Genomic DNA, 54,041 nt, shown 5'->3' with positions numbered 1-54,041 from the left:
CCACCATGCCGCCATCGGCAAGGCCCATGGTCTTGGGTACCTCACCGAAGGCCGTTGCGAGGTTTTCCAGAAGCTCGGCGCGGGGGGCACAGGGTTTGCCCGATCCGGCCGCCAGGGCGGTCGGTGCTACGATCAGCAAAGCGGCTATGGCCGGGCGAGCGATGCGGAGGAGGCGGATCATGACGGATCTCCGTGGGATATGTCGATATTGCCCCACCCTTGTTGAGAAAAGGTTAAGCGCGATTAATGATGCGCGCGGAAGCAGAAAGGTCCGCCGCATCCCCGAGAAAAGGGCTTGCGGATTTGTTCGGGCCTGTGCCACTTCGCGACAGAAAATTACGTAAAGGATTGCCGCATGAGACCTTGGCGCTCGGTTCTCTATATACCCGGCTCGAACGAGCGTGCGCTGGAGAAGGCGCGCGGTCTGCCCGTCGACGCGATCATCTTCGACCTCGAGGATGCGGTGGCGGTCGACCAGAAAGCCGCAGCCCGAGAGGCGTTGGGCAAGGCCCTGCGCGCCGGTGGCTATGGCGACCGGGCGCTGATGGTCCGGATCAACGCGCTGGATACCCCGTGGGGTCTGGAGGATCTGGATGCGGTCGGCGATGCCGGTCCGGCCGCAATCTTGTTGCCCAAGGTGGATTCGGCGGCCGATATCCGCAAGCTGGCCGAACGTCTGGCCCTGCATAGCGGCACGGCCAACACGCGCATCTGGGCGATGATGGAGACCACGCGCGGCATCTTCAACGCGGCCGAGATCGCGTTGGCGCCGCGGATGCAGGGGTTCGTTTTGGGCACCAACGATCTGGCGGCCGAGATCGGGTGCCGCATGGGGGCGGACCGGATGCCCCTGATGATGGCTTTGCAATCGTGTATCGCCGCTGCGCGCATGGGCGGGATCGCCTGCGTCGACGGGGTCTACAATGCTTTCAAGGACGAGGCCGGCCTGCGCGCGGAGTGCGAGCAGGGACGTGATCTGGGGATGGACGGCAAGAGCCTGATCCACCCCGCGCAGGTCGCCATCTGCAACGAGGTGTTCTCGCCGTCGGAGGCAGAGGTTGATCTGGCCCGCCGCCAGATCGCCGCGTGGGAGGAGGTGACGACCAAAGGGCAGGGCGTCGCGGTCGTCGACGGACAGATCGTCGAGAACCTGCATGTCGCAACGGCGCGGGCGACGCTGGCCAAGCATGACGCGGCGAAGGTGACGGGCTGATGGCAATCCTGGTTCTGGGTCTTGCGCTTTGGGTCGGAGCACATCTTTTCAAGCGGATCGCGCCGGGGATGCGGGCGCGCATGACCGAGCGGATGGGCAACGGCTCGAAAGGTATCTTCGCAATCGCGCTGGCGCTGTCTGTCGTCCTGATGGTGATCAGTTACCAGCGGGCGGCGTTCGTCAATGTCTATGTCCCGCCATCTTGGACAGTGCATCTGGTGGATCTGTTCATGATCCTCGCCATCGCTCTGTTCGGTCTGGGGTCGTCGAAGTCGAACCTGCGCGGCAAGCTGCGCCACCCGCAACTGTCGGGCTTCGCGTTATGGGCGGGTTTGCACCTGACGGTGAACGGGGATCTTGCTTCGGTCGTCCTGTTCGGCACGCTGTTCGTATGGGCCTTCGTCGAAATGGCGGTAATCAACGCATCCGAACCGCGGCCGACGCCGTACACGGGCGGGTCGACGGTCGGAACGATCCGGCTTCTGGTCATTTCGCTCGTCCTCTACGCGATCATTACCGCCGTTCACGCCTGGCTGGGCGTGTGGCCCTTCCCGGGATAAATCCATGATCTACAGGTTGCTGACCGCCGACGACACGTCGGCCTTCTGTCAGAAGGTGTCCGAGGCGCTGGCGAAAGGGTGGGAGCTCTATGGCGACCCGGCCTATGCGTATGACGCGCAGAACAATGTGATGCGCTGCGCACAGGCGGTGGTGAAGGAAGACCATGCGCCCTACAGCCCCGAGATGAAACTGGGCCAGCAATGAGCAAGACGAACGCCGGCTTCTTCTTCGAGGATTACCGGATCGGCCAGATGATCCGCCATGCCGTCCCGCGCACAGTAGGGCAGGGGGAACAGGCATTGTACCACGCCCTCTACCCCGCGCGGCACGCGCTCTATTCGTCGGACGAGTTCGCCCGGTCCTGCGGGCTGCGGTCGGCGCCGTTGGACGATCTGATCGCGTTCCACACGGTGTTCGGCAAGACGGTGCCCGACATCTCGCTGAACGCGCGGGCCAATCTGGGCTATGCCGAGGGTCGGTGGCTTTCACCGGTCTGGCCGGGTGATACGTTGCGGGCCGAGTCCGAGGTAATCGGTCTGAAACAGAACTCCAACGGGAAGACCGGCGTCGTCTGGGTTCGCACGACGGGGCGCAACCAGCATGGTGAGGCCGTTCTGTCCTATGTTCGATGGGTCATGGTCCGCAAACGCGATCCGCAGGCGGATGCGCCCCAGGCTGTGGTGCCCGATCTGGTCGACGCGGTCGCGCCGGGCGATCTGACCGTCCCGCGCGGCCTGACCTTCGCGAATTACGATTTCGCAGCGGCCGGAGAGCCTCACCGCTTAGGCGATTACTCGGTGGGTGAGATCATTGATCACATCGATGCCGTCACCGTCGAAGAGGCCGAGCACATGATGGCCACGCGCCTTTGGCAGAACACCGCGAAGGTGCATTTCGACGTCACCCAGCGCGAAGATGGCAAGAGGCTGATATATGGCGGCCACGTCATTTCGATGGCGCGGGCGCTTTCGTTCAACGGGCTAGCGAATGCCCAGATGATCGTTGGGCTGAACGGTGGCGCGCATGCGAACCCATGCTTCGCAGGCGACACCGTTCGCGCCTGGTCCGAGGTGCTGGACACGGCCGAGACCGATGCGCCGGGGGTGGGGGCGATCCGACTGCGGCTCGTGGCCGCTACAAGCGATGCGCCGGGTTTGAAGGACAAGGATGGCAGGTATTTGCCGCATGTCCTGCTGGATCTGGATTACTGGGCGCTTCTTCCGGCATGATGTGATCACAGGTTCCGCGCTTGTGATCGCATTACCCGATGTTAGCGCCGCATGCGTCGACCTGCCCGGGTGGACCCCCGTGACACCGCCCTTAGATTTGATAACAGGGTCGCAAGGTTTCGTAGGTATGACCTGCGGACACGCGCAAGAGAGGACCGACATGGCCGATGTGAACCGGGGCAACCGCCCGCTCAGCCCACATTTGCAGGTTTACCGCCCGCAGCTGAATTCGATCACTTCGATCTTCACACGGATCACCGGCAACGCACTGGTCGTCGGCGGACTTCTGGTGACATGGTGGCTTTTGTCTGCGGCCAGCGGACCCGAGGCTTTCGAGACGGCGAACGGAATCCTGACGTCGTGGTTCGGAGATCTGGTCATGTTCATGTCGCTCTGGGCGCTTTGGTATCACACGCTGGCGGGGCTGCGGCATCTGTATTGGGATACCGGGCGCGGCTTTTCGCTGGATCAGGTCGCGCTTCTGGGATGGGGGATCATCGGCGGCTCTCTCGTTCTGACCATCCTGACCGCGCTGATCGTCTGAGGAGACTGCCATGCCCGATATGTCTAGCTCTACCTACCTGTCGAACCGCAAGCGCGCCGAGGGACTGGGCGCCGCGAAGTCCGGGACCGAACATTACTGGGGCATGATCCAGTCTTCGGTCGCGCTGTTGATCCTTGTCCCGTTGTTCGTTTTCACCTTCGGCCCGATCCTCGGCGCCAGTTTCGAAGAGGTTCAGGCCTACTATTCCCGGCCGTTCCCCGCGATCGTCGCCGCGCTGACGCTGACCGTCAGTTGGCTCCACTTCAAGAACGGCGCCCAGACCGCGATCGAAGACTATACCCGCGGCATGACGCGCAAACTTTCGATCATCGCGGTCACCTGTATCGCCTATGCCGCCATCGCCGCAGGGTTGTTCGCCCTGGTTGCGCTGGCGCTGTAACAAGGAGCTTTCCATGGCTGCCTACGATTATATTACGCATGATTACGACGCCATCGTCATCGGTGCCGGCGGATCTGGCCTTCGCGCCACACTCGGTCTGGCCGAGCAGGGTCTGCGCACCGCTTGCGTGACCAAGGTTTTCCCCACCCGGTCGCATACCGTGGCAGCCCAGGGCGGGATTGCCGCGTCGCTGGGAAACATGGGACCCGATCACTGGCAATGGCACATGTACGACACCGTGAAGGGGTCGGACTGGCTGGGCGACGTGGACGCGATGGAATATCTTGCCCGTGAGGCGCCCAAGGCGGTTTACGAGCTTGAGCACTACGGCGTGCCGTTCAGCCGGACGGAGGCAGGCAAGATCTATCAGCGTCCCTTCGGCGGGCATACGACCGAGTTCGGTGAAGGTCCCCCCGTACAGCGCACCTGTGCCGCCGCGGACCGGACGGGGCATGCGATCCTTCACACGCTTTATGGCCAGTCGCTGAAGGAAAAGGCCGAGTTCTTCATCGAATTCTTCGCCATCGACCTTCTTATGGGCGAGGATGGCCAGTGCCAGGGCGTTCTGGCATGGTGCCTTGAAGATGGCTCGATGCACGTGTTCAACGCCAAGATGACGGTCTTAGCGACCGGCGGGTACGGCCGGGCTTATTTCTCGGCGACGTCGGCCCACACCTGCACCGGCGACGGCGGCGGGATGGTGGCGCGCGCTGGTCTGCCGCTTCAGGACATGGAGTTCGTGCAGTTCCACCCCACCGGCATCTACGGGGCCGGATGCCTGATAACCGAAGGCGCGCGGGGCGAGGGCGGATATCTCACGAATTCCGAAGGCGAGCGTTTCATGGAACGCTATGCCCCGACCTACAAGGATCTGGCGTCGCGCGACGTCGTCTCGCGTTGCATGACCATGGAGATCCGTGAAGGCCGCGGCGTCGGCAAGGACAAGGATCACATCCACCTTCACCTGAACCATCTGCCGGCCGAAGCCTTGGCCGAGCGTCTTCCAGGCATCTCGGAATCGGCCAAGATCTTTTCCGGTGTTGACGTCACGAAAGAGCCGATCCCGGTGCTGCCGACCGTTCATTACAACATGGGCGGCATACCGACGAATTACTGGGGTGAAGTGCTGAGCCCGACCGCAGACGATCCCGACCGCATCGTTCCGGGCCTGATGGCCGTGGGCGAAGCGGGCTGCGCCAGTGTGCATGGCGCGAACCGGCTTGGGTCGAACTCCCTGATCGACCTCGTGGTGTTTGGTCGGGCCGCGGCGATCAAGGCGGGGGAAGTCGTCGACCGCAAGGCGGCGCCGGGCAAGGTCAATGTCAGCCAAGTCGAGAAAGCGCTGGATCGCTTCGACACTTTGCGCCACGCCAAGGGTGATACGCCGACCGCGGAACTGCGAGCTGAAATGCAAAAAACCATGCAGGACGACGCTGCAGTGTTCCGAACCGACGAGACTCTCGCGCAGGGAGTCGAGAAGATGTACCGCGTGGCAGGCAAGATGGACGGCATCCAAGTGTCCGATCGCTCGATGATCTGGAACACCGACCTGATGGAGACGCTCGAGCTGACGAACCTGATGCCGAACGCATTGGCCACCATCGTCTCGGCCGAGGCCCGCAAGGAAAGCCGTGGGGCCCATGCGCATGAGGATTACCCCGATCGCAACGATGAAACGTGGCGAAAGCACACGCTGGCCCGGGTCAACGGCAAGGTCGAGCTGGACTACCGACCTGTCCACGTGAATCCGCTGATCGGTCACAACGAGGGCGGTATCGACCTCGACAAGATCAAGCCGAAAGCGCGGGTGTACTGATGGAACGCGTCGCCGCCTGCATACTTGCGCTGGGTCTTCCCTGGGCCGCGTTTGCGGGGGGCTATATTGGCCCAAGCGTTTATGACGATGCGCAGCCGTGTGGTTCGGCGACCGTCGTTGGAGTGCCGTGCGCCTCGGACGGCCAAGTCATCGTCGCCGCGCCGGATCCCTCCGGCGCGGGTGTCGTCTATCGATCTGTGCCGGGCGGCGCACTTGTGGAATATGTGAACGGTCGGGTCTGCCCCTATCCGGTACGCCCGTCAGATAGCGTCTTCCTGAACGGTGCAGGCTACATCACCAAACACCAGGCGAGGGTCGCGATCGGATGCGCCTACCGATGACCGTTGCGATGACCCTTCTTCTGTCCTGCGGACCCACTTCGCCCGAGGCCGTGATGCGCGCCTGCGCAGAGCGGGCCCGTGCTGCGGCGGCCCCGACCGGTGCAGTTGCGGTGGGGATCGGCAGCGGCGGCATCTCGAGCAGCCTGTCATTGTCGGTCAGCGGGGATTACCTGCGCCGTCGCGATCCGCACGATGTCTATGAAGCCTGCGTGCGGGACAGAACCGGAGCGGGGCCGACCCGCCCCCTCGTCCTCTGATGCGGTGGGGTATGATGGCTCTGGCGCTTCTGACGACCGGCGGGTGCGTTGCCTCGACGGGCGAGGATCTGACCCGCGCGGCGGCGCGATCTGTCATCTCCCGAACTCTCGTGTCGAACTATCCGGGCCTTCCGGTCGAGCCGACGCTGAGTTGCATTATAGATAACGCCACGACCCCGGAACTGGTCTCATTGGCGTCCGACAGTGTGACGGGTCCGACTGCCGCCACCGTTCAAACCGTTTCGACCGTCGCAACCCGGGCCGGCACCTTGCAATGCCTTTCCCGGGGCGGCGTTTCTTTCCCGACCTGATCGCCTGTGGAGGACTGACATGGTTCAGCTGACGCTTCCCAAGAACTCAAAGATTCGTACCGGCAAGACGTGGCCCAAGCCCGAGGGGGCCTCGAATCTCAAGCAGTTCGACATCTATCGCTGGAACCCCGACGACGGGGAAAACCCGCGCGTCGACACCTATTTCATCGACCTCGACGCGTGCGGGCCGATGATGTTGGACGCCCTCATCAAGATCAAGAACGAGATCGACCCGACCCTGTCATTCCGTCGGTCCTGCCGCGAAGGGATTTGCGGATCGTGCGCGATGAATGTGGACGGGGTGAACGTTCTCGCGTGCATCTACGGCATCGACGAGGTTTCCGGCGTGGTCAAGGTCTATCCCCTGCCGCATATGCCGGTGGTGAAGGATCTGATCCCCGATCTTACCCATTTCTACGCACAGCATGAAAGTGTGATGCCGTGGCTCGAAACCAAATCGAGCATGCCTCAGACAGAGTGGCGGCAATCCATCGAAGATCGTAAGAAGCTCGACGGATTGTATGAATGCGTGATGTGTGCCTGCTGCTCCACGTCTTGCCCGTCCTACTGGTGGAATGGCGATAAATATCTGGGCCCGGCTGCGTTGTTGCACGCCTATCGCTGGATCGTGGATAGCCGCGATGAGGCCACAGGCGAGCGCTTGGACGACCTGGAAGACCCGTTCAAGCTGTATCGCTGCCACACGATCATGAACTGCGCCAGGACCTGCCCTAAAGGGTTGAATCCCGCTAAAGCGATCATGGAAATTAAAAAATTGATGATCGAACGGGCCGTTTGATCAATAAGGGCCGCCCCGTGGGGCGGCCCATTTTTCAGATCGCGAAATCGTCCAGTGATCGTCCGCTGGCGAGCGCATCCTTGATCCAACCGGGTTTGCGACCGCGGCCGGACCACGTCTGACGCGCATCTTCCGGATTGCGATACTTCGGCGGATTCTTTTTGCCGCTGGGGGCCTTTTTGGCCGAGCCCACGACATCCTCGAGCGAATAGCCATGATCGCGGGCGGCCTTTTCAGCAGCAGCGCGCGCCTCGGCGCGGCGACGATCGTCCACCGTCTCGATTGCCCGCTCGACATCCTTGCGCAGAGCAAGGAGATCTTCGCGGGACATACTTTCCAGATCCAGGTTCATAGTATCTCCAATCTGCTTTCCATGAAACGGCATAAGCAGAAAACGACGGGCCAATCAATGCCCAATAAATTGTGGTCCGGTGTTTAAGGTGGAACTTCTTGTAATAGATCGTCACTCAGCCGCGACTTTTTCGGGATCTGCGAGCTCTACTATATCCTTCATTATTACATTCATCTGAAAATCTTTGGGTGTATAAACCCGCGCGACGCCTTTCCTGCGCAAGGTGTCGGCATCCTTTTCGGGAATGATGCCCCCGACGATCACGGGGATATCCAATCCCGCTCGCTGCATCATATCCATGAGATCAGACACGAGGGAGACATGGCTACCCGAAAGAATCGAGAGGCCGAGAACATGCGGTTGCTCTTTTTCGGCACGTTCGACGATTTCCGAGGGGGTCAATCTGATCCCCTCATAGTGGATTGCCATCCCGCAATCGCGCGCGCGAGCCGTAATCTGTTCAGCGCCGTTGGAGTGTCCGTCGAGGCCCGGCTTCCCGATCATCAGGGATAGCCTGCGTCCCAGACGTTCCGAAACCGCATTTACCTGATCCCGGATATCATCCAGATCGGCAACCCGGTTTGATGCGGCGGCAGAAACGCCCGTGGGGCCGCGATACTGCCCGAAACTGTCGCGAACCATATCTCCCCACTCGCCAGTCGTGGCTCCAGCCTTTGCCGCGTCGATCGACGCGGGCATGATGTTTCGGCCTTCGCGCGCGGCTTTGCCCAATTCCTGCAAAGCTTTTTTCAGCTTTTCGGAATCCCGATGGGCCCGCCAATCTTCCAGGCGATCGATCTGATCGGCTTCGGCGTCGGGGTCGGCCACCATGACGGCATCTAGCCCCGAAGTCAGCGGCGATGGCTCGCCCGCCATGAACTGATTGACGCCAATCACTGTGGTCGTGCCCCCTTCGATGGCTGCAATCCTGTCGGAATTCGCGTCCACGAGGCGTGATTTCATGTATTCGATTGCATTCACCGCGCCGCCCATCGCGTCGATCTGTTGCAGTTCCGCGCGCGCGAGATCTTTCAACTCTTCGACCTTTCGGTCGATTGCTGGGTTGCCATCGAAAAGATCGTCGTATTCCAGCAAGTCGGTTTCATAGGCGAGGATCTGTTGCATCCGGAGAGACCATTGCTGGTCCCACGGTCGGGGAAGGCCCAGAGCCTCGTTCCATGCGGGAAGTTGGACGGCCCTGGCGCGCGCGTTCTTGGACAGGGTCACCGCCAGCATCTCGATCAGGATGCGGTACACGTTGTTTTCGGGCTGCTGCTCGGTCAATCCTAGGGAGTTGACCTGAACGCCATACCGAAAGCGGCGGTATTTCGCGTCTTCAACACCGTATCTGTCGCGGCAAATCTCCTCCCACAGGTCCACGAAGGCTCGCATCTTACACATCTCGGTAATGAAGCGGATGCCGGCATTCACGAAAAACGAGATGCGCCCGACCATTTCCGGGAAATCTTGCGGATCCACCTTGGTCTTCAGATCGTCCAGAACCGCGGTCGCCGTTGCAAGCGCGAAGGCGAGTTCCTGTTCGGGCGTGGCACCTGCCTCTTGCAAATGATAGGAACATACGTTCATCGGATTCCATTTCGGCAGGTTTTCCCGCGTGAATGCTGCGACGTCGGTAATCATGCGCATCGACGGTTTCGGCGGACAGATATACGTGCCCCGGGACAGATATTCCTTGATGATGTCGTTCTGCACCGTGCCCTGGAGTTTGCGGATATCCGCCCCCTGTTCCTCGGCAACCGCGATGTAGAGTGCCAGCAACCAAGGGGCCGTGGCGTTGATCGTCATCGAAGTATTCATCGCTTCGAGCGGAATGCCGTCGAATAGCATCCGCATGTCACCCAGATGGGAAATCGGTACGCCGACCTTTCCTACTTCGCCCTTCGCTAGCGTGTGATCGCTGTCGTACCCGGTCTGCGTCGGCAGATCGAAAGCCACGGATAAACCGGTCTGACCGTTCGCCAGATTGCCGCGGTAAAGCGCGTTCGAGGCTTTTGCCGTGGAATGACCGGCATAGGTCCGGAAAAGCCAAGGGCGGTCGCGGGTGACGGTATTGGACATGCAAAGCCTTTTGGTGAAGGTTTCTTCAGGGGGTATCTAGGCGCAACATTCTTGCGTGTCCAGATGCTGCGCACGCGAAGGGTCAGGTCGAGAGCACGACAGCGCTTTCCCTGACGATGCAGATGGGGCAACCCTGTCACGATGTTCGAGACGATCACTCTTCCAGTCTGGCTCTTCGCCCTTATCCTTCTGTTCGCCGTGGTGACGGCCCTCAGCCACGTGTTCATTCCGCCCGTCCGCTGGTTCTTGCGTCGGCGGCTGGAGCGGGCTGTCGCGCGCCTGAACGAACGGTTGGAGCGGCCGATCCAACCGTTCAAGCTTCTCCGGCGCCAAGACATGATTTTGCGCCTGTCGTACGATCCCGAGGTTCTGGCGGCGTCGCAGGCATATGCGGAAGAGCAGGGGATCCGAGAGGACGTGGCCCATTCGCTTGCGCGCCGCTATGCCCGTGAAATCGTACCTTCCTTCAGCGCCTTCGCCTATTTCGGGTTCGCGATCTGGGCGGCCCGATGGCTGTCGACGCGGCTGTTCGATGTTCATGTCGTCCGTGTCGACGATGTCGGACTGTCCGGCGTTCCGAAAGACGCAACGGTGGTCTTCGTGATGAACCATCGGTCCAACATGGACTACGTGTTGGTGACGTATCTTGCAGCCGAGCGATCTGCGTTGGCTTACGCGGTTGGGGAATGGGCACGTATCTGGCCTGTGTCGCGCCTGTTTCGTGCCATGGGGGCCTACTTCATCCGGCGCCGGTCACGCAACACGCTCTACCGGCGTGTTCTGGCGCGCTATGTCCAGATGGCGGTCGCCGGGGGCGTGACGCAGGCGATCTTTCCCGAGGGTGGGCTGAGCCTCGATGGGCGGGTCGGCCAGATGAAGCTGGGGCTTCTCAGCTATATTTGCGAAGGCTACGATCCCAAGGTGAGAGAGATCGTCTTCGTTCCGGTTTCGCTGAATTATGATCGGGTGATAGAGGACAATATCCTGATCAGGGCGGGGCAATCCGGCAAACGTCGGTTCCGTGGGTCGTTCCTGACGGGAACGGCTTTCGCGATCCGGTGGGTCTATCGGCGGATCTTCGGGCGAATCAGAAAATTCGGTGTGGCCGCCGTGGCCTTCGGGAAACCGCTTCCCCTGCGGGACTTCGGTTCGACACCCGATGTGAAACGTCTTGCGGCCGAGCTTCGGGCGCGGATAACCGAAGGCGTTCCGGTTACCCCGGGCCCTCTGGTCGCGAAGGTCCTGCTGGGTGGTGCGCGGACGCGGGGGGACGTGATCGAGGCAGTTCGCAATGATCTTGCGGCGCTGGATGCACATGATGCCATCGTCTGCTGGCCGAAAGACGGGGATGCAGCAGTTGACCGGATACTGCGTCTTTTTACGTTGCGTCACATCGTGTCCTTGAACGGCGACGTAATCACGTTGCGCCCCCGCGCGAAGACCGTCTTACCGTTCTATGCAGCGTCCGTTCCCGAGCTTTCCGAAAGGGACAGCACCATCCAGCGGCGGGAATTGAGCGAGACATAAAGTTTCGCAACCGGCCCTTCTTTGTATTGCATTATTTCCCTCTCCTTAATAGGTCGGTGTGACGAACCGCGCCGCGCTGCGGCAAGAGAGGAGGGCGAATATGCCGATAGACGCCGATACGATGACCGCCACGGACGCCAAAGATCTTTACGAGGTGGGCGATATTCCCCCGCTTGGCCACGTGCCCGCCAAGATGCACGCATGGGCCATCCGCCGCGAGCGCCATGGTGAGCCGGAAGAGGCCTTCCAGTTGGAGGTCGTCGATACGCCGCACCCCGACAGCCATGAAGTTCTGGTCCTCGTGATGGCCGCTGGCGTCAATTACAACGGGGTTTGGGCGGGCCTAGGCATTCCGATCAGTCCGTTCGACGTTCACAAGGCCCCGTTCCACATCGCCGGCTCGGACGCGAGCGGGATCGTCTGGGCCGTTGGCGACAAGGTCTCTCGCTGGAAGGTCGGGGACGAAGTCGTCATTCACTGTAATCAGGACGACGGCGAGGACGAGGAATGCAACGGCGGCGACCCGATGTTTTCGCCCAGCCAGCGGATCTGGGGCTATGAGACGCCGGACGGTTCCTTCGCGCAGTTCACATGCGTGCAAGCGCAGCAATTGATGCCGCGCCCGAAGCACCTGACTTGGGAGGAATCGGCTTGCTACACGCTGACACTGGCGACGGCGTACCGCATGCTGTTCGGCCACCATCCGCACGAACTGAAGCCCGGGCAGAATGTGTTGGTCTGGGGGGCGTCCGGGGGGCTGGGTTCCTATGCGATCCAGTTGATCAACACTGCGGGCGCCAACGCGATCGGCGTCATTTCGGACGAAGACAAGCGCGAGTTCGTCATGGGATTGGGCGCCAAAGGGGTCCTGAATCGAAGGGATTTCGACTGCTGGGGTCAGATGCCCACGGTCAACACGCCGGAATACAAGGACTGGTTCACCGAGGTTCGGAAGTTCGGAAAGGCGATCTGGGACGTCACAGGCAAGGGTGTGAATGTCGACATGGTGTTCGAACATCCGGGAGAGGCAACGTTCCCGGTATCGACCTTCGTGTGCAAGAAGGGCGGCATGGTGGTGATCTGCGCGGGCACCACGGGATACAATCTGACAATGGACGCCCGCTACGTTTGGATGCACCAGAAGCGGATCCAGGGTTCGCATTTCGCCCATCTCAAGCAAGCGGCAGCCGCCAATAAGCTGATGGTGGAACGCAGGCTCGACCCTTGCATGTCCGAAGTCTTCTCGTGGAAGGAGATACCGGCGGCGCATACGAAGATGCGGAAGAACCAGCATAAACCGGGGAACATGGCGTGCCTTGTCAGTTCACCCAAGACCGGCCTGCGGACCGTCGAGGACGCAGTAGCCGCCTGGAAGAACTGACCGAACCAGCGCCTGGACCGAAGTGCGACCGGGGCGGCCGATAGGCCGGTCCGGTCTTTTTTTTGCGCTCTGACGGGCCGCGGTGCGAACCCTAGGCTGGCAGGGGTCGGTCCCTCCCCAAAATTGGCGAGGCGCATGCGGCGCCCAATTCCCTAAAGTGGAGAAGGAAAGATCGCCGTTAATTCTCTGTTAACTTTTCTCCCAATAGGTGTGCCATGAAAAACGACTGGATGATCCACGTGCTGAAGGACCTTCGGACGTTTGCTGAAATGAATGGGCTGGATGATCTGGCCGGGAAGCTGGTCGAAACGCTTGAAGTGGCGTTGCCTGCCGTTGCCGGCCTCGAGGCATCCGATGAGGCGAGATTGACGAGTTATGCAGGAACGTCGGGAAACCTTGGTCGAGCTTCTAGAGGGGATCACTGACCGGCAAGGACTCAATCGGGTCATCCAGGCACTGGGTTCGGTCTTTGAAATCCCACACACGATGTATCATGTCATCGGACGGTCCGGCGGACAGATCGGCTTGGGAACCTATTCGGAAGATTGGCAGAAGAACTACGTCACCCTGAACTACGCGCGGATCGATCCTGTGGTGCGAAGCTGTCTGCACGCGCGGGATCCGATCCATTGGAACCAGCTGGACTGGTCGTCGCCGGGCGCAGGACGGTTCATGTCGAATGCCATCGACGCCGGTGTCGGAAGTCAGGGAATAACCATGCCGATGCGGGGCTCGGACGGGCAATTCTCGCTGTTTACTCTTAGCAGTGGCGAGACGGCCGGAGAATGGAAAAGGCATAGCTCTGATCTGTTGTCCGACATGCTGTTCACGGCTCATCTGGTCAACGAAAAGGGCCTTCAGATCGTGGATGGGGAAATGGCCGCTTCGGCGTCGAACCTTTCGCCCAGGGAAAACGACGTCCTCGTGCTGCTCGCCACAGGATTCACCAGGGCGCAGGCGGCTGACTACCTCGGAATTTCCGAACACACCATTCGCGTGTATCTTGAAACCGCGCGCCGCAAGCTCGGTGCCGCGAATACGCTTCACACGGTCGCACGCGCCCAGACCTTGGGGCTTTTGGCTCTGTAAGTCTTAACAGGGCCTTTACGGCCCGTCCGCTGGCTTTCCAAGCAGGTAATACGACCGCGGCTTTTCTGTCTCCCATACACAAGGGAGACACCCATGATCCGCATCTTCGAAGGCCGCGCCATCCACCAAGCCCCCAACCTGCGCGATTCCATGTTCCGTGACCGCTCGGCCCAGTTCATCGATCGCCACGGTTGGGAGATCACACGCGACGAGACGGGCCGCGAGATCGACCAGTACGACCCACTTGATCCGATCTACGTCATCGCCTGTGACGGTGATCGCCATCTGGGTTCTCTGCGCCTGCTACCGACGACAGGCCGCACGATGATTGCCGAGCATTTTGCCCATCTTGCCCCCGATGGGTTCGCCCGCCGTGGTCTGATGGAATGCACCCGCTTTTGCATCGCGCCGGGCGCCCCGTCCAATGTCTCGACCGACCTGTTCCGCGAGACCTTCCGACTGGGCCTTGCGCGGGGCTGGGACGGCGCGCTGGGGATTTTCGACGCGCGCATGATGCGGGTCTACAAGCGGATCGGGATTGCGCCGAAGCTGATCTCTCGCGATGGCGAGGATCGGCATGCGATCTGCCTGGGGGAATGGACGTTCAGCCGACAGGGTCTGGATCGGCTTTCCCCGCGCAATACGCTGCCCCTGGCGGCTTGAGCCGCCTCGACGCGGGGCGGGGGGCGGTCTAGAAGGCTGCATGCCGAACGACGCCCTTCCGATCCTGTCCGCCGACCAGTCCACCGCCGAAGCCAAGGTCCATGACCTGCTGCGGGCGGCCGGCGTCGATCTGGAAGAAGAACGCCTGACCCCACTGGCCGAGGGGAAATCCTCGATCATGGCGATCACCGGCAAGGCCGGGTCGGGCAAGACGATGCTGCTGTCGATGCTCTACCAGGCACTGAAAGCCTCGGGCGTCGACGTTATCTCCGGCGATTACGAGGCGCGACGCAAGAAGGAACGGCGAACGCTGGCCATTCTCGCGCCGACGAACAAGGCGGCGAGCGTCCTGCGTACCCGTGGCGTTCCGGCGACGACGATCCACCGGATCCTCTATACGCCCGTCTACGACCCCGAATACGAACGCATCGCAGAATGGCTGGCCGGGCAGGCCGAACGCCCCGAGGTCGAAATCGAGGGCCTGACCGAACAGGCGTTGGACCGCGCCTTCGCGTTCTATCAACAGATGAACTCGATTCCCGGAGCGCTTGCCGCCGCAGGTTTGCGCGGATCGGATTTCATCACCGGATGGAAACGGCGCGAAGAGCCGCTGGATATCGGCATGGTCGACGAATCGTCGATGCTCGACAAACGCCAGTTCGAGGATCTGCAGGAGATCTTCCCGACCTTGATCCTGTTCGGGGACCCCGCGCAGTTGGCCCCGGTTCAGCAATCGGGCGAAATGGTGTTCGACACACTGCCCGAGGGCCGTGTCACACACCTCAATCGGATTCACAGGCAAGAAGCGGACAACCCGATCCTGGATCTGGCCCATGCACTGGCCGATCCCGAACTGACCTTCGAAGACTTCGAACGCCGCATCGAAGACGCGGCGGCCCGGGACGACCGTGTGGTCATGGCCGGTCGGGTGGAGGCGGCGAAGATGGCCCGCTCCCCCGTTCTCGTCTGGCGGAACGCAACACGGATCCGCCTGATCCACGCGTTCCGCGCCGCGTATGACGCTCCCGCCGACGCACTTCTGCCGGGCGAGCCATTGATATGCGACGGCATCGAACTGCCCCTGAAACACCGCAAGAAGCGCATCGACCTGGAGGCACGCGGCCTGATCAAGGGGGCGCAGGTCATCTATCTGGGCGAGGGCAAGAAGCCCGGTTTCAGCCGCATCCACGTGGTCGGCGCCCCGGACCCGCGGGTCAATGTCGCCTCGATCGTCAAGATCGAGATGCCCGACGAGGAAGAGCCGTTCATTCCCTTCGCCGCCCGGATGGGGGCAACGTTCCTGCACGGGGCCGCCTGTACCATCCACAAGGCGCAGGGGTCGCAATGGCCCGAGGTGCAAGTCTTCGCCCCTGACCTCTGGGCCGCAGCCCGGGTGGGACGTGTCGAGGCCGGGCAACCCTTATGGAAGCGGCTGGCCTATGTCGCGATCACTCGGGCAGAGGAACGGCTGTTCTGGGTTATGCGCAATCGTCTAGCCCGGCCGTCCGAACCCCTTGGCACGGAAGATCTCGTCGCACCGGCCGCGCCGCTGTCGCTGGAAGCCGACGATCAGCTTTGAATGTACCGGAACAGGGCCGACGCACCCCAGCCGGCCGCAATCGCAATGGCAAGCGAGAGAAGACTGTAGGCCAGCGCCTGTTCATGGGCGAGGGTGTAAAGGAACCTTTCCAGCCCGACTTTCTCGACATAGATCGTCTCGGACGCTTGGGCGATCACAGCCCCCTCGCGCGTGAGGAAGATGCGCGAAGTGTATACCCCCTCGACCAGATTGGCGGGCAGAACGACCGACGTGTCGAACAACGTATCCTGGCGGATCGTCACGGCGCCGACATTCGTCTGATAGAGGGTATTCGCTTCGCGGATACGGATAAGAGCCTCGGTGAAGGCTGGTGAATCCTCGATCTCGGCCGGGGCGCCGACCGATCGGATGGCCTCTCTGACGGTGATCTCGTGGCGCAGGTCGGACGTATAGCCCAGCACCGTTTCCAATGCCGCGGTGGTGTTGACAGCATAGAAGCTGGGCGCGGCGTCAACCTCCACCGAGTCGGTGTTGATCCAGATCGGTCCGACCCGTTCCTTGCGGCGTACGGTCAGGGGGCGCTTCGGTCCCTCGACGGTGACGATGACCCCGATATCCTCGTCGGTAACGGGCGTGTCTCGCTTCACCGCACCGAAGATCAAGATCTCCGACCCGTCGAAATTCGCCGAGATCGAGATGCGGTTCTGGCTGAGGCCGGCCACGATCTCTTGTCCGGCGGCGGGCGCGGCGAGGAATGCGATCAGGAAGCACAGGATACGGATCATGCACCTGACCCCGCCACGGAATAAAGCTCTGCCGGTTGTAGAAGAAGGTCCAGCGCAAGCTTGCCGCAAACCGCAAGCACCAGGACCGCCAGCAGCACGCGCAGCTGTTCTGCCTTGAGGTAGGCCCCCAGTTTCGCCCCGAACTGCGCGCCGACGACCCCGCCCAGAAGCAACAGTACGGCCAAAAGCATATCGACGGTGTAGTTCGTCGTCGCGTGCAGGATGGTGGTGAACGCGGTGGTAAAGATGATCTGGAACAGCGAGGTTCCGATGACGACCTTGGTCGGCATGCCCAGAAGGTAGATCATCGCCGGCACCATGATGAAGCCGCCGCCCACACCCATGATCGCGGACAGGATACCGACAGCGGCCCCAACGAGGATCGGCGGAATGACCGATATATAAAGGCCCGAGGTCCGGAATTTCATCTTGATCGGAAGCGCGTGGACCCAATTGTGCTTCTTGCGCTTTGGCACTTTCCCCGATCGAGAGGATCGCATGGCCCGCAAACTCTCGACGAACATCAGAAGGCCGATGATGCCTAGGAACACTACGTAGCAGAGGCTGACCAGCAGATCGACCTGGCCGAGATTACGCAGAAGGGTAAAAATCCAGACCCCGACTGCAGACCCCAGAAGACCGCCGATGAGAAGGACAAATCCCATTCGGAAATCCACCGTCCTGCGCCGGATATGGGCCAGCACGGCCGAGAACGACGAAGCGACGATCTGGTTGGCCGAAGTCGAAACGGCGACGGCTGGCGGAATGCCGACGAAGAAGAGCAGGGGCGTGATCAAGAATCCGCCGCCCACGCCAAACATCCCCGACAGGATGCCCACAAGCCCGCCGAGGCCGAGAATGAGGAAGGCGTTTACCGAAACCTCGGCGATCGGCAGATAGATCTGCACTTGCGCACCCCGCGTGAAACTGACCGAGTTCTTCCACTATCATCACGCGGAAGCCAGAGATCAAATGCGGGGCAGTGCCCCGCGCAGAACCGTCTCGAGCTTTGCCGCCCCGAGGGGGGCCATCTCCTTGGTATGTTCGTGGCCGATCTTTTCGTCCGACATCCCGGCCGCCATGTTCGTAATTGCCGAGATCGCCGCGACTTTCAGTCCAAGGAACCGGGCCAGGATGACTTCGGGCACGGTCGACATGCCTACGGCATCGGCGCCCAGCATGCGGATTGCACGGATTTCGGCGGGGGTCTCGAACGAGGGCCCCGAATACCAAGCATAGACCCCTTCGAACATGTCGGTTCCGCTTTCGACGGCCGACACCCGCAGCGCCTCGCGCAGCTTCGTGTCATAGGCATCCGTCATCGGGACGAAGCGTCGATCCGTGGATTCTCCGATCAGGGGGTTCAGGCCCGAGAAGTTGATGTGATCGTTCAGCAGCATGATCGAGCCGGTGGGCATCTCGGGGTCGAGCGATCCAGCCGCGTTGGTCAGTACAAGCGTCTTGGCCCCCAGAAGCGCCAGCACTTCCAGCGGGAAGCGCATGGCTTGCGGGTCGCCTTTTTCGTAATAATGCGCGCGCCCGCCCAGAACGGCGACGCGACGACCTTCGAACTGGCCGATCACCAGCTGCGGGACGTGGCCGGACACGCCCGCATGAGGAAAGCCCGGAAGCTGGTCGTAGGGGATCGCCACACCGTCGACCGCTTGCGCCAGATGCCCCAGCCCGGACCCGAGGATCATCCCGATCTCGACAGGGGCGTCCCCGGCCCGATCATGGATGAACCGAACAAGATCGGCGGCGGCGCGGTCGGACATCTCAGCGTTCCTTCACGTAGGGTTGGCCCCCGGCGCGGGGCGGGATTGCCCGACCGACGAACCCGGCCAGGATCACGACGGTCAGGATATAGGGCAGGGCAAGGACGAAGGCGTTCGGGATCTCGATGATGCCGAGGTCCAGGGTCGAATACCGGTTCGATACCGCCTGCAGGAAACCGAACAGAAGGCAGGCGAACAATGCATACCACGGCCGCCACTTTGCAAAAATCAGCGCGGCGAGCGCGATGAAGCCACGGCCGGCGGTCATGTCCTTCGTGAACCCGGCAGCAAGACCCGTGGCCAGATAGGCTCCCGCCAGACCGGTCAGCAGCCCGCAGATCAGAACCGCAGCATAGCGCAAGCGAACCACCGATACACCTGCGGTGTCCACGGCGCCGGGGTTCTCACCCACCGCGCGAAGGCGCAGGCCGAAGCGGGTGCGGAACAGCACGTACCATGTCGCGGGCACCGCCAGGAAACCCACATAGACCAGGATCGTATGCCCCGACAGAGCATCGGCATACAGCGGCCCCAGAAACGGTACCCCCGACAGGGCATCCGCGAAGGGCAAGTCGATTGTGCCAAACCGCGCGTCGCCCGTCAGCGCAGGCGTCCGCGACCCCTGCTGGAACCAGTCCTGCGCGATCAGCACCGTCATCCCGGCGGCCAGGAAATTGATCGCCACGCCAGAGATCAACTGATCGCCCCGGAACGTGATCGAAGCCAGCCCGTGGATCAGCGAGAATACGACCGCCGCAGCGATCCCGGCCAGAAGCCCGATCCACACGGACCCGGTGATAGCCGCCACCGCCGCCGAGAAGAAGGCGGCGACCAGCATCTTTCCTTCCAGCCCGATATCGACCACGCCCGAGCGTTCGCTGAACAGCCCGGCAAGACACGCCAGCAGAAGCGGCGTCGCCAGTCGGATCGTCGAGTCGAGGATCTGGATGATATCGAGAAAGCTCATGTGATACCCCTGTGACGTGCTCCGGTCAGGACGACAACCGACAGGACGCAGAAAACGCATCCCAGAACGCTTTGGATGACCCGCCGCCGATCGCGATAGGCCGCGGCGATGCGCGGGCTGGAAAACGCCAATGCATAGCCCGTATGGCCCAGGGCCGAGATCGCCAGGCTGCCCGCGACCAGAACGGCCACCAGGGTCCATCCGGTCTCGGGGCCGATGGCGGCGACGGCCACGGCCAGCCAGAACACCGCCGCCTTCGGGTTCGTGGCCGCGATCAAGGTGCCGCGCAGGATCAGCGAAGGGCCGGTTCCGCCAATGGTCGGCAGGCTCAAGTCCCGCCCGGTGATGGCCGAGCGAAACGAGACGAGGGCGAGGAAGGCAAGAAAGACGGCCGCCCCGATCCGAAGCCATTCGACGGCCAGCCCATCCATGGGAAGCAGGGGCCCAAGCAGCGTCACGCTCACTCCCGCCCACAACCCCGTGCCAAGCGCGACGCCCAGGCCAAGTAGAACTCCAGGGCCACGACCCCGACCCAGGGCGGTGCCCATGACGGCCAGCATCGTCGGCCCCGGCGAGGCATAGCCAGCCGCCAATGCGCCGAAAATCAGGAACAGGGCCGGCAGGTGCGGAATGACGTCCTGCATCACTCGGCCGGGACGCCGGGCTTGGGCTTGCGGCTGAACCGCAGGAAGCTTTTCTCCAGCGGTCCGCGCACCATGCCGTCCAGTGCGCCGGTGAACAGGATGACCAGTGCCTGAATGACCACGACCATCTCGCGCGGGACGCTGGTTTCGAACTCAAGCTCGGCGCCGCCTTGGTAAAGCGCACCGAACAGGATGGCCGCGATCAGCACGCCCACGGGGTGCGACCGGCCCATCAGCGCAACCGCGATGCCCACGAACCCCGCGCCCAGCACATTGTCCTGGATCAGACGCTCCTGCTCGCCCATGACCGCGTTCACGGCCATCAGGCCCGCAAGCCCGCCCGAGATCAGCATGGCCAGCATCGTGATCTTCACCGGGGAAATCCCGGCATAGCGTGCAGCAGGTTCGGAATGGCCGAAAGCCCGGATCTCGTAGCCCAGCCGGGTGCGCCACATCAGAAGCCAGACGCCGAAACAGGCCAGAAGGCCGACAAGGAAACTGACGTTCAGGGGCGTGCGGCTGAAGGGGATGCCAATCACGGCCAGCACCTCCTGCGCCGAGGGCAGGCGAGCGCCTTCGGGGAAACGCACCGTCTCGGGCGCCATGCCGGGCGCCTTGAGCGCGCCGATCAGCAGATAGACCAGCAGCGCCGAGGCGATGAAGTTGAACATGATCGTCGTGATGACGATATGGCTGCCACGTTTGGCCTGTAGATAGGCCGGGATCGCAGCCCAGGCCGCCCCGAAGAGGGCACCGCCGACCACCGCCGCGGGCAGGGCCAGCGTCCAGTGCGGCCACGGCACCGACAGGCAGACGAGGGCGACGCCAAGGCTGCCCAGCTGCGCCTGCCCCTCGCCGCCGATGTTGAACAGCTTGGCATGGAAGGCTACGGCGACGGCCAGACCGGTAAAAACGAAATTCGTGGCGTAATACAGGGTGTAGCCCCAGCCATAGGTCGATCCCACGGCGCCGTTGACCATGATCACCAGCGCCTCGAACGGGTCCTGGCCGATGAAGGTGACGACGATCCCCGAGACGATCAGCGCAAGCGCCAGATTGATCGCGGGGATCAAGGCCACGTCGGCCCATTTGGGCAGCTTGTCCATCAGCCCGCCTTTCCGCTTGAATGCGCCAGATTGGCCTCGACCTCTTCGACCGTGTGGTCGTGCTCGGTATCTGTGATCCCCGCCATCAAAAGACCGAGCTCACGCTCGGACGTCTCGGATGGCAGGCGTTCGCCCATGATCCTTCCGTCGAACATGACCGCGATGCGGTCGGACAGTGACATGATCTCGTCCAGTTCGACCGAAACCAGAAGGATCGCCTTGCCCTGGTCACGCAGGGCCACGATCTGTTCGTGGATGAACTCGATGGCTCCGATATCGACGCCGCGGGTGGGCTGGCCGACCAGAAGCAGGTCGGGCTCGCGCTCCAGCTCTCGGGCAATGACGATCTTCTGCTGGTTCCCGCCCGAGAAGTTCTTGGCCTTCTGCCAGCAATCCGTGGGACGCACGTCGAATTTCTCGATCTTCGCTCGGGCATCTTCACGCAGCGCATCGTTGTTCATCAGAAGGCCACGGTTGTAGCGCGCATCGTCATGATAGCCGAAGCCGACGTTTTCCCATGCGTGGAAATCCATGATCAGTCCCTCGCGCTGGCGATCTTCGGGGACGTGGCCGATGCCGCGTTTGCGCCGGGTGCGGGCGTCGGACTTGGCGCCGGTCAGGTCCAGCGGCTCGCCATTCACGAACACCTTGCCCTTGCCTTCGCGCATCCCGCCCAGAACCTCCAAAAGCTCGGACTGGCCGTTTCCTGCAACCCCCGCGACGCCGAGGATTTCGCCGCGCTTGACGGTGAGGGATACGCCGCGCAGCCGTTCCACGCCGGATCCGTCCCGCACCTTCAGATCGTGCACGTCCAAAACCGTCTCACCGGGCTTCGCGGCGTCCTTGTCCACGCGCAGAAGCACCTTGCGCCCGACCATCAGCTCGGCCAGCTCTTCGGGGCTCGTCTCGGCGGTCTTCACGGTCGCCGTCATTTCGCCACGGCGCATCACAGACACGGTTTCGGTCACCTCCATGATCTCGCGCAGCTTGTGGGTGATCAGGATGACCGTCTTGCCCTCGCGCTTCAGGCCTTCGAGGATGCGGAACAGGTGGTCGGCCTCGGACGGGGTCAGAACGCCCGTCGGCTCGTCCAGGATCAGGATGTCGGCGCGGCGGTACAGCGCCTTCAGGATCTCGACACGCTGCTGCATGCCGACGCCCAGATCCTCGATCTTGGCGTCCGGGTCGACGTGCAACTCGTATTCCTCTGAAAGCTGCTTCAGCAGCGCCCGCGCGCGCCCCAGCGACGTCCGCAGAAGCGCACCTTCCTCGGCGCCCAGCACGATGTTTTCCAGGACGGTAAAGTTCTGCACCAGCTTGAAATGCTGGAACACCATGCCGATACCGGAGCGGATCGCGGCCTGGCTGTCGGGGATCTCGATCTTTTCGCCGCGGACGAAGATCTCGCCCCGGTCGGCCTTGTAGAAGCCGTAGAGGATCGACATCAGCGTCGACTTGCCCGCTCCGTTCTCGCCGATGATGCCGTGGATCGTTCCGGGCATCACGCGCAGCGCGATGTCCTTGTTCGCCTGAACCGGGCCGAACGATTTCGAGATGCCCTTAAGCTCGATGGCCGGTGCCGTCATGTCGTTCCCCCGGATATGGATCGGGCCCCGCGACACGATGCAGGGCCCGCAGTATGCTGCCTGTTCAGAGGGACAGGGCGGGGCAGCTGTCGTCGGCGGTGTAGTCGTGCACCTCGATCTCGCCGGATATGATGCCGGCCTTCGCCTCTTCGACGGCTGCTTCCATTTCGTCGGTAACGAGGCTCTCGTTGTACTCGTCCATGGCGTAGCCGACGCCCTGATCCTCAAGACCCTTGACCTCGACGCCGCTTTCGAAGGTGCCTTCGTCGGCCGCGGTGAACGCGTCGTAGACGGCATTGTCGACGCGCTTGACCATTGAGGTCAGCATCGTGTCGGGATGCATGTAGTTCTGGTTCGAGTCGACGCCGATGGCCATGATGTCTTCGTCAGCGGCGGCCTGAAGCACGCCCACACCGGTGCCGCCCGCGGCCGCGAAGACCACGTCCGATCCCTGGCCGATCTGGCTGCGCGTCAGCTCGCCACCCTTGACCGGGTCGTTCCATGCGGCCGGCGTTGTGCCGGTCATGTTGGCGATGACTTCGATATCCTCGTCCACCGCCTTGGCGCCCTGGGCATAGCCGCAGGCGAACTTGCGGATCAGGGGCACGTCCATGCCGCCCACGAAGCTGACGGTGCCAGTCTCGGACGCCATCGCGGCCATCATGCCCACGAGGTAAGATCCCTGATGCTCGGAGAAGACAATGGACTGGACGTTGGGCTGGTCGACGACTGCATCGACGATCACGAAATTGGTGTCGGGATAGTCGGGGGCGACCTGCTCCAGAGTCGAGGCGTTGGCGAAGCCCAGAACGACAACGGGGTTCGCGCCACGCTCGGCCATGCGGCGCATGGTCTGCTCGCGCTGCGCTTCCGAGGCAAGCTCGGTCTCCATGTAGTCGCCGCCGGTCTCCTCGACCCAGCGCTGCGCGCCGGTATAGGCGCTTTCATTGAAGGATTTGTCGAACTTGCCGCCGAGATCGATGATCAGGCCGGGCTCGGCCAGCGCGGCGCCGGCCGAAAGAGCGGTCGCGGCGGCTGCGGTAAGAAACTTGGTCATGAGGCTCATGGGTATCTCCCTGACGATGGGTGCGCGCGTTGGCGCGGGGGCGTGCTTCGCCCTTTCTTCGATGTCCCGATAAGGCAGAACGGGGCGGGGAAGATCAAGGGACTCCCCGGGCAAAACCGCCGCCGTTTCCATCAACCGCCCGCGATACGGGCGTATGACGAGGCGTCAAAGCTGCAAAACCATCACGATCGCGTCTATCGGTGGCGAAGCTTCCGTATAGTAACCTCGTCGGTGGCCGGACTCGCGATACCCTTCGGACGTGTAGAGGGCACGGGCGGCGGCATTGCTGGCGGCCACTTCCAGGTGGCATACATCGGCACCCGCGGACTTTGCCTTGCCGTGGAAGTTGCGCAGAAGCGCACGTGCAAAGCCACGCCGGCGGTGATCGGGATGGACAGCGATGGTCAGAAGTTCGGCTTCGTCCAGGACGTGCCGGCCAAGCGCGAACCCCTCGGGCCGCACGCTTTCGATCGATCCGGGCATCAGACGCAGGGAACCGATTTCGGACTCACTCCAGGGGCGCGGCAGCGACATCGCGGCGGCGTGGATCGCGGCCAGTTCCGCGTCGGTCATCGCACCGGCGGGACCGGTTTGGCCGGCGCCGCGTCGGGCGGGCGAATATAGAGCGGGGCAGGGCGATCAATCGTATCGCGCGCCGACAGCCGCAGCATCGCCAGGCGGGCGATCGTGGCAGCGGCATTCGGCCAGTCGACGGTCTGGGTCGGGGTTTCGCCCTCGATCATCCGTGGCGGGCCGTCGGACCTATCGCCGTCGAAATCCTGCTGAAAAATCGCGCCACGTGGACCGCCAAGGGTGATCGTCGCAGCCCCGGGATGCGACGCCCGCGCAATCTCGAACGTCGTTATCCCGATGGCCGGCGCACCGAGGCCCAGGGCCAGCCCACGGGCCGCCGCGACCGACACCCGGATGCCCGTAAAGTTGCCCGGGCCGACCCCGACGCCAAAGGCATCGATATCGCGCCACGCGCACCCTGCCTTCGCCATGACTTCCGCCAGCATCGGCATCAACCGCTCGGCCTGGCCGCGTGGCATCTCCTCGAACGCGGAGGCCAGAACCCTGTCTCCCGACAGCAAAGCGGCCGCGCAATGCGCGGCCGATGTGTCGAATGCCAGGACAAGCGGGTCAGGCAACCGGGCGCACCTCGATCACCTCGGGGATGTAATGGCGCAGCAGGTTCTCGATCCCCATCTTCAGCGTCAAGGTCGAGGATGGGCAGCCCGCACATGCGCCCTGCATGTGCAGATAGACCACCCCACGCTCGAACCCGTGGAACGTGATGTCGCCACCGTCTTGCGCCACGGCCGGTCGCACGCGGGTGTCCAGAAGCTCCTTGATCTGGCCGACGATCTCGCCATCCGGGCCGGTGTGTTCGGCATGTCCGCTGGCGGGCTGCGCCTCGCCTGCCATGACGGGCTGGCCGGACTGGAAATGCTCCATGATGGCGCCCAGGACGGCGGGTTTCACGTGGTCCCACTCGGCCGCTTCTGCCTTTGTCACGGTCACGAAGTCGTTCCCGAAGAACACGCCCGTCGTTCCGTCGATCCCGAAGATGCGCATGGCCAGCGGGGACGCATCGGCAACCTCGCGGGTGGGAAAGTCGGCCGTTCCCGTCTCGAGCACGGTCTGGCCCGGCAGGAACTTCAAAGTGGCCGGGTTCGGGGTGGATTCGGTCTGGATGAACATGGGGAAATCTCCTGCGGGGACACGCCCGATATGCGGATGCAGGCCGGGTTAGTCAAGGTTTGGAACGGTTCTAAACTATGCCCAGATACCCGGCCGCGATCAATCCCCCCATCAGGATTGGCTGGTGCAGAAGGTAGATCACAAGGCTGTGGCGGCCCATGCGCGCAAGCGCGTCCGTCGCAATGGCACCGCGCGGCACCGGCACGACACGCGACAGCGCGATCCCCGCCAGCATGGCCGCGAACCAGGGAAACACCGGTTCGTAGTCGAAGGACGGAATCGGCGTCGGATCGAGACCCAGCGGATAGAGCAGAGGGGCCGAGAACGCCTCGGACTGGTAAACCTGCGGCAGGGCGAAGACGACGACGGCCGTGATCAGAAGCACCCACATCGGGGCCCGCAGGAACAGCAGCGCAAGGACGGAAAACACCGCGATGGCGTGCAGGATGCCGAACGTCACGGGGTAGGGCATTGCAGCCCAGGTGCCGATCGTGACAGCCGCGGCGGCAGCGACGATCAGGCCCAACCGTCTCATAAACGCGGGCCAATTCACGCCATCCCGGGTCGAAAGCGCAAGCGAAAGACCTGAAAGGGCGATGAAAGAGGCGGCGATGGCGATGGCAAACCCGCGCCATAGGGATCCCTGAGCGACATTCCAGGACACGTGCCCGAACATCGAAAGGTCGAAGCTGAAATGATAGACGATCATCGCCACAAGGGCGATGCCCCGCGCCCGGTCGATCCACGCGACCCGTTGCGGGGGGGCGGCCGCGACGGGGGCTGCGGTCACGTGATCGCCTCGAGCTCGTCCTTGCTCAGCGCACCCGGAACGATGGTCAGCGGCACCGGAAGGCCGCCCGCGCCGCGCGACAGCTGGGTGACCAGCGGCCCGGGCCCGCCATCCTCGTTGGCCCCCAACACCAGTACGCCGATGTCGCGATCTTCGCGGATCTGGGCAATGATCTGGTTCACGGCCTCGCCTTCGCGAATGACAAGCTCAGGGTGGACAGACTGGCGATCGCGCATCCATTTGGCGAAGACCTCGAAATGTGCCTCGATCCGTTCGCGGGCTTCCTCGCGCATCAGGTCGCCGACGCCCAGCCAATGCTGGAACTCTTCGGGCGGGATGATGGACAGGATGGTCACGCCACCGCCGGTCTTTGCCGCGCGCATCGCGGCATAACGCATGGCGTTCAAGCACTCGCGGCTGTCGTCCAGAATGACCAGGAACTTACGCATCTCGGCCCTTTCACGAAAAGCCTTCGGATCATGCAGAACCGGCAGGGCCCTGTCCACCGGCGCCGAGCGCCCAGTCCCAGTAAAGGGCGCGGGCGCGTTTGGCGATGGGGCCCGGGGCGTAGGTCACGTCGTCGAAGGCGGTGACGGGGGTGATCTTGGACATGTTGCCGGTCAGGAAGACCTCGTCGGCGGATCGCACGTCGTCGAAGGACAGAACAGTTTCGCGAACCTCGACGCCGTCGCGGCGGAGCAGATCGATGTGGCGGGCGCGGGTGATGCCGGCCAGGAAGGTACCGTTCGGGATTGGGGTCAGGACGACATTGTCCTTTGCGATGAACACGTTGGCCGTCGCACTTTCAGCGACGTTGCCCAGTTGGTCGGCCACCAGCGCGTTGCCGAAACCCTTGGCCTGCGCCTCTCGGATCATGCGGGCGTTGTTGGGGTAGAGGCAGCCCGCCTTGGCGTTCACCACGGCCGTTTCCAGCGTCGGGCGGCGGAATCGGGTGGTCGTCAAGGTGGTCGTCGCATCTTCGGGGGCCAGCGGAATCGCCTCGAGGCAGATCGCGAACGCGGTCTCTCCACCCGGCGCGATGGCCCCTATGCCGGCATCGATTCCCCAATACATGGGGCGAATATACAAAGCGGAATCAGCGGGATAGAGGTTCAGTCCCTCCCAGATCAGGTCGTACATCTGCTGGGCGGGCATGGTCGGCGTCAGCATCAAGGCCTCGGCCGAGCGGTTCACGCGTTCGCAATGGGCCATGAGGTCGGGCGCCACGCCATGGGCATAGCGCGCCCCGTCGAAGACCGACGACCCCAACCAGGCCCCATGGTCCGCGGCGCGGATGATGGGGGGGTCGCCCGCGTGCCACGTGCCATCGAACCAGGTGCGGATGTCGGTGCCTACGGCCATGGGATCCCCCGAAATTGCGTCGGGCAGACGTAGCGCAAACGCCGGGCTTTCGTCCAGCATCTGCCGGGCCTGCGTCGGACACATGTCGCCCTTTCGCCGGACATCCGTCGGACTTCTGTCCCGACGGGGTCAGGCGCGGACCAGATCCTCGAGGTCAAGGCGCCGTGTGACCATCGACAGGCCGCCTTCGGCGTCTCGCGGCCATTCGGCCTGAGGGCGGTCGCGATAGAGCTCGACCCCGTTTCCGTCCGGGTCGTCGAGGTAAAGCGCCTCGGACACTCCATGATCCGACGCACCGCTCAGTGGCCAGTCAGCGGCCCGAAGGCGGCGCAGCGCGTCGCCCAGATCGGTGCGGGTGGGATAAAGGATCGCGACGTGGAACAGACCGGTGTGCCCCGGCGGCGGCGGCGTTGCGCCCGCGCTCTCCCAAGTGTTGAGGCCGATGTGATGGTGATAGCCCCCGGCCGAGAGGAAGACGGCACCGCTGCCATAGCGCTGCGTTTCCTCGAACCCGAGGATGTCGCGATAGAAGGCGAGGCTGCGATCCAGATCGGCGACCTTCAGATGCACGTGACCGATGCGGGTTTGCGGGGCTAGGGACATGATCGAGGCTCCGTGTTTCACGCAGTTGATATACGATGCCGGACGCGGGGTGAGGCGTCCCTTTCGGTGCACAGCTCCGGTGCGGAACGGGAACGTCCGGTCCAAGTATCGCGACCCACGCTCTTGTGCGGATATGGATTCTGGCCGTCCTGGGCCAGATTGGACTTGGTCTGGGTGCGTCCTCTGCCGCGTTCACCGGTTCGTCTGCATCCATCGTTCCGCGAACGCGACCAATCTTGCGGCATCGACGATTCGGACCTCTCCGCCTCCGAGTGCGACCGGGCGGGCGTCGAGATCATCTTCGAAGGCCGCGCCGATCGAGGGAAAGTCGGAGTTATTGAACAAGGGCGTGGTGTAGGTGACGTCCTGCCGGCCTGACCGCGTTCGAACCCAGCTACGCTCAGTCAACACAGGGGCGCCCAGCGTGGCGAAACGTGTCTCGGCGAGGTGGAGCGCGGTGCATTTGTCGTAACCCACGCCGATCAGGACAACCTTGGCTTTGGCCCGGATCGCGGCCCCGAGCGGACTTCGCTCGCCATGCACGTCATTCAGATCATGCTCGGCCGTCAGATCTGCTGCTCGTGCGCCCACGGCCGCCCATGACCGGGCGGGATGCAGGCTTCTGGATGCGCCCGGCCAAGTCCGGATCTGTTCCGCAACTGCCCCCATGCCGACGCTGGGTGTAACTGCAGGGTCGAAGCCCGGCCATTCCTGCCGAAGCAGAGGCCAGGTTTGCTTTGGCAAACCATGCACACCGCGTTCGGGGTCGAGATTGAGCCACGTCTGGGCGGGTGCCATGAGCGTACCGGCATCGCCAACAACCTTGAGCAGCGCACGCACGACGCATTCCGCGCCGCCGATCACGTAGCCCAACCGCGACAGTGAGGCGTGAACGAGAGCGACATCCCCCACCCCGAGGCCGGCGCTGACACAGGCGGCTTCGATGTCGGATTGTCGGATCAGCGGCAGAGGACGTCGCGCCAAGGTGGGCACCATTCGCAGGGATTGCACACCTGAATGGCTTTCGACCAAGGGCGGCGCAAGCTCCGCTTTGGCCAGGGCGCATGACCGGGATCGCGACGCGAACTTCCGGCCGGGCCTTACTTGCCGCGAACGATCATCACCGATGCGTTGGAGTTGCGCGCCACCGCGCCACCGTTCGACGACCAGAAATGGTCGAAGAAGGTCGGATCGTGAGAGGCCATGACGACAAGGTCGGCCTGCACGGTGTCGATCACCTCGACAAGCGCGTTGTCAAGATCGGCAGTCTTGTCGTGCAGCACCATTGCATGGGCCGAGGTCGAGATGCCGTGCGTTTGCGCCTGCGCGTCGGCGAAGGCCTGAAGCTTCTTCTCAAATTCCTTGGGAGACTTCGCCACCGAGGTTGGCTGGGCATTCGTGGCCGAGACGTAGACGACGGGAATGTCGTGCAGGCGTGCCAAATCGGCCGTCGCTTCTAGCGCGCGCGTCAGCGCACCGGTGTCGGACAGATCCACGGGGGCCATAATTCGCGTGAACATTCGCAATTCTCCTTTACCGGGTCTTTACGAGATATGGGGGATGTTCACGGCCGCGTGAAGGGGTGGGCCGGGTTTTCGCCTAGAAAACCCAAGTCCGGGATCAGCCGACGAGGCCGACGATGCGGTAGGTTTCGGCCAAGATCGGGGCGGCGATCTCGCGCGCGCGGGCCGCACCGTCGCGCAGGATTGCGTCGATCTGGGCGGGGTCCTCCATCAGGCGCTTCATCTCGGACGAGATGGGGGCGAGCTTGTCCACGGCGAGATCGGCCAGCGCCGGTTTGAACTGGCCGAAGCCCGCCCCGCCATGCTGGGACATCACCTGCTGGACGGTCTGTTCGGACAGGGCGGCGTAGATGTTGACCAGATTGCGCGCCTCGGGGCGGTCCTTCAGGCCCTCGTAAGTCTCGGGCAGCGGCTCAGGGTCCGTGCGGGCCTTGCGGATCTTCTTCGAGATCGTGTCCGCGTCGTCGGTCATGTTGATCCGGCTGGCATCCGAGGGGTCGGATTTCGACATCTTCTTCGACCCGTCGCGCAAGCTCATGACGCGGGTGGCGGCGCCTTCGATCACCGGCTCGATCAGGGGGAAGAACTCGGTTTCGTAGTCGTGGTTGAATTTGGCGGCGATGTCGCGCGTCAGTTCCACGTGCTGCTTCTGATCCTCGCCCACGGGGACATGGGTGGCGTGATAGATCATCATGTCGGCCGCCATCAGCGCCGGGTAGGCAAACAGGCCCAGCGACGCGGCTTCGGCGTTCTTGCCGGCCTTGTCCTTCCACTGGGTCATCCGGCCCATCCAGCCCATCCGCGCCACCGTGTTGAAGATCCACGCAAGCTGCGCGTGCTCGGGCACCTGGGACTGATTGAACAGGATCGATTTCGCCGGATCGAGGCCCGAGGCGATGTAGCCCGCGGCCAGTTCGCGCGTGTTGCGGGTCAGCTGGGCGGGGTCCTGCCAGACCGTGATCGCATGCAGATCGACGATGCAATACAGCGTCTGGTGGCTGCCGGCGTCCTGGGTTTCGACGAACCGCTTGATCGCGCCAAGGTAGTTGCCCAGCGTCAGACCACCCGACGGCTGGATGCCGGACAGGACGCGGGGGGTGAAGCTGGGCTCGGCCATGTGGGATTTTCCCGCTTTATCGAAGGATCGGCCTCGCTTACCGAGGGGGGCGATAGCCGTCAAGGAAGCGAGCCCCATGAGTTTGAACGACCACAACGCCAGCCCCTTCAATGCGCTGCCCCCCGTGGTGGTGGCGCTGGCCCTGGCGATCTTCGGGATCGAGATGCTGTTCCAGGCGGGACGCATCGGCGTGATCGGCGGGGCCGAGGGTGTCGGGATGCGGCTGGAGGCGCTGAACGGGTTCGCCTTCTCGCCGCAGTTGTGGGACCGCATGGTCGAGACCGGGCAGTTCCCGCCGCGCCAGATGCTGCGGTTCGTCAGCTATTCCTTCGTGCATCTGGGGTTCACCCACATGCTGTTCGTCATCGTGTTCCTGCTGGCGCTGGGCAAGATGGTGGCCGAGACCTTCGCGCCCTGGGCCATGGCGGTGCTGTGGGTCGTGTCGTCGATCGTGGGGGCGCTGGTCTATGCGGCCGTGCCAGGGGCCGATATCGCGCTCGTAGGCGGATACCCGGCGGTCTACGGTCTGATCGGGGCCTACACGTTCCTGATGTGGACGGGCTTGGGCGCGCTGGGCGAGCAGCGGATCCGCGCCTTCACGCTGATCGCGTTCCTGCTGGGGATCCAGTTGGCCTTCGGCCTGCTGTTCGGCGGCGGGATCGACTGGGTCGCCGACCTTGCCGGGTTCGTCGCGGGGTTCCTTTTGTCCTTCGTCGTCTCGCCCGGGGGCTGGGCGCGGGTGGTTCAGAAGCTGCGTCAGCGCTGACGGCGGACGGCGCCCCGGATCTCGCGGAAAGCGACCGCGCCGATCAGATGTGCGGTCGCGAAGAAGGTGACGATCCCCGCGCCCACGAGGATCGCCAGCGCCGCAAATTGCCACGGCCCCGCGAAGAGGGGGGCGAGCAGGATGTTTGCCACGTAAAGGACGACGCCCATCACTAGCGAGGCCACCACGATGCGCGGCAGGCGGGCGCGGAAGCGGGCGTCGGGCGACGCCGTCTCTCCCATCGATCTGGCGCCCCGGATCAACAGAACCGCCATGGCCCATCCCGCAAGCGTGGTGCCCAGCGCTGCGGCCGCGTAGCCGATCAGTGGGGCGAGGCCCACGGCGACGACGGCGTTGACCACGAGTGCCACCAGCGCGAAACGGAAGGGCGAGCGCGTGTCTTCGCGCGCGAAATAGAGCGGCTGCCAGACCTTTTGCAAAACGAACGCGGGAAGACCCAGCCCATAGATGGCGAGAATCAGTGCGGTGGCGGCGGTGTCGTCCGCATCAAAGGCGCCGCGCTGGAACAGGGTTGCGACAAGGGGCAGGGGCACGACGAGGAAGGCGATGGTGCATGGCACGGTCAGCAGCAGAGCGAACTCGGCCGCGCGGGACAGCGCGTCGCGCCCGCCCGCATCGTCGCTGGCGCGCAGGCGGCGTGACAGGTCGGGCAGCAGGACCACGCCGATGGCAATGCCAACGACGCCGAGCGGAAGCTGATAGAGACGGTCGGCATAAGACAGCCACGCGATGGCCCCGTCGAAGAAGCTGGCGACCTGCCGGCCCACCAGCAGGTTTACCTGCACGACTCCGCCCGACAGCATGGCGGGGGCGGCGATATAGGCCAGGCGCTTCATCTCGGGCGTCAGACGCGGGCGACGGGGGATCAGCGTATAACCGGCGCGGTGTGCGGCCATCCACACGATGAACAGTTGCAGGATACCGGCGATGGGCACCGACCATGACAGCGTCAGGCCCGGCGCCCAGCCGAGCCGGTCCCCGAGGATCAGCGCGCCGACCAGAACGATGTTGAGAAAGACCGGCGCGGCGGCCGCGGCGGCAAAGCGCCCGGTGGCATTGAGCACGCCCGACAGCAGCGCGGCGAGAGAGATCAGCAGGATATAGGGAAAGCAGATCTGCCCGAAGACGACGGCGAGGTCGAAGCGGTTGTCCTCGACGAAGCCGGACGCCATGGCGAAGACCAGCGCGGGCATGGCGAGCTGGGCCAGAAGCGTGAACACGATCAGCACTGTGGCAAGGCCCGCGAAAGCGTCGCGGGCGAACTCTTCTGCACCCTCGCCGGACTCGACCCGTTTCGAGAACATCGGGACGAAGGCCATGTTGAACGCGCCTTCGGCGAAGAAGCGACGGAACATGTTGGGCAGGGCGAAGGCCACGAGGAACGCCTCGGCCACCGGACCCGCGCCGAGGAAGGCGGCGATCATGATATCGCGCGCGAAGCCCAGGACCCGAGAGGCGAGAGTCCAGATTCCGACGGTCAGGAATCCTTTGATGAGGCGTGGCGCTTGCATGAACGGGCTCCGGTCTGGGCGGGCCAGCTATGCGTCCGGGCCGCGGGGGAGGCAAGCGTGGTCGTGGGTATTTGTACAAGGATGAAGAGGGTGGGTGGACCTGGGGGATGAGCGGGCCATGTGCGGCGGCAAGGGGCGTGATGATGCGCCCGTGTCTGATGCGTGAAGGATTTACCATGCGATACAAAACACTTGGCCGATCGGGCCTTTTCGTGTCGGAGCTCTGCCTCGGGACCATGACCTTCGGCGGCGAGGAAGGGCAGATGTGGGGCGAGATCGGCCGTCTGCAGCAGGACGAGGCCGACGGGATCGTGCAGGCCGCGCTGAACGGGGGGATCAACTTTTTCGACACCGCCAATGTCTATGGGCAGGGCAATTCCGAGCGGATCCTGGGCCAGGCGCTGAAGAACTTGGACGTGGCGCGCGAGGATGTGGTCGTCGCCACGAAAGCGATGGGGTCGATGGGCGAGGGGCCAAACGCGCGCGGCACGTCGCGACGGCACCTGATGGACCAGATCCGCGCGAGCCTGGATCGGTTGCAGCTGGATCACATCGATCTGTACCAGATCCACGGCTTCGATCCGGCCACCCCCATCGAAGAGACCCTGAAGGCGCTGAACACGATCGTCGAGCATGGGCATGTCCGCTATGTCGGGCTGTCGAACTGGGCGGCGTGGCAGGTGATGAAGGGGCTGGGAATCGCCCGGGCGCGCGATTTGCACGCGCCGATCTCGCTTCAGGCGTTCTATACGCTGGTCAATCGCGAGCTGGAGCGCGAGCTGGTGCCGATGATGCAATCCGAAGGCATGGGCCTGATGGTCTGGAGTCCGCTGGCGGGGGGCATGCTGACCGGCAAGTACGACACCGAGGGCGACGGGGGCGGGCGGCGCGACAGTTTCGATTTCCCGCCCGTGGATCGCGACCGGCTGTCGGCGGCGTTGAAGGTGATGCGCCCCATGGCCGAGGAGAAGGGCGTGAGCCCCGCGCAGATCGCCATCGCGTGGCTGTTGCACCAGGACGTGGTGACCAGCGTGATCGTCGGCGCCAAGAAGCTGGAGCAGTTGCAGGACAACATGGCCGCGACCGAGGTCAGCCTGAGCGACGACGACATCGCGCGGCTGAACGAGGCGACCGAGCTGCCGGTGGAATACCCGGGCTTCATGCTGGAGATGCAGGCGCGCCCCTCGGAGTGAGGGACGCGCGACCTACGACCGGGCGCGCTTTGCGCCCGCGTCGATGGCCTCGCGCAGCTTGCGTTCCAGCGCCTTTTGCTTGGACTCGGTGTAGATCTTCAGGCCGAACATGTCCTTGACGTAGAACGTGTCGACCACCTGCGCGCCATAGGTGGCGATCACGGCACTTGCGATTGAGATGTTCGAGCCCGCAAGCACGCGGGTCAGGTCGTGCAGCAGGCCGGGGCGGTCGCGGGTGTCGACCTCGATGATCGTGTAGATCTCGGATCCTTCGTTGTCGAAGGCGATGGCGGTGGGCACGCGGAAGTCGCGCTCGCGCTTCTTGATCTTGTCACGGCTGGCCATCTCGTCGCGAGCAATCAGCTCGCCCTTGAGCGTGCGGTCGATGGTCGTCTTGAGGCGGTCGTGGCGGTACGGGTCGTACGGGTGGCCATCGGCATCCTGCACCCAGAAGACGGCCGTCGCGTAGCCGTCTTTCGACGTGTAGGTGCGCGCGTCCACCACGTTCGCCCCCACCAGCGCCAGCGCCCCGGCGAGGCGCGAGAAAATGCCGGGGTGATCGACCATCGCGAAGCAGACGCGCGTGGCGTCGCGGTCCGTATCGTCGGTGATGTCGATGCGGATCTGGTTGTCCTCGATATCCCGGAGGAGGTGGGCGAAGGCGGTGTGGCTGGCGATGCCGAGGCCCTGCCAGTAGGGCGGGTAGTGGCGCGCCGTCTCGGTCCGAAGGTCTTTGGCGGGCCAGTCCTTCAGCGCCTCGCGCAGGGCGCGCTTGGCCTCGTTCCCGCGATTCTCGCGGTTCAGCGCCTCAAGCCCGTTTTCCAGCGCGAACGCCGTCTCGTTGTAGAGGGTGCGCAGAAGCTGGGCCTTCCAGCCGTTCCAGGTGCCGGGGCCGACGCCGCGGATGTCGCAGACGGTCAGCACGGTCAGCAGGTCCAGCCGCTTCTTCGTGCGCACCGCCTTGGCGAAATCGCGGATGGTGCGCGGATCGGCCAGATCGCGCTTCTGGGCCATGTCCGACATCAGAAGGTGATAGCGGACCAGCCATTCCACGGTCTCGGTATCGGTGCGGTTCATGCCGAGGCGGGGGCAGACCTTGCGGGCGATGCGCGCGCCAAGGATCGCGTGATCCTCGTCCCGGCCCTTGCCGATGTCGTGCAACAGCAGCGCGACATAGAGGACCTTGCGCGCAACCGGCTTGGCCAGGATGTCGGTGGCGACCGGCAGCTCGTCGCGTAGGTCGCCGGCCTCGATCTCGGCCAGTTGGCGGATGCACTGGATGGTGTGCTCGTCCACCGTGTAGTGATGATACATGTTGAACTGCATCATCGCGACGATGGGCTCGAACTCGGGCAGGAAGGCCGACAGGACCCCCAGTTCGTTCATCCTGCGTAGGGCGCGGTCGGGATTGGCGTGTTTCAGCAGCAGGTCGAAGAATATCTGACGCGCCTCGGGGTCATTGCGGACCCCGTCGTCGATCAGCCGCAAATTATGCGAGATCAGGCGCATCGCGTCGGGATGCAGCAGGTAGCCGGTCCTGAGCGCCTCTTCGAAGATGCGCAGGATGTTCAGCTTGTCGGCGAGGAATGCGTCCTCGTCCTCGTAGGTCAGGCGGTTCTGCCGGACCTTGAGGCCGGGGCGAACCCGACGACGGCGGCGGAAGAATCCGACGAGCGAGGGCGCCTCCTTCTTGTGATCGGCTTCCAGCGAGGTCAGCAGGATGCGCGTCAGCTCACCCACGCGGGTGGCATGGCGGAAATAGTCCTGCATGAAGTGTTCCACGCCGCGCCGGCCCTTGCCGTCGGCATAGCCCATGCGCCTGGCGACCTCGACTTGCATGTCAAAGGTCAACTGGTCCATCGCGCGGCCCGCGATCAGGTGCAGATGACAGCGCACGGCCAGCAGGAAACTTTCGGCACGCACGAAGCTGTCGAACTCGGCCGCCGTATAGGTTCCCTTGTCGACGAGATCGGCGACATCGGCCACGTGGTTCACGTATTTCGCGATCCAGAACAGGGTCTGCAGGTCGCGCAGGCCGCCCTTGCCCTCTTTCACGTTCGGTTCGACCACGTAGCGCTGGCCGCCCTGCTTGAGGTGGCGCGCGGTGCGTTCGGCCAGCTTCTGGGTGATGAACTCGGCTTCGGTGCCTTCGAACAGTTCTTTGCGAAGGCGGGTCTGCAACTCGGCCGCGATGGGGCTTTCGCCGCAGAGGAAGCGATGCTCAAGCAAGGCGGTGCGGATCGTGATGTCCTCGCGCCCCAGCCGGACGCAGTCCGACACGGTGCGCGAGGCGTGGCCGACCTTAAGATGCAGATCCCACAGGATGTAGAGCATCGTCTCGATCACGCTCTCGGCCCAAGCGGTCAGCTTCCAGGGGCTGAGAAACAGAAGATCGACGTCGGAATAGGGCGCCATCTCGGCCCGGCCATACCCGCCGACAGCCAGCACCGCGAGGTGTTCGCCCTTGGTCGGATTCGGATTCGGGTGGCAATGGGTGACCACGATATCGAACACCGTTTCGACCACGCGGTCGGTCAGCCAGGAATAGGCAGAGACGGTCGCCCGGGCGGCGCGCGGGTTTTCTGCGAATGCCGCGGCGATACGCTCGTGCGCCATATCCTGCGCCGGGCGCAGCACGTCGACCGCGGCCCTGCGCGCCGATCCGTGATCGCCCGGGATGATGGCGGCGTCGATCTGAGCCCTCAAGACGGGGGCGTCGAAAAGATCGACCGCCGGAACGATCAGTTCCGGCGGCAGGCGATGACGGTCGTCGGGTCCGGCGGCTTCAGAAACCGCCACGTCCGAAACTGTTCGGGGCTGGGTCAAGGATCACGACCTGATTGTTCTGGATTTGCGCCACGGCCAAGGCCCGGTCGTTGGTGCCACCCGGCAGAAGCCGAAAGGCGCCATAGGCCCCCTGGAACCCCGACCGACGGGTCAGCGACGATCCGGAAAATGCATCCGACCGGCCCTGGGCCAACAGCGTGCCGACCGCCTGGACCGCGTCATAGGCGACGCCGGCCAGCGGATGGGGATCGCTGCCATAGGCCGCGCGGTACCGCTGATTGAAGGCGTCGACGGCCGAGTTGTCGGGCAGGGCGAAAAGACCGCCCTGAAGCCCCGGCAGATTGAGAGCCTGCTGCGACGCGTTCCAGCGGGTCAGGCCCATGTACTGCGTCTGTGCAGGGCTGACGCCGTTGTCCGGGAGGGTGGTCGCGATCAGCGGCAGATCCGCATCCACGTTGGCGGTCAGGAAGACCGAGGATGCGCCGCTTTGCTGAATGGCGTTGGCGATGCGAGGGCCGGATTCGACGATGCCCTGCTGCGACAGAGGATAGGCCTGGACGGTCGCGACTTCCATTCCCGAACTTTGCGCGGCGCGCAGGATGGCGTCGCGTCCGGCGTTGCCCGCGACGTCGTCGGCATGGACGATGGCGACCGAGGGGCGACCCTGGCGGCGCGCGAAGGTGGTCAGGCGTTCCGCCACGTCGTCGAAGGTCTGGCCAAGGATGAAGACATTGCCCCCCGCGACGGCGGTGTTGTTGGAAAATGCCAGGACGTTGATATTGCGACCGGCGACGACGGGGGTCACGGCGCTGATCGACTGGCTGAAGAGGGGCCCGAGGATGATCTGCGCGCCCTCGTTCACCGCGCGTGTGGCGGCCGCGCTGGCCCCGGCGGGCGTGCCGCCGGTGTCATAGACCCTGAGGTCGATCTGCGCATTGGGGTTGGCGGCCATGGCCAGGCGTGCGGCGTTCTCCATCGACGCGGCGACCGCCCCGGCGCCGGAGTCACCCCGCGGCAGAAGTAGGGCGACGGGCGCGGGGGCAGAGGTGTCGACGGTCGGCGATGCGCCCGTCCCACCCGCAATCGGAAGTCCGGCGCAGCCCGCGAGGCCGGTCAACCCCAGAACGAGAGCGCAAGCGGCCCGCTTGCGGATGGCGGTTAGAAAGGCGAACATCGCGCGACTCCTCATTACGTTTCGTTTGGTTCTATGAAAGCCTGTACTCGCTGTAAATCGAAAGCGGTCCGTTGAGCGGCCTCGCGCCGGGGTTGTACCTGGTGGCAACCCCGATCGGATCGGCGCGCGACATCACGTTGCGCGCGCTGGACATCCTGCGCGAGGCGGACGTTCTGGCGGCCGAGGATACGCGCGTGCTCCGCCGCTTGCTGGAGATCCACGGCGTTCCCCTGGCTGGTCGACCGGTGATGTCGTACCACGACCACAACGGCGAGCGTATGCGTCCGCGCCTGCTGACAGTCCTGGCTGAGGGGAAGTCGGTCGCCTATGCGTCCGATGCCGGCACGCCCCTGATCGCGGATCCGGGCTATGCGCTGGCCAAATCGGTCAGCGAGGCCGGCCACTTGGTTACCACGGCACCCGGCCCATCGGCCGCGCTGGCCGCGTTGAGCCTGTCCGGACTGCCCACGGATCGGTTCTTGTTCGCGGGCTTCCTGCCATCCTCGGCAGGTGCGCGAAGTACGGCCCTTGCCGAACTCGGACGGGTTCCGGCGACCCTGGTCTTCTTCGAAACGGCACAGAGATGCGCGTTAAGTATAAGGGAGATGATCGCGAGACTTGGGGATAGGGATGGGGCACTCTGTCGGGAACTGACGAAGCGATTCGAAGAGGTGCGGCGCGGAAAGCTCTCGGACCTTCTGAATGGCGTGATATCCGACCCACCCCGGGGCGAAATCGTGCTGGTTGTCGATCGCGACAGATCCGAAGTGGGCGAAGCTGGCATCGAGGTCGCATTGAGGGAAGCTCTGGAAACGATGAGCGTAAAGGATGCCGCCAAGGTCGTGTCGGAAGCAGTAGGCGCTCCCCGGCGGGACGTTTACCAGTTGGCTCTGCGGCTGGGTCGGGATTGAAGTAATGCAACTTTCCCTTGACCTGCCGCGTCGCGAGGCGCCGCCCAAACCGCACGGGCCTCGTCGCCGCACCGCCGAGGGAAATGTCGGCCAGCTTCGCCTCGATCTGCTGCCCCCGGCAAACCCCAAGACAGAGAAGCGGCATACCGGGACACGGTCGTACCTCAGCGGTATGGCCGCCGAGGAACAAGTTGAAGTCCTTTACGTACGCCGCGGGGCCGAACTGGTGGCGCGTCGATGGCGGGGTGGAGGCGGAGAACTCGATCTGGTGTTCAAGGAGGGTGGCGGGTACCTGTTCGTCGAGGTCAAACGCGCCACTCGCCATGACTGGGCCCTGGAACGGCTGTCGCAACGACAGATCGGGCGGATATTCTCGGCCGCAACGGTTTTTCTCGATGCTTGTCCCGAAGGGCCGTTAACCGAAGCCCGTTTCGACGTGGCCACCGTGGACATCACGGGGCAAATCCGCATCATCGCCGATGCGTTCGTCTGATCGCTCTTGCCGAAAACCATATTTGGAGCAAGTGGCCGCATCGAACGAAACCAGGAGCGCCCTATGCCCTTGAAGATCGCTTTCCAGATGGATCCGATCCAGTCGGTCAATATCGACGCCGACAGCACGTTTCGCTTGGCCGAGGAAGCGCAGGCGCGCGGGCACAAGCTGTTTGTCTATACGCCCGACCGCCTGTTCTGGCGCGATGGGGCCGTTCTCGCCCGCGGGTCGGACATTAAGGTGTCGCGTACGTTCGGTCACCACGCCAGCGCCGGTCCCGAGCATGACGTCGATCTGGAAGAGATGGATGTCGTGTGGTTGCGCCAGGATCCGCCTTTTGACATGTCGTATATCACGTCGACACATCTTCTGGATCGCGTGGCCGGACGCACCCTCGTGGTCAACGATCCGTTCTGGGTTCGAAACTATCCCGAAAAACTACTGGTGCTGCAGTTCCCGGACCTTATTCCCCCGACGCTGATCGCGCGCGATCTTGCGATATTGCGGGAGTTCAAGGCGGAGCACGAAGACATTATCGTCAAGCCCCTTTATGGGAACGGCGGCGCAGGGGTGTTTCGATTGCGGGCCGACGACGGCAACCTTGCGTCGCTTCACGAGCTGTTTTCCGGCATAAATCGCGAACCGTTGATCGCGCAAAAATTCCTGCCCGCTGTATCGAAGGGCGACAAGCGCGTGATCCTAGTCGATGGCGAGGCGGTCGGCGCGATCAACCGGGTACCGCAGAAGGGCGAAACGCGGTCGAACATGCATGTCGGGGGAACGGCCGAACCGTCGGAATTGACGGATCGCGATCGGGAAATCTGCGCCAAAATCGGCCCGCTGTTGAAAGAAAAGGGGCAGGTGTTCGTCGGGATCGATGTCATCGGAGACTACCTGACGGAGATTAACCTGACCTCCCCGACGGGCATTCAGGAGATGGAACGGTTCGACGGAACGAATATCGCCGGGAAGATCTGGGATGCGATAGAACGGCGGCTGGCCTGAGGTGACCGCGTGACTCGAGTTGCGGCGCAGTTTCACGTGGGCAGCGACCGAGGCCTATCGGGGCTTACCTCTGATGGCAGCTACAGCAGGCGACGGAGTCGGCGGTATCAGGCGGGGCCTCATAAGTTCTCGACGACGCAAAGAATCGGAAGATCGTAAACATCAGGTGCGACTGCGCGCACGTCTCCGTTTGGTGCGTTCCGGTTTCCATCGGCGGTGGATCCAGAACCACTGCTCGGGGCTCTCACGGACCACGGCTTCAAGCCGATCGTTGATTTCTTGCGTCATTTCGGTCGGGTCACGGTGAGGGACCGGCGTTTCGAGAAGCAGGCGGAACGACAGGCCGTCTGGTTGCCTGAGGCCGTAGCAGGGGATCACAACCGCGTTGTGCTTGACCGCCCAGACGCAGGCCGCCGTGGATGTAGGGGCGGGCTGTCCGAAGAAGGTCACTTCGGCGCCCTTCGTGTTGTAGACATCCGTGAGGATGCCGATGATTCCGCCCTTGGCGAGGTGGCGCACGAAGCGCGCCACGCCTTCGCGGTTCGTCGGGAAAAGGGGGGTTCCGATCTGGCTCAGGGCATTCACGTAATGCACGTTGAACCGCTTGTTATTCATCTCTCGATAAAGCGCGCCGAGTTCGTACCCTTCCGCGAAGAGAATGGCGCGCAGGGCATCGAAATTTCCCATATGGGCGGTGACCAACACGACAGGGCGGCCGGCTTCCCGCGCGGTACGCAGGGCTTCGGCGCCCGGCCCGGACAGGGGGGTTCCGGCGACACGGTCCTTGAATTCGCGGCCTGAGTAGATCTCGATCAGGGTGCGACCGACGTTGTCCGGCACTTCGCGCACCAAACGGTCGATCTCGGCCTGGGACAGGTCCGGCAGGGCGTGCGCGAGGTTCTCGCGAATGCGTTTGCGCCAGCCAGCCAAAGGCGCGATGACATGCGAGGCGATGCGGCCCATCAGGTGAACCCGGGTGGCGTAGGGCAGGGCGAGGATGCCGCCAAGAATGGTCCGGATCGCTGCGTTCTGAAGCGCGTCCGACAGGTCCGAGCGTTTGTCGTTCGCCAAGTTTGACCTCTTCTCGTCTGTACCGTTCCCACGCGGCATACTGGGCGAGGGGGCCAGCGACAAGACGGCGGTGTCAGTCGGCGGGCTTCTCGATCATCGTGATTTCCTTCTTGTCGGCGGCCAGGCGGATGGCCTTCACGATGGAAATCTGCGCCGTCTCAACCTCGGCCGGATCGGGTGAGCCGCGATCGTTGATCTCACGCTTGATGGCCTCGGACAGGCGGCCGGGGAGGTTGCTGAGGAAGAACTTCGTGACCATGGCGAGCTTGGGGTCCCCGGCAGTGCCCGCAAGGGCGGTCACGAGATCGGCCTGATTCACCATCTTGGCGATGTTTGGAACGTCTTTGGCGGAGATGCGGGCGGGAATATCCTCGAACGTGAAGATCGCCGCGCGGACCTTCGCGGCAAGCTCGGCGTCCTCCTCGTCAAGACCTTCCAGGATGTCCGCCCGGGTCGGCGCCGCTGAAATGTCGAGGATCGCGCTCAGACGCTCCACAGAGGCCGCGGTGAAGGCGCGGGGCGTTTCGGACTGCATCTGCGCGGCTAGGGCAGCGCCGATGCGGCGCACGGTATCGGGATCGATGTCGGCCGTCTCGCTGATCGCGATCGTCAAACGGCGGGCATCGGGGCCGGGTAGCCGACCCAATACCTCAGCAGCCTTCGCCACCTCAAGTTTCGACAGGATCACAGCGCCAACTTCCGGGCCTTCGACCGATATGAGCTCCAACAGCTTAGGGACGTCGAACGTTGCGATCATCTCCCACGGGTCATCTCCCCAGAAGGCCCCGGCTTGGGCGCGAAGTCGCTTGGCCATATCCGGTGAGATCGTACCGTCGAGGAGTTTCAGCGCGTCCTCGAGACCGCCCGGGAACGCCATCCCGACCGAGTCGAGCTCGCTTGCGAATTCCTCCACGACGTCCCGCAGCGTGTTGCGATCGATGAACCGCATCCGGCAGATCTGGTTTGTCAGTTCCGCCTGCAGTGTCTCGGGCAAATCCATGAGGGGCAGTTTGGCGCCTTCCGCCAACAGCAAGCGAACGACTATGGCCGCCTTTTCACGCCGGCTCAGATTGGCGGCACCACTGACGGGAAAACTCGGTTCTTCATCATCCCGTGTCGCCAATGCCGTCGTCATGAGATCCCTCCGCAGATTCGTTCGATCACGAAGGTAATGTGTCGGGTCTTAACAAGGGTTTACCAAATCTGGGCATCGCCCCCCGTATGCGCAGTTGCAATTCCGGGGGGCGTGCAGTTCAACCCGTGACAGGAACGCAGTTTTGCGTGTCGCTGTCATAGGTCGTGCCGTCCGCGCAACTCATGGCGGTCTGCTTGGACCACGAACAGTCGGCAAAGGCGGACAGAGGAGCCGCGGCAAGGATGAAAGCAGTCAGCAGGGTCTTCATGACGGTGTCTCCTGTGTTTTAATTCCCTGATAGTAGCATGCCTTTCCCTTGCGTCAGGCGGTTTCCCGGTGCGACAGATCGCGCCGCGGTTAGGAGCCATCCTCGCCGAAGACCCGGGCGAAGATCGTATCGACATGCTTGGTGTGGTAGCCGAGGTCGAATTTCTCCTCGATCTGGGCCGCGCTCAGCTTGGCGGTGACCTCCGGGTCGTTCAGAAGCTCGGTCTTAAAGTCGGCGCCATCGGTCCAGACCTTCATCGCGTTGCGCTGCACCAGTTTGTAGGCATCCTCGCGGCTGGCACCCGCCTGTGTCAGGGCCAGCAGAACCCGCTGAGACATCACCAGTCCTTTGAACTTGTGCAGGTTTTCCAGCATGCGGTCGGGGTAGATCACAAGTTTGTCGACCAGTCCGGTCAACCGGGCCAGCGCGAAGTCGAGCGTGACGGTCGCGTCGGGGCCGATGTTTCGCTCGACCGAGGAATGCGAGATGTCGCGCTCGTGCCAGAGGGCCACGTTTTCCAGCGCGGGAACCACCGCCATGCGGACGAGGCGGGCGAGGCCGGTCAGGTTTTCCGACAGGACCGGGTTGCGCTTGTGCGGCATCGCCGAGGAGCCTTTCTGGCCCTTGGAGAAGAACTCCTCGGCCTCCAGCACTTCGGTGCGCTGCATGTGGCGGATCTCGGTCGCGATATTCTCGATCGAGGACGCGACGACGCCAAGGGTCGCGAAGAAGGCGGCGTGGCGGTCGCGGGGAATGACCTGCGTGCTGATCGGTTCGGGGACCAGCCCCATCTTGTCGCAGACATGTTCCTCGACCCGGGGGTCGATATTGGCGAAGGTGCCGACCGCGCCCGACAGCGCCCCGGTGGCGATCTCGGCGCGCGCGTCGCGAAGGCGCGACAGGTTGCGGTCCATCTCGGCGTAGAAGCGCGCGAAGGTCAGGCCCATCGTCGTCGGCTCGGCATGGATACCGTGGCTGCGGCCGATGCGGACGGTGTCCTTGTGTTCGAAGGCGCGGCGCTTGAGGGCGGCCAGCAACTTTTCCACGTCGTCGATCAGGATGTCGGCGGCGCGGCTCAGCTGGACGTTGAAGGTGGTGTCCAGCACGTCCGAACTGGTCATGCCCTGGTGGACGAAGCGGGCGTTCTCGGCGCCGACGATCTCGGACAGATGGGTCAGGAAGGCAATGACGTCGTGCTTGGTTTCGGCCTCGATCTCGTCGATGCGGGCAACGTCGAATTCGACATCCTTCGCCTTCCAGACGGCGTCAGCGTTCTCCTGCGGGATCGATCCCAGGGCGGCCATAGCGTCACCGGCATGGGCCTCGATCTCGAACCAGATCCGGAACTTCGACTGTGGCTCCCAGATCGCAACCATGTCGGGGCGGGAGTAGCGGGGGATCATCGGCGCGGCCTTTCGGGTAGATCAGGGGACGCGCGTGGCTTAGACCGCGTGGGGATGCGCGGCAAGAGAGGTGTCATGGGGCTAGGCTTGGCCGATTTCGCGGGAGTATGGGCCATTCGGCGCACGATCGACGATCGGCGTCAGGATCAGGTGGGCCGGTTCGAGGGGGAAGGCCGCTTCACGGTCGAGGGCGCGACCCTGCACTACCGCGAAACGGGGCTTCTGAAGATCGGGGATGCCACGCTGGAGGCTGAGCAATCCCATGTCTGGCGCAGCGACGGCACGCTAATCCGCGTGTGCTTTTCCGACGGACGTCCGTTCCACAGTTTCGAGACGGGCGTTCTGCACCCCGCAGCGCAGCATCTTTGCGCGCCCGATACCTATGACGTGGCCTATGATTTTGGTGGGTGGCCCGAATGGCGGTCAGAATGGACCGTCACCGGACCCCGCAAGGACTATACGCTGGTGTCGACCTACGCGAGGCACCCTGGTTTCGCGGATCAGGCAGCGTAAACCGCGCTGCGGGCGATCCGGGCCGACTGGCTGCGGTCGATATCAAGGTCGAGCGCGACGTCGAGCGGCATCGATTCGATTTCACGACGGGTTCGGCGGTATTCGGCCCGCTTGGCCATGGCCGATTTCAGGGAATTATAGAAAGCCATGCGTGCCTCCTTTGGTGTGTGTCCGTCCCCTCCCGTTGCATGATTTGGACGCGATAGCGCCAACGGACAATCGCCGAAACGGAAATGCTGCTATGCAGCATTTGCAGACCTTCTTGAATGCCGCGCGGCTGTACGCCATGTCATCGGCGTTCCGGGCCCCTCTGGCGCGTTGGTCGGTCACGCGTGATGTCGGAATCTCAGGCAACCATACGACCGGCGCACAGGTGCCAATCTTGCTTTATCTCACACTCGCAGCGGGTCTGATCCTGCTGGTCGCCGGCGGCGAAGGGCTGGTCCGCGGGGCCGTCGCCCTTGCCGGGCGGCTTGGTGTCTCGCCCCTTTTGATCGGGCTGACCGTCGTGGGCTTCGGAACCTCGACGCCAGAACTCGTGACTTCGCTTCAGGCCGCGTTCGCGGATGCGCCTGGCATTGCCGTCGGCAATGTCGTGGGGTCCAATATCGCGAACATCCTTCTTATCCTCGGGGTATCGGCCATACTGGCGCCGGTGATCGTCTCCAGGCGCGCATTCCAGCGGGATGGCGGGGCAATGATCGCGGCCACCGTGGTCGTGACCGGGATCGTTATGACGGGCGCGCTGGGCCGGGTCGGGGGCGCGATCCTGTTGGCCGGTCTGGTCGCATATATCTGGACGGCCTACCGGTTGGATCGTGCCGCGCCATCGCCGGAGAGCGCCGAGATCGCCGCGGGCGACATGGCGCTGTGGAAGGCGGCTCTGTATGCGCTGGGCGGCATCGCGCTGACGGTGCTGGGTGCACGGTTCCTGGTGATGTCGGCAACCGAGCTGGCCGGCCGGCTCGGAGTCTCGGACGCGGTGATCGGTCTGACGGTCGTGGCGGTCGGCACGTCGCTGCCCGAGCTTGTCACATCGGTGATGGCGGCGATCCGAAAACAGGGCGATATCGCTTTCGGCAACGTTCTGGGGTCGAACATCTACAACATCGCGGGGATCCTCGGGATCACGGCGCTTGTCCACCCGCTCGAGGTCCCGTCCGAGATCGCGGCTTTCGACATCTGGGTCATGTGCGGCGCGACTGCGCTTCTGGCCGTCGTCGCGACAACTGCCTGGCGCATCTCCCGTGCCGAAGGCGGCTTCCTCCTGCTGCTCTACGCGGCATATATCGGTTGGCTGGCCTATGGCGCGCTCTGACCCCTGGTGAAAGTGGCGACTCACCAGTTCGCTGATCGGCAGGGTTCGAGTTCCCCTGCCTATTGGCACGTGGAGGCACATTAACAAGAAACGCCTCGCGCAAGCCCATTGGATGAGTGTTGGACAGGACATGAAATCCGGCATACCGGATCTCGAACTCGGGCTTGCCGATGCGACGGAGTTCGACCAGATCAATCTCGATCTGTATCGCGTGCTCGATCACCAAAGCCCAGGTCAATGCGATCCGGATCAGTGCCGCGCACGTAAAGGAAGGCGCGGTTGAAGTCGCCGCCCGAACTGGGCAGGCATCATCAGCGCACTGTTCTGGTTCTCTTTTTGTCTATCTCCTTGGATGGTTTCGAGGCAGGTGGGGTCAGCAAGAAGGTTGCTCGGAATTCGTGTATGCATGTTCCTCACGACGAGGTCGCCGGCCCAATTAGATGCGCCGGTCCCAATGGATCGGATGAACCGCCCCGGCTTTATCGGAGAGCGTTCGTTCAACGGGTCAGGCGGCCTTATCGCGGGGTTGGGGCTGTTCAAGATGTCGTCGCTCAGCTTCTGCCGGCGGGATGTAACCTATCGAGCCCAAGAGCCGATGCTGGTTGTACCAATCCGCCCAATGGAAGGTCTCCCATTCGACCGCCTGCATGGTTTTCCAGGGTCCGAGCTGCTTGACGACCTCGGTCTTGAACGGGCCGATGACGCTTTCCGCGCGCGCGTTATCATATGAGTCACCCACCGTGCCGACGGATGGATCGACCTCTGCATCTGCCAGGCGTTCGGGGTACTTGATGGAAAGATATTGCGATCCGCGGTCCGAATGATGGATCAAGCTCTTGTTCCCTATGGGCTTTCTTTGCCATAGCGCCTGCTCGAGTGCATCGAGGACAAACTGGCTGGTCATCGAGGTCGATACCCGCCAGCCCACGATCCGACGGGCGAATACGTCGATGACAAACGCGACGTAGACGGTCCCCGACCAAGTCGGGACATACGTGAAATCCGATACCCACAGTTGGTTCGGCCGGTCGGCATGGAAAGCGCGGTTGACCTTGTCGTCCGGACAGGGCCGCGCCGCGTCCGGGTTCGTCGTAATTACCTTTTTGCCGCGCACCACGCCCTGCAGGCCCATCTCGCGCATCAACCGTTCCACCGTACAGCGCGCGACAGCTGTCATTGGCGCGCCATCGGCCTGAGCAACGCCCTCACGCCTCAGAACATGCCAAACCTTGCGGGCGCCGTAGAGTCCGCGATTGTCCGAGCAGACCCTCCGGATCTTTTCTCGTAGCGCATCATCGCGCCGGACGCGTTTGGACGCCCGCGAAGGGTCCCGGGCGATCGGCAGCACGCGACAGATCGGCTCGACCCCGAACTCCTCCCGGAAATCATCAATGAATACAGTCATTTGCGGAACGGCGGTCGAGCTCCGTCCCGCTGCGCGGCAACACATGCTTGCATCTGTGAGAGCGGGGGCAAAATACGCACTGGCCGTCTTCAGGATCTCGTTCGCCTGGCGCAGTTCGCGCACCTCGCGCTCCAGCTCCTTTATCCGGGCCTTCTCTGCGCTGGTCGGGCCGGCTTCCTTGCCCACGTCACGCTGGGCCTTCTTGTACCAGACCCGCAAGCTATCCGCGGAGCAGCCAAGCTTCTGGGCAATGTCGCGCACCGCCGCCGTCAAAGTGCTGTAGCCATCGAGATGGTCCGCAACCATCTGCACAGCCCGCTCGCGGAACTCGGCCGGGTACGGGCTCGTCGTGTTCTTCTTCCTGTCCATAGAAAGCAATCCTTTGAGAGTTTTGCTCTCCGGGCAACCCGGGGCGGTTCAAAACGGCTACTGCGAGAGCTTCAACTCGGAGCTCTGCGATTGCTGAACGGCGAGATCTTCTACTTGCTGGCCGAGGCGCGCGTAATCATTGAGGCGTGGAGAGTTCACTACACTACCGTCAGGCCCCACTCATCGCTGGGCTATCGACCATCAGCTCCGCAGGCCATTCACTGGCCGTCCCACGATGACGGATCACCCCCGCCCCAGGCATCTACCTTGGCGCCGAGATCCGTCACGCACTAAGACTGAAAACGGACGACCCGATAGGGGCAGGCCAGCCTTCGTCCTCGCCCAGGCCGCCTTCCTGACCGTAGACATGAACTATAGCGGCATGCCGCACGCCGGCCGCCTGGATCGGCGAGATGGCTGTCGCCCTACGCGCTGCTGCTGCGCTGACGGTGTTCGTCAACGGCATCTACATCATGGTGTTGACCGTTTCGATCTTCATGCCGATGGGGATCGACCCGATCTGCTTCGGCGTGTTCCTTGTCCCGGTGGGCGAAAGGACCCAGATCAGGCCGCAGGAGGGCTTCGACCTCTTCGTTCTACAGAAGATCACCGGACGTGCCATCCTGACCCTCGCGGACCTTTTAGGGCCTTCTGGTCCCAGCGGTCGCACGGCTCTTCGGCTTCCCCAGATCACCTTGTGGCTTCCGGAACGATGCTGAACTGATCCGAGACACCTACGGGGCGATTTCAACCCGGACGAGCAATCAGCTCTAAAAGTTAGCGTCGGGTGGCCTGGTCGGCATTATTTTTTGGTTGCCGTTTAACCTTGACACCTAAATGTCGGACATCTTTAGGCGCGCGCCTCAAAGGTCCGCCTCCTCCATCCGCGCACTTTCAGTTCGACTGCTGGCACCCCGGAACGCAGACCGCCGCACCCGGTGACGGGGCGGCGGTCGTCGATCCACGAAAGGGCAAGGCGATCAGATCTGGCCCATCGCCACGGCGGTATCCGCCATCCGGTTCGAGAAGCCCCACTCGTTGTCGTACCATGTCAGGATACGGCACATTGTACCTTCCATGACCTTGGTCTGGTCCATGTGGAAGATCGAGGAATGGGGGTCGTGGTTGAAATCGGACGAGACCAGCTTGTCGTCGGTGTATCCCAATATACCCTTCAGATCGCCGTTGGCTGCGGTGCGGATCGTCTCGTTGATCTCCTCGACGCTGGTGTCGCGCGAGGCGGTGAAGGTCAGGTCGACGACCGACACGTTGGGCGTCGGCACCCGGATCGCCACACCGTCCAGCTTGCCGGCCAGTTCGGGCAACGCCAGCCCCACGGCCTTGGCGGCCCCGGTCGAGGTCGGGATCATGTTCAGACCGGCGGCGCGGGCGCGATACAGGTCCTTGTGCATCGTATCCAGCGTGGGCTGGTCGCCGGTATAGCTGTGGATCGTGGTCATGAACCCGCGCTCGATCCCGATGGCGTCGTTCAGCACCTTGGCAACGGGGGCCAGGCAGTTCGTCGTGCAGGATGCGTTCGACACGACCTTGTCGTCCGCGCCGAGGCTTTGGTGGTTCACACCGTATACGATGGTCTTGTGCGCCTCTGAACACGGGGCGGACACCAGGACGCGGGTCGACCCGTTCTCAAGGTGCATCGCCGCCTTCTCGCGGCTGGTGAAAATGCCGGTGCATTCCAGCGCGATGTCGACACCGTCCCAAGGCAGCTCCTTGGGATCCTTGATCGCCGTGACTTTCATCTTGCCGCGGCCGACATCGATCCAGTCTTCGCCTGTCGTCACTTCGCCTGGGAAGCGGCCGTGCACGCTGTCATAGCGCAGAAGGTGGGCGTTCGTCTCGACGGGGCCGAGATCGTTGATCGCCACGACTTCGATATCGGTCCGTCCGGACTCGAGGATGGAGCGCAGGACGTTGCGCCCGATCCGCCCGAACCCGTTGATTGCGACCTTGACTGCCATGATGTCCTCCTGAAAGGGCCGGCCCCTGCGACCGGCGCGGTTCTTTGCGTGTGGTTCAAGGGCAAATGCCCGGTCGGGTCAAGCGTAGAGCGGCAGGCCGTGAAGTCGAAACTCAGCGCCAGAAGGCCATCCATTCGATCAACGCGAACAGTTCGCGGGCCAGAAACAGCGTCGCCCCCCAGTCATAGTGCACATCCATCCAGATCGAGAGGACGACAAGAGGGCCGAGGACCGAGGCGATGCGGTTCGTCATGTGCAGTTTGATGCCAGACATGTTGGGCCGTGGGAAGTCACAGACTATCTGGAGTGCCGTGGACAGAGTGTTGGATATTTCGGGACGAGTTCTGCTGGCCGCCTTTTTCCTGGCGGGAACCGCACAGAAGATCGCCGATCCCGCCCAGGTCGAGGGGCTTCTGGCGGATCGCGGCCTGCCGACCGGATTGATCTGGCCGGCGGCGGTTTTCACTTGCCTGGCGGGAATCGCGCTAGTCGTGGGGTGGCGGCTGCGCCTGGTGGCCCTTTCCGTTGCGCTTTATTGCGCCGTCACCAGCGTGTTTCATTTCATCCCTTCCGATGGGTGGCAGATGTCCATCTTTGTCAAAAACTGGGCCATTACGGGCGGCCTTTTGTGCCTTGCCGCGCGCACGCCGGACCACGCCTGACCGATTTTGCCTTGCCTGACGGATCTTCGGCTTACCTCTGGGGGGAGGGGGCGGACACGTGACGGACGGACGGGTCGAAATCGAGTGTCGCGATTCCCCGGGGGTGATCCCGCGCTTTCTCGTGTGGCTTGTCTCGCCGGATGACACCCGCGTGCTGTTCCACGACGGCGAAGACTACGCCGAGGCCTGCGCCATCGCGAGAACGGCTGGAACGCGCTTCGGTCCGGTGCGTGACTTATTCGCCGAAGCACGCGGAGACCTAACACGCGATGGACGCAATTCCACCGACCCCCAATCGACCGGCAAACGAGATGGCGAAACTCGCAATTAAGCGTGATCGGTTGGGTTTACGGGACGGCGGTACGCATTCAATGGGATACGAAAGGTCTTTTACGGAAATCAGAGTTCCGACATATCAAATCACAGATTCGCTAAATTGAGTATCGTGCTATATTTTTCACTAACAGAATAGATGGCGAAACCCGGTACTAGGCGGGATTGAGCAGGATCTCGTGAAACTGCCTGTGGATAAGGGGTTTCCGAAGTTTTAAACTGGGATTCGCCGTCAGGTGGTTTGATAGAAGACTTGGCAAAACGCGGCGGGAGACGTTAATAAATCGACTATCGGCGGTCGCTCTACGAAAGGCCTATAAGCGCCCTGCGGTGAAGCCTCACTGCAAAACTTGCCTGATTTTCTTGAAAGGCTGCCCTGCAAGGGCACGACCGACCGTGCTTCACCGTCAGACTGAGTAAACCGAACTCTTAGGCGGTGTCCGAGATCCGTTCTTCCCGAGTAAACTTCGATCACATGAGTTAATTATCGGTCTCGGGGCCCGGAAGCTGGTGCCTGGGATCTTGGGCGCGCTGGGATTATTTGGACGTTTCGGATTACATGCTGGTGGCATTGGCAAGGGATATACGTTGGCCGCCGGGTGACCAAGTTTCGCCAAGGCGTGTTAAGCGATCTTAGCCGAGATGAACCCCACTTCGGCGTCAGACTGAGCTGATCGACGTTGATAATGTCGGCAAAGCGCATGGGGCTTGTGTATTGAAGCCTCACTCAGAATAAGTGAACTTGATGTCAACTGCGACAGTCTTATCGACCGTGCCGGAAGCGGTCGCACGAACCGGCTGGTTCCACGGTGGCTCTGCGGACGAAGCAGCTATTCGCCGCGCATATGAAACGGGGCGTTCTTTAGGCTCAGGTCGGAAACATCGTCAGCTTATCCTATTTTGTTCGATTTCTCTCAGCACGTTGTAGAACCGCACTGGCCGATCCCTTCCATCCGGCCCAATTTTTCTGACCTGATCCGGTCTGAAACGCTTGCCTGCAGGAGCTAAGTCGAGCGCATCAGATGCAAGGTAACATGCAAACCCTCCCGCGAGGAAGGCGGTACGGCCGAGGGCTTCTACGATATCCGGAAGTACCGGCCGCCGGAGGCGCGGAGAAATACCCAAGCTGATGAACTCAAGTTGCCTCGGAGACCAGAGCAATAGGTCGTCGGAATATATCAAGGCACGCTCCGTCGCCTTTCTTGCGATAAAAACGGACTTCCCCGATTTTCGTTCGCCGAATAGAACAGTGCTGCCTCCGCGATCTTCATAGGCTGCGCAGTGAAGCAGATGCCAGTCCGGCCTTACGCCTTTAACGAAGTATGCAATGGCTATCAGTAATTCGTTGAGCGCGGAAATCATGTCAGCGTGACCCGCGCGGGGGGCATAATTCGCGGATGCTACGAAATAGCGATCTGTATGACGGACTCGCACTTCAGGTAGCTCGGCAGCGTCGGATACGAGCATGTTCCAACCGGCCAGTGAGCGCGACAAAAGCGCCTTTATCGGTACGGGCATGCAGCAAGGAATTTCAATTCCTAGTCGGGGAGAGTGCAGGATGAACCTCTCCTCCACCATAATGCCCGTCAACGAGATTTTATCTCCATGGCCCGCCCTTCGTCTTGCAGAAGGACTCGACGAGAAACTCGTCTGGCTGCTCGAAAGAAACGACGCGGCAGAGCCGGGTATCCGAAGCTGCGGTGGACAAGATCCTGAATCGCTCTCCGGTTTGCGGCATGACTCCGTGGTAGCCATCCGGCCGGGAGTTCAGCGCGCCGGCCAAGTCGCGCTGCACCTCGTTTCCGGCGTGAGGCGCAACACATGCGCCCAGGGCCAGAACGGGAAGGAGCCGTAGGATTCGTCGCATTGTCATTGGAAGGCCCGCAAGGTTTGCGCAAGGTCGCTTGCGGAAACAGGAGCGAGGCCATCATCGTTCAGTTCGCGCTGAACTCGTTTCACAGACCGCGTCCGGGCAGCCTCGCTGGAGGCGCCGGGTCCTTTGAGAGAGGCTTCGGGGCCGCTCGGGCTGGAGGGCTCCGATGGTGCCGAGGGAGCGGAAGCTCCGGAGGGGGTCGAAGGGGCGGAAGCGCCGGAAGGGGTCGAAGGAGCGGAAGCGGCGGAAGGGGTCGACGGAGCGGAGGGCTCCGAAGGAGTCGAACCTGCAGACGGCCCCGAGGAACCGGCCAAGGCGGGCCGGGCCATAAGAGCCCCAGTGACGGCTGCACTTTGGAACACAAGAAACGTTCTCAGAAACTTTCTACGTAGCATGGCCTTCATGACCCCCATTTGCGCGCACTAGGTGTTCTTCGTACGATCCGAAGTCTTACTCCCAAGTTAAACTTTGGTCTGCTCGCGCCGCAATTTCTGGAAATTATGCAAAATATTACCTGCTTGCGCCAACAGCGTCGCAGAACCGCACAGAACGAAAGCAATCGTTCACCGACCGCTCCCGCGTTGGCAATGGGCCTACTCGGCAACGGTCCCTGACGACCAAGAGGGGTACGATCCATCCCCCGCCACCACGCCGATTTGCGCGATCTGCGTGGTGGCTCCCATCATGCAACAAGAGCTGAGACATCAATAAGACAAGAGGG

At 63.0% G+C, this 54,041-nt stretch carries 61 protein-coding genes, 1 pseudogene and 1 other annotated feature (1 of these 63 running past the window's edge); of the genes and pseudogenes, 29 read left to right on the top strand and 33 right to left on the bottom strand.

Translation table 11 applies throughout. The features are described 5' to 3' along the window. Positions 1–181, bottom strand: the 5' portion of a protein-coding gene (locus tag PAA8504_RS20350) for a hypothetical protein (RefSeq protein ID WP_108895975.1). Its footprint begins 134 nt before the window's first position; the window shows 181 of its 315 coding nt (coding positions 1–181); its start codon is at positions 179–181; the stop codon falls past the left edge of the window. Positions 182–355: 174 nt separating this feature from the next. Here PAA8504_RS20350 and PAA8504_RS20345 point away from each other — a divergent pair, with 174 nt between their 5' ends. The 11 genes from PAA8504_RS20345 (at position 356) to PAA8504_RS20295 (ending at position 7,471) form a co-directional block, all read left to right on the top strand. Continuing rightward, positions 356–1,213 (top strand): HpcH/HpaI aldolase/citrate lyase family protein, encoded by an 858-nt coding sequence (locus PAA8504_RS20345; protein WP_108895974.1) that lies wholly within the window; start codon positions 356–358, stop codon positions 1,211–1,213. Then, on the top strand, positions 1,213–1,773 hold the full coding sequence (locus PAA8504_RS20340; protein ID WP_108895973.1) for an NnrU family protein: 561 nt from the start codon (positions 1,213–1,215) through the stop codon (positions 1,771–1,773). The genes PAA8504_RS20345 and PAA8504_RS20340 overlap by 1 nt, the downstream gene beginning before the upstream one ends. Before the next feature lie 4 nt (positions 1,774–1,777). Then, positions 1,778–1,978, top strand: coding sequence for a DUF1737 domain-containing protein (locus tag PAA8504_RS20335; protein ID WP_108895972.1), 201 nt, complete (start codon positions 1,778–1,780; stop codon positions 1,976–1,978). Then, positions 1,975–3,003, top strand: a complete 1,029-nt coding sequence (locus PAA8504_RS20330) for a MaoC family dehydratase (protein WP_108895971.1) — start codon at positions 1,975–1,977, stop codon at positions 3,001–3,003. The genes PAA8504_RS20335 and PAA8504_RS20330 overlap by 4 nt, the downstream gene beginning before the upstream one ends. Positions 3,004–3,163: 160 nt before the next feature. Then, on the top strand, positions 3,164–3,547 hold the full coding sequence (gene sdhC, locus PAA8504_RS20325) for a succinate dehydrogenase, cytochrome b556 subunit (RefSeq protein ID WP_108895970.1): 384 nt from the start codon (positions 3,164–3,166) through the stop codon (positions 3,545–3,547). Positions 3,548–3,557: 10 nt separating this feature from the next. Then, the gene (gene sdhD, locus PAA8504_RS20320) at positions 3,558–3,947 is read left to right on the top strand and encodes a succinate dehydrogenase, hydrophobic membrane anchor protein (RefSeq protein WP_245897715.1); all 390 of its coding nucleotides are present in this window, start codon (positions 3,558–3,560) and stop codon (positions 3,945–3,947) included. 13 nt (positions 3,948–3,960) lie between these two features. Next, a complete protein-coding gene (sdhA, locus tag PAA8504_RS20315) occupies positions 3,961–5,763 on the top strand; it encodes a succinate dehydrogenase flavoprotein subunit (RefSeq protein ID WP_108895969.1) in 1,803 nt (600 codons plus the stop codon). Next, complete coding sequence (locus PAA8504_RS20310; RefSeq protein ID WP_108895968.1) at positions 5,763–6,104, top strand: hypothetical protein; 342 nt, start codon at positions 5,763–5,765, stop codon at positions 6,102–6,104. Before sdhA ends, PAA8504_RS20310 begins: the two co-directional genes overlap by 1 nt. Next, positions 6,101–6,361, top strand: coding sequence for a hypothetical protein (locus tag PAA8504_RS20305; protein WP_245897714.1), 261 nt, complete (start codon positions 6,101–6,103; stop codon positions 6,359–6,361). Before PAA8504_RS20310 ends, PAA8504_RS20305 begins: the two co-directional genes overlap by 4 nt. Positions 6,362–6,375: 14 nt before the next feature. After that, positions 6,376–6,672, top strand: a complete 297-nt coding sequence (locus PAA8504_RS20300) for a hypothetical protein (protein WP_146190550.1) — start codon at positions 6,376–6,378, stop codon at positions 6,670–6,672. Positions 6,673–6,691: 19 nt separating this feature from the next. Next, positions 6,692–7,471 (top strand): succinate dehydrogenase iron-sulfur subunit, encoded by a 780-nt coding sequence (locus PAA8504_RS20295; protein WP_108895965.1) that lies wholly within the window; start codon positions 6,692–6,694, stop codon positions 7,469–7,471. Positions 7,472–7,505: 34 nt separating this feature from the next. Here the strand turns inward: PAA8504_RS20295 and PAA8504_RS20290 are convergent, their stop codons facing one another. Together PAA8504_RS20290 and PAA8504_RS20285 are read right to left on the bottom strand one after the other, a co-directional pair. Then, positions 7,506–7,823, bottom strand: a complete 318-nt coding sequence (locus PAA8504_RS20290) for an H-NS histone family protein (protein WP_108895964.1) — start codon at positions 7,821–7,823, stop codon at positions 7,506–7,508. Positions 7,824–7,934: 111 nt separating this feature from the next. Then, positions 7,935–9,902 (bottom strand): methylmalonyl-CoA mutase family protein, encoded by a 1,968-nt coding sequence (locus tag PAA8504_RS20285; RefSeq protein ID WP_108895963.1) that lies wholly within the window; start codon positions 9,900–9,902, stop codon positions 7,935–7,937. A gap of 141 nt (positions 9,903–10,043) precedes the next feature. Here PAA8504_RS20285 and PAA8504_RS20280 point away from each other — a divergent pair, with 141 nt between their 5' ends. The 6 genes from PAA8504_RS20280 to PAA8504_RS20260 all read left to right on the top strand — a co-directional run bounded on the left by PAA8504_RS20280 (position 10,044) and on the right by PAA8504_RS20260 (position 16,141). After that, positions 10,044–11,429: a 1-acyl-sn-glycerol-3-phosphate acyltransferase gene (locus PAA8504_RS20280; protein ID WP_108895962.1), complete on the top strand. Its 1,386-nt coding sequence runs from the start codon at positions 10,044–10,046 to the stop codon at positions 11,427–11,429. A 100-nt stretch (positions 11,430–11,529) separates the two neighbouring features. Beyond that, a complete protein-coding gene (gene ccrA, locus PAA8504_RS20275) occupies positions 11,530–12,810 on the top strand; it encodes a crotonyl-CoA carboxylase/reductase (protein ID WP_108895961.1) in 1,281 nt (426 codons plus the stop codon). Positions 12,811–13,025: 215 nt separating this feature from the next. After that, entirely contained in the window at positions 13,026–13,235 is a 210-nt protein-coding gene (locus tag PAA8504_RS22215; protein WP_181375899.1) for a hypothetical protein, read from the top strand. Then, positions 13,186–13,899 (top strand): helix-turn-helix transcriptional regulator, encoded by a 714-nt coding sequence (locus PAA8504_RS20270; protein ID WP_108895960.1) that lies wholly within the window; start codon positions 13,186–13,188, stop codon positions 13,897–13,899. Before PAA8504_RS22215 ends, PAA8504_RS20270 begins: the two co-directional genes overlap by 50 nt. A gap of 93 nt (positions 13,900–13,992) precedes the next feature. After that, a complete protein-coding gene (locus PAA8504_RS20265) occupies positions 13,993–14,562 on the top strand; it encodes an acyl-homoserine-lactone synthase (protein WP_108895959.1) in 570 nt (189 codons plus the stop codon). Between the two features lie 40 nt (positions 14,563–14,602). Then, positions 14,603–16,141, top strand: coding sequence for an ATP-dependent DNA helicase (locus PAA8504_RS20260; RefSeq protein WP_108895958.1), 1,539 nt, complete (start codon positions 14,603–14,605; stop codon positions 16,139–16,141). On the opposite strand, the gene PAA8504_RS20255 is transcribed toward PAA8504_RS20260, so the two are convergent. The 18 genes from PAA8504_RS20255 to trpS form a co-directional block, all read right to left on the bottom strand. Then, positions 16,132–16,887 carry a TIGR02186 family protein gene (locus PAA8504_RS20255; protein WP_108895957.1) on the bottom strand — a complete coding sequence of 252 codons (756 nt, stop codon included), beginning with the start codon at positions 16,885–16,887 and terminating at the stop codon, positions 16,132–16,134. The two genes, PAA8504_RS20260 and PAA8504_RS20255, sit on opposite strands and share 10 nt — an antisense overlap. Further along, entirely contained in the window at positions 16,884–17,795 is a 912-nt protein-coding gene (locus tag PAA8504_RS20250) for a sulfite exporter TauE/SafE family protein (protein ID WP_108895956.1), read from the bottom strand. Before PAA8504_RS20250 ends, PAA8504_RS20255 begins: the two co-directional genes overlap by 4 nt. Positions 17,796–17,855: 60 nt before the next feature. Then, on the bottom strand, positions 17,856–18,662 hold the full coding sequence (locus PAA8504_RS20245; protein WP_108895955.1) for a purine-nucleoside phosphorylase: 807 nt from the start codon (positions 18,660–18,662) through the stop codon (positions 17,856–17,858). 1 nt (position 18,663) lies between these two features. After that, complete coding sequence (locus tag PAA8504_RS20240) at positions 18,664–19,629, bottom strand: ABC transporter permease (protein WP_108895954.1); 966 nt, start codon at positions 19,627–19,629, stop codon at positions 18,664–18,666. Then, positions 19,626–20,273, bottom strand: coding sequence for a LysE family translocator (locus PAA8504_RS20235; protein ID WP_108895953.1), 648 nt, complete (start codon positions 20,271–20,273; stop codon positions 19,626–19,628). Before PAA8504_RS20235 ends, PAA8504_RS20240 begins: the two co-directional genes overlap by 4 nt. Beyond that, positions 20,273–21,379, bottom strand: a complete 1,107-nt coding sequence (locus PAA8504_RS20230; protein ID WP_108895952.1) for an ABC transporter permease — start codon at positions 21,377–21,379, stop codon at positions 20,273–20,275. The genes PAA8504_RS20235 and PAA8504_RS20230 overlap by 1 nt, the downstream gene beginning before the upstream one ends. After that, positions 21,379–22,965 carry an ABC transporter ATP-binding protein gene (locus PAA8504_RS20225; protein WP_108895951.1) on the bottom strand — a complete coding sequence of 529 codons (1,587 nt, stop codon included), beginning with the start codon at positions 22,963–22,965 and terminating at the stop codon, positions 21,379–21,381. Before PAA8504_RS20225 ends, PAA8504_RS20230 begins: the two co-directional genes overlap by 1 nt. A 64-nt stretch (positions 22,966–23,029) precedes the next feature. Continuing rightward, positions 23,030–24,031 carry a BMP family lipoprotein gene (locus PAA8504_RS20220; protein ID WP_108895996.1) on the bottom strand — a complete coding sequence of 334 codons (1,002 nt, stop codon included), beginning with the start codon at positions 24,029–24,031 and terminating at the stop codon, positions 23,030–23,032. A 165-nt stretch (positions 24,032–24,196) separates the two neighbouring features. Then, positions 24,197–24,604, bottom strand: a complete 408-nt coding sequence (rimI, locus tag PAA8504_RS20215) for a ribosomal protein S18-alanine N-acetyltransferase (protein WP_108895950.1) — start codon at positions 24,602–24,604, stop codon at positions 24,197–24,199. After that, positions 24,601–25,182, bottom strand: coding sequence for a tRNA (adenosine(37)-N6)-threonylcarbamoyltransferase complex dimerization subunit type 1 TsaB (gene tsaB / locus PAA8504_RS20210; protein WP_108895949.1), 582 nt, complete (start codon positions 25,180–25,182; stop codon positions 24,601–24,603). Before tsaB ends, rimI begins: the two co-directional genes overlap by 4 nt. Further along, positions 25,175–25,735: a NifU family protein gene (locus PAA8504_RS20205; RefSeq protein ID WP_108895948.1), complete on the bottom strand. Its 561-nt coding sequence runs from the start codon at positions 25,733–25,735 to the stop codon at positions 25,175–25,177. The genes tsaB and PAA8504_RS20205 overlap by 8 nt, the downstream gene beginning before the upstream one ends. Before the next feature lie 70 nt (positions 25,736–25,805). Beyond that, positions 25,806–26,525: a heparan-alpha-glucosaminide N-acetyltransferase gene (locus PAA8504_RS20200; RefSeq protein WP_108895947.1), complete on the bottom strand. Its 720-nt coding sequence runs from the start codon at positions 26,523–26,525 to the stop codon at positions 25,806–25,808. Then, entirely contained in the window at positions 26,522–26,974 is a 453-nt protein-coding gene (locus tag PAA8504_RS20195; RefSeq protein WP_108895946.1) for a universal stress protein, read from the bottom strand. The genes PAA8504_RS20200 and PAA8504_RS20195 overlap by 4 nt, the downstream gene beginning before the upstream one ends. Before the next feature lie 28 nt (positions 26,975–27,002). Continuing rightward, positions 27,003–27,887 carry a branched-chain amino acid aminotransferase gene (locus PAA8504_RS20190; protein ID WP_108895995.1) on the bottom strand — a complete coding sequence of 295 codons (885 nt, stop codon included), beginning with the start codon at positions 27,885–27,887 and terminating at the stop codon, positions 27,003–27,005. Between the two features lie 129 nt (positions 27,888–28,016). Beyond that, on the bottom strand, positions 28,017–28,490 hold the full coding sequence (locus tag PAA8504_RS20185; protein ID WP_108895945.1) for a VOC family protein: 474 nt from the start codon (positions 28,488–28,490) through the stop codon (positions 28,017–28,019). A gap of 192 nt (positions 28,491–28,682) precedes the next feature. Then, positions 28,683–29,474, bottom strand: coding sequence for an AAC(3) family N-acetyltransferase (locus tag PAA8504_RS20180; RefSeq protein ID WP_181375898.1), 792 nt, complete (start codon positions 29,472–29,474; stop codon positions 28,683–28,685). A gap of 116 nt (positions 29,475–29,590) precedes the next feature. Continuing rightward, complete coding sequence (locus tag PAA8504_RS20175; protein ID WP_108895943.1) at positions 29,591–30,010, bottom strand: universal stress protein; 420 nt, start codon at positions 30,008–30,010, stop codon at positions 29,591–29,593. A gap of 100 nt (positions 30,011–30,110) precedes the next feature. Next, positions 30,111–31,130, bottom strand: a complete 1,020-nt coding sequence (trpS, locus tag PAA8504_RS20170; protein ID WP_108895942.1) for a tryptophan--tRNA ligase — start codon at positions 31,128–31,130, stop codon at positions 30,111–30,113. Positions 31,131–31,206: 76 nt separating this feature from the next. Between trpS and PAA8504_RS20165 the strand changes: the two genes are divergently transcribed. Further along, on the top strand, positions 31,207–31,896 hold the full coding sequence (locus PAA8504_RS20165) for a rhomboid family intramembrane serine protease (RefSeq protein ID WP_108895941.1): 690 nt from the start codon (positions 31,207–31,209) through the stop codon (positions 31,894–31,896). Here PAA8504_RS20165 and murJ read toward each other — a convergent pair. Further along, positions 31,887–33,428 carry a murein biosynthesis integral membrane protein MurJ gene (gene murJ / locus PAA8504_RS20160; protein WP_108895940.1) on the bottom strand — a complete coding sequence of 514 codons (1,542 nt, stop codon included), beginning with the start codon at positions 33,426–33,428 and terminating at the stop codon, positions 31,887–31,889. The two genes, PAA8504_RS20165 and murJ, sit on opposite strands and share 10 nt — an antisense overlap. Positions 33,429–33,604: 176 nt before the next feature. Here murJ and PAA8504_RS20155 point away from each other — a divergent pair, with 176 nt between their 5' ends. Next, the gene (locus PAA8504_RS20155; protein ID WP_108895939.1) at positions 33,605–34,621 is read left to right on the top strand and encodes an aldo/keto reductase; all 1,017 of its coding nucleotides are present in this window, start codon (positions 33,605–33,607) and stop codon (positions 34,619–34,621) included. A 12-nt stretch (positions 34,622–34,633) separates the two neighbouring features. On the opposite strand, the gene PAA8504_RS20150 is transcribed toward PAA8504_RS20155, so the two are convergent. Both PAA8504_RS20150 and PAA8504_RS20145 read right to left on the bottom strand, forming a co-directional pair. Next, a complete protein-coding gene (locus PAA8504_RS20150) occupies positions 34,634–37,447 on the bottom strand; it encodes a [protein-PII] uridylyltransferase (protein WP_370739715.1) in 2,814 nt (937 codons plus the stop codon). After that, on the bottom strand, positions 37,407–38,582 hold the full coding sequence (locus tag PAA8504_RS20145; protein ID WP_108895938.1) for a penicillin-binding protein activator: 1,176 nt from the start codon (positions 38,580–38,582) through the stop codon (positions 37,407–37,409). Before PAA8504_RS20145 ends, PAA8504_RS20150 begins: the two co-directional genes overlap by 41 nt. 101 nt (positions 38,583–38,683) lie before the next feature. Between PAA8504_RS20145 and rsmI the strand changes: the two genes are divergently transcribed. The 3 genes from rsmI to gshB all read left to right on the top strand — a co-directional run bounded on the left by rsmI (position 38,684) and on the right by gshB (position 40,991). After that, positions 38,684–39,493, top strand: a complete 810-nt coding sequence (gene rsmI / locus PAA8504_RS20140) for a 16S rRNA (cytidine(1402)-2'-O)-methyltransferase (protein ID WP_370739714.1) — start codon at positions 38,684–38,686, stop codon at positions 39,491–39,493. 4 nt (positions 39,494–39,497) lie between these two features. Then, positions 39,498–39,986, top strand: coding sequence for a YraN family protein (locus PAA8504_RS20135; protein ID WP_245897713.1), 489 nt, complete (start codon positions 39,498–39,500; stop codon positions 39,984–39,986). A 63-nt stretch (positions 39,987–40,049) separates the two neighbouring features. Next, positions 40,050–40,991, top strand: coding sequence for a glutathione synthase (gene gshB, locus PAA8504_RS20130; protein ID WP_181375897.1), 942 nt, complete (start codon positions 40,050–40,052; stop codon positions 40,989–40,991). A gap of 162 nt (positions 40,992–41,153) precedes the next feature. Here the strand turns inward: gshB and PAA8504_RS20125 are convergent, their stop codons facing one another. The 4 genes from PAA8504_RS20125 to purB all read right to left on the bottom strand — a co-directional run bounded on the left by PAA8504_RS20125 (position 41,154) and on the right by purB (position 44,868). Then, positions 41,154–42,062, bottom strand: coding sequence for a lysophospholipid acyltransferase family protein (locus tag PAA8504_RS20125; protein WP_245897712.1), 909 nt, complete (start codon positions 42,060–42,062; stop codon positions 41,154–41,156). A gap of 73 nt (positions 42,063–42,135) precedes the next feature. Then, a complete protein-coding gene (locus PAA8504_RS20120; RefSeq protein ID WP_108895935.1) occupies positions 42,136–43,197 on the bottom strand; it encodes a FliG C-terminal domain-containing protein in 1,062 nt (353 codons plus the stop codon). 118 nt (positions 43,198–43,315) lie between these two features. Then, positions 43,316–43,465, bottom strand: a complete 150-nt coding sequence (locus PAA8504_RS20115; RefSeq protein WP_108895934.1) for a chitin-binding domain-containing protein — start codon at positions 43,463–43,465, stop codon at positions 43,316–43,318. An 89-nt stretch (positions 43,466–43,554) separates the two neighbouring features. Next, a complete protein-coding gene (gene purB, locus PAA8504_RS20110; RefSeq protein ID WP_108895933.1) occupies positions 43,555–44,868 on the bottom strand; it encodes an adenylosuccinate lyase in 1,314 nt (437 codons plus the stop codon). 75 nt (positions 44,869–44,943) lie between these two features. Here purB and PAA8504_RS20105 point away from each other — a divergent pair, with 75 nt between their 5' ends. Further along, complete coding sequence (locus tag PAA8504_RS20105; protein ID WP_108895932.1) at positions 44,944–45,381, top strand: DUF6314 family protein; 438 nt, start codon at positions 44,944–44,946, stop codon at positions 45,379–45,381. Here PAA8504_RS20105 and PAA8504_RS22210 read toward each other — a convergent pair. Continuing rightward, positions 45,369–45,530, bottom strand: a complete 162-nt coding sequence (locus PAA8504_RS22210; RefSeq protein ID WP_181375896.1) for a hypothetical protein — start codon at positions 45,528–45,530, stop codon at positions 45,369–45,371. The two genes, PAA8504_RS20105 and PAA8504_RS22210, sit on opposite strands and share 13 nt — an antisense overlap. A gap of 224 nt (positions 45,531–45,754) precedes the next feature. Here PAA8504_RS22210 and PAA8504_RS20100 point away from each other — a divergent pair, with 224 nt between their 5' ends. Together PAA8504_RS20100 and PAA8504_RS22205 are read left to right on the top strand one after the other, a co-directional pair. Next, entirely contained in the window at positions 45,755–46,699 is a 945-nt protein-coding gene (locus tag PAA8504_RS20100) for a calcium/sodium antiporter (protein WP_306419549.1), read from the top strand. A gap of 130 nt (positions 46,700–46,829) precedes the next feature. Continuing rightward, positions 46,830–46,982 carry a hypothetical protein gene (locus PAA8504_RS22205; protein ID WP_181375895.1) on the top strand — a complete coding sequence of 51 codons (153 nt, stop codon included), beginning with the start codon at positions 46,830–46,832 and terminating at the stop codon, positions 46,980–46,982. A 222-nt stretch (positions 46,983–47,204) separates the two neighbouring features. Here the strand turns inward: PAA8504_RS22205 and PAA8504_RS20095 are convergent, their stop codons facing one another. Beyond that, positions 47,205–48,473, bottom strand: a complete 1,269-nt coding sequence (locus PAA8504_RS20095; RefSeq protein ID WP_108895931.1) for an IS3 family transposase — start codon at positions 48,471–48,473, stop codon at positions 47,205–47,207. Beyond that, positions 48,030–48,152: a sequence feature (AL1L pseudoknot), on the bottom strand. It overlaps the preceding gene by 123 nt. A 49-nt stretch (positions 48,474–48,522) precedes the next feature. Here PAA8504_RS20095 and PAA8504_RS20090 point away from each other — a divergent pair. After that, a pseudogene (locus PAA8504_RS20090) lies at positions 48,523–48,767 on the top strand (integrase core domain-containing protein); the annotation flags it as partial. Between the two features lie 119 nt (positions 48,768–48,886). Next, entirely contained in the window at positions 48,887–49,192 is a 306-nt protein-coding gene (locus PAA8504_RS22340; RefSeq protein WP_219928963.1) for a TRAP transporter large permease subunit, read from the top strand. A gap of 261 nt (positions 49,193–49,453) precedes the next feature. Here PAA8504_RS22340 and gap read toward each other — a convergent pair whose 3' ends face one another. Both gap and PAA8504_RS22200 read right to left on the bottom strand, forming a co-directional pair. Then, a complete protein-coding gene (gap, locus tag PAA8504_RS20080; protein ID WP_108895930.1) occupies positions 49,454–50,452 on the bottom strand; it encodes a type I glyceraldehyde-3-phosphate dehydrogenase in 999 nt (332 codons plus the stop codon). A gap of 112 nt (positions 50,453–50,564) precedes the next feature. Continuing rightward, positions 50,565–50,705 carry a hypothetical protein gene (locus PAA8504_RS22200; RefSeq protein WP_181375894.1) on the bottom strand — a complete coding sequence of 47 codons (141 nt, stop codon included), beginning with the start codon at positions 50,703–50,705 and terminating at the stop codon, positions 50,565–50,567. Here PAA8504_RS22200 and PAA8504_RS20075 point away from each other — a divergent pair. After that, positions 50,692–51,114, top strand: a complete 423-nt coding sequence (locus PAA8504_RS20075; protein ID WP_306419548.1) for a DoxX family protein — start codon at positions 50,692–50,694, stop codon at positions 51,112–51,114. The two genes, PAA8504_RS22200 and PAA8504_RS20075, sit on opposite strands and share 14 nt — an antisense overlap. Positions 51,115–52,332: 1,218 nt before the next feature. Here the strand turns inward: PAA8504_RS20075 and PAA8504_RS21905 are convergent. Then, positions 52,333–52,809: a hypothetical protein gene (locus PAA8504_RS21905; protein ID WP_146190548.1), complete on the bottom strand. Its 477-nt coding sequence runs from the start codon at positions 52,807–52,809 to the stop codon at positions 52,333–52,335. 103 nt (positions 52,810–52,912) lie between these two features. Here PAA8504_RS21905 and PAA8504_RS21900 point away from each other — a divergent pair, with 103 nt between their 5' ends. Then, positions 52,913–53,302 (top strand): hypothetical protein, encoded by a 390-nt coding sequence (locus PAA8504_RS21900; protein ID WP_146190547.1) that lies wholly within the window; start codon positions 52,913–52,915, stop codon positions 53,300–53,302. The last annotated feature ends 739 nt before the right edge of the window (positions 53,303–54,041 follow it).

It is taken from the genome of Palleronia abyssalis, from assembly GCF_900302445.1.
GTDB lineage: Bacteria > Pseudomonadota > Alphaproteobacteria > Rhodobacterales > Rhodobacteraceae > Palleronia > Palleronia abyssalis.
Note: the sequence above shows the minus strand (reverse complement) of the source record. Positions and strands in the feature narration are given on the sequence as shown.

What these genes read in the sequence shown, in the direction of transcription:
- PAA8504_RS20345 (WP_108895974.1), top strand. Translation starts at nt 356, where the DNA reads ATGAGACCTTGGCGCTCGGTTCTCTATATACCCGGCTCGAACGAGCGT.
- PAA8504_RS20340 (WP_108895973.1), top strand. Translation starts at nt 1,213, where the DNA reads ATGGCAATCCTGGTTCTGGGTCTTGCGCTTTGGGTCGGAGCACATCTT.
- PAA8504_RS20335 (WP_108895972.1), top strand. Translation starts at nt 1,778, where the DNA reads ATGATCTACAGGTTGCTGACCGCCGACGACACGTCGGCCTTCTGTCAG.
- PAA8504_RS20330 (WP_108895971.1), top strand. Translation starts at nt 1,975, where the DNA reads ATGAGCAAGACGAACGCCGGCTTCTTCTTCGAGGATTACCGGATCGGC.
- sdhC (WP_108895970.1), top strand. Translation starts at nt 3,164, where the DNA reads ATGGCCGATGTGAACCGGGGCAACCGCCCGCTCAGCCCACATTTGCAG.
- sdhD (WP_245897715.1), top strand. Translation starts at nt 3,558, where the DNA reads ATGCCCGATATGTCTAGCTCTACCTACCTGTCGAACCGCAAGCGCGCC.
- sdhA (WP_108895969.1), top strand. Translation starts at nt 3,961, where the DNA reads ATGGCTGCCTACGATTATATTACGCATGATTACGACGCCATCGTCATC.
- PAA8504_RS20310 (WP_108895968.1), top strand. Translation starts at nt 5,763, where the DNA reads ATGGAACGCGTCGCCGCCTGCATACTTGCGCTGGGTCTTCCCTGGGCC.
- PAA8504_RS20305 (WP_245897714.1), top strand. Translation starts at nt 6,101, where the DNA reads ATGACCGTTGCGATGACCCTTCTTCTGTCCTGCGGACCCACTTCGCCC.
- PAA8504_RS20300 (WP_146190550.1), top strand. Translation starts at nt 6,376, where the DNA reads ATGGCTCTGGCGCTTCTGACGACCGGCGGGTGCGTTGCCTCGACGGGC.
- PAA8504_RS20295 (WP_108895965.1), top strand. Translation starts at nt 6,692, where the DNA reads ATGGTTCAGCTGACGCTTCCCAAGAACTCAAAGATTCGTACCGGCAAG.
- PAA8504_RS20290 (WP_108895964.1), bottom strand. Translation starts at nt 7,823, where the DNA reads ATGAACCTGGATCTGGAAAGTATGTCCCGCGAAGATCTCCTTGCTCTG.
- PAA8504_RS20285 (WP_108895963.1), bottom strand. Translation starts at nt 9,902, where the DNA reads ATGTCCAATACCGTCACCCGCGACCGCCCTTGGCTTTTCCGGACCTAT.
- PAA8504_RS20280 (WP_108895962.1), top strand. Translation starts at nt 10,044, where the DNA reads ATGTTCGAGACGATCACTCTTCCAGTCTGGCTCTTCGCCCTTATCCTT.
- ccrA (WP_108895961.1), top strand. Translation starts at nt 11,530, where the DNA reads ATGCCGATAGACGCCGATACGATGACCGCCACGGACGCCAAAGATCTT.
- PAA8504_RS22215 (WP_181375899.1), top strand. Translation starts at nt 13,026, where the DNA reads ATGAAAAACGACTGGATGATCCACGTGCTGAAGGACCTTCGGACGTTT.
- PAA8504_RS20270 (WP_108895960.1), top strand. Translation starts at nt 13,186, where the DNA reads ATGCAGGAACGTCGGGAAACCTTGGTCGAGCTTCTAGAGGGGATCACT.
- PAA8504_RS20265 (WP_108895959.1), top strand. Translation starts at nt 13,993, where the DNA reads ATGATCCGCATCTTCGAAGGCCGCGCCATCCACCAAGCCCCCAACCTG.
- PAA8504_RS20260 (WP_108895958.1), top strand. Translation starts at nt 14,603, where the DNA reads ATGCCGAACGACGCCCTTCCGATCCTGTCCGCCGACCAGTCCACCGCC.
- PAA8504_RS20255 (WP_108895957.1), bottom strand. Translation starts at nt 16,887, where the DNA reads ATGATCCGTATCCTGTGCTTCCTGATCGCATTCCTCGCCGCGCCCGCC.
- PAA8504_RS20245 (WP_108895955.1), bottom strand. Translation starts at nt 18,662, where the DNA reads ATGTCCGACCGCGCCGCCGCCGATCTTGTTCGGTTCATCCATGATCGG.
- PAA8504_RS20240 (WP_108895954.1), bottom strand. Translation starts at nt 19,629, where the DNA reads ATGAGCTTTCTCGATATCATCCAGATCCTCGACTCGACGATCCGACTG.
- PAA8504_RS20235 (WP_108895953.1), bottom strand. Translation starts at nt 20,273, where the DNA reads ATGCAGGACGTCATTCCGCACCTGCCGGCCCTGTTCCTGATTTTCGGC.
- PAA8504_RS20230 (WP_108895952.1), bottom strand. Translation starts at nt 21,379, where the DNA reads ATGGACAAGCTGCCCAAATGGGCCGACGTGGCCTTGATCCCCGCGATC.
- PAA8504_RS20225 (WP_108895951.1), bottom strand. Translation starts at nt 22,965, where the DNA reads ATGACGGCACCGGCCATCGAGCTTAAGGGCATCTCGAAATCGTTCGGC.
- PAA8504_RS20220 (WP_108895996.1), bottom strand. Translation starts at nt 24,031, where the DNA reads ATGAGCCTCATGACCAAGTTTCTTACCGCAGCCGCCGCGACCGCTCTT.
- rimI (WP_108895950.1), bottom strand. Translation starts at nt 24,604, where the DNA reads ATGACCGACGCGGAACTGGCCGCGATCCACGCCGCCGCGATGTCGCTG.
- PAA8504_RS20205 (WP_108895948.1), bottom strand. Translation starts at nt 25,735, where the DNA reads ATGTTCATCCAGACCGAATCCACCCCGAACCCGGCCACTTTGAAGTTC.
- PAA8504_RS20195 (WP_108895946.1), bottom strand. Translation starts at nt 26,974, where the DNA reads ATGCGTAAGTTCCTGGTCATTCTGGACGACAGCCGCGAGTGCTTGAAC.
- PAA8504_RS20190 (WP_108895995.1), bottom strand. Translation starts at nt 27,887, where the DNA reads ATGGCCGTAGGCACCGACATCCGCACCTGGTTCGATGGCACGTGGCAC.
- PAA8504_RS20185 (WP_108895945.1), bottom strand. Translation starts at nt 28,490, where the DNA reads ATGTCCCTAGCCCCGCAAACCCGCATCGGTCACGTGCATCTGAAGGTC.
- PAA8504_RS20175 (WP_108895943.1), bottom strand. Translation starts at nt 30,010, where the DNA reads ATGTTCACGCGAATTATGGCCCCCGTGGATCTGTCCGACACCGGTGCG.
- trpS (WP_108895942.1), bottom strand. Translation starts at nt 31,130, where the DNA reads ATGGCCGAGCCCAGCTTCACCCCCCGCGTCCTGTCCGGCATCCAGCCG.
- PAA8504_RS20165 (WP_108895941.1), top strand. Translation starts at nt 31,207, where the DNA reads ATGAGTTTGAACGACCACAACGCCAGCCCCTTCAATGCGCTGCCCCCC.
- murJ (WP_108895940.1), bottom strand. Translation starts at nt 33,428, where the DNA reads ATGCAAGCGCCACGCCTCATCAAAGGATTCCTGACCGTCGGAATCTGG.
- PAA8504_RS20155 (WP_108895939.1), top strand. Translation starts at nt 33,605, where the DNA reads ATGCGATACAAAACACTTGGCCGATCGGGCCTTTTCGTGTCGGAGCTC.
- PAA8504_RS20145 (WP_108895938.1), bottom strand. Translation starts at nt 38,582, where the DNA reads ATGTTCGCCTTTCTAACCGCCATCCGCAAGCGGGCCGCTTGCGCTCTC.
- PAA8504_RS20135 (WP_245897713.1), top strand. Translation starts at nt 39,498, where the DNA reads ATGCAACTTTCCCTTGACCTGCCGCGTCGCGAGGCGCCGCCCAAACCG.
- gshB (WP_181375897.1), top strand. Translation starts at nt 40,050, where the DNA reads ATGCCCTTGAAGATCGCTTTCCAGATGGATCCGATCCAGTCGGTCAAT.
- PAA8504_RS20120 (WP_108895935.1), bottom strand. Translation starts at nt 43,197, where the DNA reads ATGACGACGGCATTGGCGACACGGGATGATGAAGAACCGAGTTTTCCC.
- PAA8504_RS20115 (WP_108895934.1), bottom strand. Translation starts at nt 43,465, where the DNA reads ATGAAGACCCTGCTGACTGCTTTCATCCTTGCCGCGGCTCCTCTGTCC.
- purB (WP_108895933.1), bottom strand. Translation starts at nt 44,868, where the DNA reads ATGATCCCCCGCTACTCCCGCCCCGACATGGTTGCGATCTGGGAGCCA.
- PAA8504_RS20105 (WP_108895932.1), top strand. Translation starts at nt 44,944, where the DNA reads ATGGGGCTAGGCTTGGCCGATTTCGCGGGAGTATGGGCCATTCGGCGC.
- PAA8504_RS22210 (WP_181375896.1), bottom strand. Translation starts at nt 45,530, where the DNA reads ATGGCTTTCTATAATTCCCTGAAATCGGCCATGGCCAAGCGGGCCGAA.
- PAA8504_RS22205 (WP_181375895.1), top strand. Translation starts at nt 46,830, where the DNA reads ATGAAATCCGGCATACCGGATCTCGAACTCGGGCTTGCCGATGCGACG.
- PAA8504_RS20095 (WP_108895931.1), bottom strand. Translation starts at nt 48,473, where the DNA reads ATGGACAGGAAGAAGAACACGACGAGCCCGTACCCGGCCGAGTTCCGC.
- PAA8504_RS22340 (WP_219928963.1), top strand. Translation starts at nt 48,887, where the DNA reads ATGGCTGTCGCCCTACGCGCTGCTGCTGCGCTGACGGTGTTCGTCAAC.
- gap (WP_108895930.1), bottom strand. Translation starts at nt 50,452, where the DNA reads ATGGCAGTCAAGGTCGCAATCAACGGGTTCGGGCGGATCGGGCGCAAC.
- PAA8504_RS20075 (WP_306419548.1), top strand. Translation starts at nt 50,692, where the DNA reads ATGCGGTTCGTCATGTGCAGTTTGATGCCAGACATGTTGGGCCGTGGG.
- PAA8504_RS22200 (WP_181375894.1), bottom strand. Translation starts at nt 50,705, where the DNA reads ATGACGAACCGCATCGCCTCGGTCCTCGGCCCTCTTGTCGTCCTCTCG.
- PAA8504_RS21905 (WP_146190548.1), bottom strand. Translation starts at nt 52,809, where the DNA reads ATGATTTCCGCGCTCAACGAATTACTGATAGCCATTGCATACTTCGTT.
- PAA8504_RS21900 (WP_146190547.1), top strand. Translation starts at nt 52,913, where the DNA reads ATGTTCCAACCGGCCAGTGAGCGCGACAAAAGCGCCTTTATCGGTACG.